Consider the following 56,769-nt stretch of genomic DNA (forward strand, 5'->3'; position numbering starts at 1 on the left):
GTCCACCTCGAACGAGAGCATGCCGCCGTAGTCGCGCATCTGCCGGGTGGCGACGGCATGTCCCGGGTGATCCGGAAGTCCCGGGTAATGGACGACGGATACGCGGGGGTGTGCCGCCAGGAACGCCGCTACCCGACTCGCGTTCGCGCAGTGCCGCTCCATGCGCACCGGGAGCGTGCGCAGGCCGCGCAGGGTGAGCCAGGCCGACAGCGGCGATGCGCTGCTGCCGTACAGGCGACGCGCGTCGTAACAATCGGCGGCCAGCGCGTCGTCGTCGGCGAACGTCAGCACGCCGCCCATCGCGTCGCCATGGCCGTTGAGGTACTTGGTGGTCGAGTGCAGCACGACGTCGGCGCCGAGCGCGAGTGGCTGCTGCAGCGTGGGCGGAGCGAAGGTCCCGTCGACGAGCAGTCGTGCACCGGCCGCGTGGGCCAGATCGGCGAGGGCGGCGATGTCGCAGACCTTGAGGCGCGGGTTCGAAGGCGTTTCCGCCCAGAGCAGGCGCGTATCGGACGTGAGCGCCGCACGGACCGCGTCGGGATCGGTCGCGTCGACGACGGTGTGGCGCAGGCCATGCGGCGCCAGGAACCGATCGATCAACGCGCGATAGCCGAAATAGGTGTCGTCGGCGATCACCAGGTGTGCGCCCGGCGGGAGCGATTGCAGCACGGCCGCGCCGGCGGCCATGCCGGTGGCGAAGAACAGGGCGCGCGCGGCACCGTCGAGGGCGGCGAGGGCCTGTTCGAGCTGCTGCTGGTTGGGGTTGTCGTAGCGCTGGTACAGGTAGCCCAGCGGCGTCTGCGCGTCGGGCGTGTGCTCGAACGTGGTCGACAGCTGCAGCCCAGCGTTCATCGCGCCGTTGACGGGGTCGGGTGCGACGCCGGCGTGTGCGGCCAGGGTGTCGGGATGGGGCGCGTGGGACGGGACGGAATCTGTGGACATGCGGGCCGGACGGAGAGGGCGGATAATGCGGCCGGGCCCGGATTGCGGGCCGCGTACCGGATGCCACTCTGCCATGAACGACACCACCGCTGTGCCCGCCGATTCCCTGACCGCGCTCGCCGGCCGCTACTGGCTGCCCGTCTACCGTCCGCGCGATCTCGTGCTCGAGCGAGGCGAAGGTGCCCGGCTGTGGGACAGCGCCGGTCGCGACTACGTGGATCTGGCCGCCGGTATCGCCGTGTGCAGTCTCGGTCATTGCGATCCGGACCTCACCCGGGCCCTTGTCGATCAGGCGGGACGGCTGTGGCATACCAGCAATGCCTTCTACAGCGAGCCGCCGCTGCGACTGGCCGAGGAGCTGGTGACCGCCTCGCGCTTCGCGAAGCGCGTGTTCCTGTGCAACTCCGGTGCGGAAGCCAACGAGGCGGCGATGAAGCTGGTGCGCAAGTGGGCGTCCGAGCAGGGGCGTGCGCCGCAGCAGCGGGTGATCGTGACCTTCCGCGGCAGCTTCCACGGACGGACGCTGGCGACGGTGACCGCCACCGCGCAACCCAAGTATCAAGCCGGCTACGAGCCGCTGCCGGGCGGTTTCCGTTACGTCGATTTCAACGATCTGACCGGGCTCGAAGTGGCGATGTCGGCCGGCGACGTGGCGGCGGTGATGCTCGAGCCGATCCAGGGCGAGGGCGGTGTCACCCCGGCGGCGCCCGGCTTCCTGCGTGGCGTGCGCGAGCTGTGCGACCGCCACGGTGCGTTGCTGGTGCTCGACGAGATCCAGTGCGGCATGGGGCGCACCGGCAGCCTGTTCGCGCACTGGCAGGACGATGTGGTGCCGGACATCGTCACCCTGGCGAAGGCGCTCGGTGGGGGATTCCCCGTCGGCGCGATGCTGGCCGGTCCCAAGGTGGCCGAGGTGATGCAGTTCGGCGCGCACGGCAGCACCTTCGGCGGTAATCCGCTGGCGAGCGCCGTCGCCCGGGTGGCCCTGCGCAAGCTGTCGTCTCCCGCCATCCAGACCAACGTGTCCAGACAATCGACGGCGCTGCGCAACGGCTTGCAACGGATCGACGACGCGCTCGAGGTGTTCGCGCAGATCCGCGGGCGCGGCCTGATGATCGGCGCGCAGCTGCGGCCGCAGTACGCCGGCCGCGCCGGCGAGATCCTCGATGCCTGCGCGCGCCAGGGCCTGCTCGCATTGCAGGCCGGGCCGGACGTGCTGCGTTTCGTGCCGTCGCTGACCATCACCGATGCGGAACTCGCCGACGGGCTCGAACGCCTGGAGGCGGCGCTGCGTGCCTTCGTGGAGTGATCGAGCCACGCTCGGCGTCCGGCCCCTGACCAACCCGATGTCACCGGATCGCAGCTACCCGGTTCTCGCTGCGGGGCTCTGCATCGCCTGGGGCGGTCTTCGGCCGGCTGTCGCCCGACGATGAAAAAAGCCCCGGCCGCATCCTGGCCGGGGGCTTTCTGGCGACATCGGTGCGGCCGGCGAATGCCGGCCGCAGGCTCAGAACCGGAAGTCGGCGCTGAGCAGGTAGTTCCGCGACGGGCCGAGGAACCCGCGCGTCATCGCCCAGGTCATGGAGGTGGCGTAGGTCTCGTCGGTCACGTTGTCGATGTTCAGGCGCAGGGTCAGCGCATCGTTGACCGCGTAGGACGCCATCAGATTGCCGACGGTGTAGCTGGGCAGCTTGCCGAAACGGCCGTTGGGGATGATGCGGTCGGCATCGTCCGGGCGGCCGGCCCAGCTGTCGCCCACATGCTGCAGTCCACCGCCGAGGGTGAGCCCGTTGGCGAACGTGTAGGTGGTCCACAGGTTGGCCGAGCGCTTCGGCGTGAACGCAAGTTCGTCACCATCGGTGCTCAGGAAACTGCCGTAGTCGCCCGGGTTCGCGCCGCGGCGCGCGGCATCCAGCCACGCGCTGTGCTGGCGCTCGCTGTCCAGGAACACCGCACCGGCGAACACGCTCCAGGCCTCGGTCAGGGTGCCGGTGACCGCCAGCTCGACGCCGCGGACCACCTGCTTGCCGTAACCGCGCAACAGGGTCGGGCTGCCGGGCACGTCCGGGTCCACGCCCGAGATCGCGACGCCGCGACGTTGGGTCTGGAACACGGCCGCGCTGGTCGCCAGGCGATCGTCGAAGAAGTTCCACTTCACCCCGATCTCGTGGTTGACCGCGCGCTGGGGCTTGGCCTCGTCATTGTTCTGCCCGACCAGACCGGGGAACGCGTTGTCGCCGGTCCGCGAGATGTCGGGATTGGACAGGTACGCGCCCGGCGGCAGGGTGGCGATGCCGACCGAAGCGTAGATGCTGCCGTTCTCGACCGGCTTGTAGACCACGCCGAGCTTGCCGCTGAGGCTGGTGTCGCGGGTCTCGTAGCCATCCGGGCCCTGCGGTCGGCCGCTGACGAGATCGGTGCTGCCGATGTCCACCTCGTAGCGCTCGGCGCGCAGGCCACCGGTGATCTGCCACTGTTCGTTGAGACGGACGGTGTCGTAGAGGTAGGCGGCCACGGTGTCGATCCGGACCCGGTTGCTCTGGACCTCATCGGACCGCGGAGCGACCGCGCGCAGGTAATCGGGATGAAGCACGTTGGTCGGCGGCTGGTCGCGGGTGTCGAAGCGCAGGCCGTCCGATTCCTCGCGGCTGAGTTCGATGCCGGCCGACACGGTGTGCTCGATCGCGCCGGTGCGGAAGGTGGCGCTCAGGTCGGTCTGGTTGGACAGGCTGCGGTTCTCGCGCTGGTAGGCCTGGGTCTGGCCGACCACCTGCTCGGTGGCCGCGTCGTAGCCGAACGGCACCGTGTAGACCGCGGTACGGTCGGTTTCCGCCCACCGGGTCTGGTTGCTCAGGGTGAGGCCGTTGCTGAAGTCGTGTTCGATCCGCGCCAGCGCCGATTGCGTGGTGGTGTCGTCGTAATCGGTGCGCAGGCCGTAGAAGGTGTCGCGGGACGCGCCGCCGGCGATCGGGTCGTAGTTCACCGTGTCCTCGATCGAGGCGCCCGGCACGCCCCAATCGGGACGGCCGCTCTGGCTCAGGTACTGCGCGGCGAGGGTGAACCGGGTCGACGTGCCCAGCCCGAACGCCAGCGACGGGGCGATGCCGACGGCGTCGCTCGACGCGAACTTGCGCCCGACGACGCCGCCGTCCTGGGCCAGCACGTTCAGGCGCAGCGCGCTGCTGACGCCCAGTTGCTGGTTGATGTCGACGGTACCGCGCGAGCGCGCGTGCGCGTCGGTCTCGTCGAAGCCGAAGCTCGCGGTGCCGCGCACGAAGTAGCCCAGTTGCGGCGTCTTGGTCACCAGGTTGACGTAGCCGCCGAGACCGCCGCGCCCGTTGTCGGCGGCCGGTCCCTTCACCACTTCCACCTGCTCGACGTTGAACACGTCGCGGGCGTAGTTGCCCGAATCGCGGACGCCGTCGACGAAGATGCTGCCGCTGGTGTCGAACCCGCGCAGGCTGAAGTTGTTGTCGTTGGTCGAAAAACCGTTCTCGCCGGCGTTGAAGCTGATGCCCGGCGTGTTGCGCAAGACATCGGTCAGGTCGCGGGCGCCCTGGGCGTTGAACACCTCGGCGGGCACCACCGACACCGTCTGGGGGGTGTCGCGCAGCGGCGCGGTGAACTTCGGGGACGACGCGCGCTGCACGGCCTCGCCACGGACCTCGACCGGGTCGAAGGTGCGATCCGTCTGCTGCAATGCGTTGTCCGCGTGGGCCTGGGTGACGACGGCGATGAACAGGGCGGCAGCGAGGGGGCTGCGGCGGAGGCGGCGGTGCGGGCTCGTGAACACGATGGAAGTCCTCTGGATCTTCAAGCGGAATGCACCGGTTCCACCGGCGCGTTGCTGTAAATGTTAGTAATTCGCATTCAGTTTAGCAAATCGTTCACATCCGCCTTCGCGTCCATATGCGTTCGGGTAGGCTGAGCGCCCGTTCCGCCGAGGTGACCGCCCCGGATGTTGCTCGATATCCCCGATGTGCTCAGCCAGGATCAGGTTCGACACTGTCGCGCTCTGCTCGAAGGCGCCGGCTGGCAGGACGGCCGCGCGACTGCCGGGCACCAGGCGCAGCGCGTCAAGAGCAACCAGCAGCTCGCGCCCGACGATCCGGTCGCGGCCCGGGTGGCGGAGGTCGTGATGCAGGCCCTGGGCACCCACCCGGTCTTCATGTCGGCGGCGCTGCCGTTGAAGGTCCTGCCGCCGCGCTTCAACCGCTACGCCGATGGCGGCGCCTACCGCAACCATGTCGACAGCGCCATCCTGAGCGTGCCGGGCAGTGGTCACCGCATCCGCAGCGATGTCTCCGCGACGCTGTTCTTCAGCGGGCCGGACGAGTACGACGGGGGCGAGCTCGTCGTCGAGGACACCTACGGCACGCAGCGGATCAAGCTGCGTGCAGGCCATCTGGCGTTGTATCCGGGGACCAGCCTGCATCGGGTGGAGCCGGTGACGCGAGGCGCGCGCATCGCCTCGTTCTTCTGGGTGCAGAGCCTCGTCCGCGAGGATGCCCAGCGGGCCATGCTGTACGAGCTCGACGGCGCCATCCAGTCGCTGCTCGCGCGCGACCCGGACAGCGCGGAGGTGCCGCGGCTGCTCGGCATCTACCACAATCTGTTGCGGCGATGGTCGGAGACCTGACGATGACCGGATCCGATGCGACCGAAGCCGCTCCGCTGCCGCCGCTGGCGCGGATCCCCCCCGCGATCGCCTGCGTCGCCGACTACGCGGCCTACGCGCGGGAACGGATGACGCCGGCGGCCTGGGCGTATCTGGAAGGCGGCGCCGCGGACGAGCTCACCGTCGCCGACAACCGTGCCGCCTTCGACCGCCTGAAGCTGCGCAACCGGGTGCTGGCCGACCTGTCGTCGGGGCACAGCCGGCTCGATCTGTTCGGCGTCGCCCACGAGTATCCGATCCTCCTGGCGCCGGTCGCCCGGCAGGCCCTCGCGCATCCGGACGGGGAGCGTGCCAGCCTGCTGGCCGCTGCGGCGATGCGCGCGGGCATGGTGGTCTCGGCGGAGGCCGATGTGGCCGTCGATGCCCTGGCGCGCGAAGCCGACACGCCATTGTGGTCGCAGTTGTATCTGTCGACGGACCGCGACAGGGCGCTGGCGCAACTCGGACGTGCCGAAGCCGCCGGGTGCCGCGCGCTGGTGGTGACCGTGGACGCGCCGGTGAACGGCCCCCGCAACCGCGAACAGCGTCTGGGCCAGCCGCTGCCGGCAGGCCCGGGCGCGAGGCCGGCCCCGCAGGTGGCGCCGGGCGAGAGCCTGTTTTCGAACCCCCTGATCACGGCCGCACCCACCTGGCAGGACATCGCCTGGCTGAGGACGCAGACCGGCATGCCGCTGCTGCTCAAGGGCGTGACCGATCCGGCGGATGCCACACGCGCGCTGGCGCACGGCGTCGATGGCCTGATCGTGTCCAATCACGGCGGTCGCGTGCTGGATACGCAGCTGGCGACGATCGACGCGCTGCCGGCGATCGTGGCGGCTGTCGACGGCCGCGTGCCGGTCCTGCTCGACGGTGGCATCCGCCGTGGCACGGACGTCTTCAAGGCGTTGGCGCTGGGTGCGCGCGCGGTGCTCGTGGGACGTCCCTACGTGCATGCGCTGGCCGCGGCCGGTGCGCCGGGCGTCGCTCACGTCCTGCACCTGCTCCGGGTGGAGCTGGAGATGACGATGGCCGTCTGCGGGTGCGCGACGCTGGCGGACATCGAGGCTTCGCACGTGGTCGGAGCCGCTCACGCGTAGGCTGCACCGCACCCTCTTCGGAGCAACCGCCTGGACTTGCCCGCTGAACCCGGGCAGCGAAAGGACGCCGACGACGTGCCGCGAGCGCGTGCCGCTTCCACCGAATGGCCCGGGCCGTCGCCGCAACGGCGCGACGGCCCGGGCGCCGGTATCGATCGGGCTGCTGTCGCATTCCGTTTTCGGGCCGGAGCGAGCAGCCCCTCGGCGACGTGCGCGGCGTCCGCCCTGCATGTTTCGCAAAGATGGGCGATGCGCGCCTCGTGCGCGCAATCCGCCGACAGGCCGCCGAAATCGAGCTGGACCAGGGCGACCGGTCGGCGCGCGAGATGCTGCGCCTGCCGGACCTACGCCGGCCTGGCGGCCGCGAACGCCTCGCGTGCCGCCGCCAGGGTGGCCTCCAGCGTCGCGTTGTCGTGGGCCGACGACACGAATCCTGCCTCGAAGGCGGAGGGCGCGAGAAACACGCCGCGATCGAGCATCGCGTGGAAGAAGCGGCCGAATGCGGCGGTATCGCAAGCGGTGGCCTGCGCATAGGTATCGACGCGCGGCGCGTCGGTGAAGAACAGGCCGAACATGGCGCCGACCCGGTTGGTGGTGAACGGCACGCCGGCGTCGCGCGCGAGCGCCTCGAGTCCGTCGCACAAGGCATTGGCGTGGGCTTCGAGCGCATCGTGGAAGCCTGGCGCCTGGATCACCTCGAGCAGGGCGAGACCCGCCGCCATGGCGACCGGATTGCCCGACAGCGTGCCGGCTTGGTAGACGGGACCGGCCGGCGAGATCTGCGACATCAGGTCCCGGCGTCCGCCGTAGGCGCCCACCGGCATGCCGGCGCCGATGATCTTGCCGAACGTGCTCAGGTCCGGGGTGACGCCATAACGCGTTTGCGCGCCGCCCAGCGCGACGCGGAAGCCGGTCATCACTTCATCGAAGATCAACACGGTGCCATGCCGCGAACACAGCTCGCGCAGATGCTGCAGGAAACCCTCGCGCGGTGGCAGGCAGTTGGCGTTGCCGGCGACGGGCTCGACGATCAGGCCCGCGATGTCGTCGCCCGAGGCCTCGAACAGCGCGGTGGCCGCATCGAAATCGTTGTAAGGCAGAGTGAGCGTGAGGTCGGCCAGGGCCTTCGGTACGCCGGGCGAGTTCGGCACGCCGAACGTGAGTGCGCCACTGCCTGCTTTCACCAGGAAGGAGTCGCCATGGCCGTGGTAGTTGCCTTCGAACTTCACGATCCGGCTGCGCCCGGTCGCGCCGCGCGCCAGACGGATCGCCGACAGCGTCGCCTCGGTGCCCGAGTTCACCATCCGCACCATCTCGCAGGAGGGCACCAGCCGGGTCAGGGTCTCGGCCATGGTCACTTCCGCAGCGCAGGGGGCGCCGAAGGACAGGCCGTTGCCGAGCGCCGCCGCCACGGCCTCGCGCACCGCGGGATGGTTGTGGCCGGCGATCATCGGTCCCCACGAACCGACGTAGTCGATGTAGCGATGACCGTCGACATCGTAGAGATAGGCGCCGTCGGCACGCTCGACGAAGAACGGCTCGCCCCCCACCGAGCCGAACGCGCGCACCGGCGAATTGACCCCGCCGGGCAGGAGGTCCCCGGCTCGGGTGAACAGGTTGTGGGAGCGGGTTCGGGGCAGGGTGTGGGACGGCGGGCGGGACATGCGGAACTCCTGGATCGTGAGATGGCGCGGCCTGAGGGACGCGGGGTGGCGCGTGGACGGTGTTTTCAGACCGGGCCTTCGAACGCGGCGCGATAGGCGCGCGCGGCGGCCGCTGGGTCGGACGCGTCGAAGACGCCACTGATGACGGCCACCAGGTCGGCGCCGGCGTCGACCAAGCTGCGCGCATTGTCGACAGTGATGCCGCCGATCGCCACCCGCGGCACGCCGAGCGCGGCGGCCTCCTGTAACAGGGCGGGGCTGGCGTGCCGTGCACCGGGTTTGGTCGAGCTGGGGAAGAACGCGCCGAAGGCGACGTAGTCCGCGCCGGCGAGGACGGCCGCGCGTGCGCGGTCGGCATCGTCGTAGCAGGACACGCCGATGATTGCTTCGGGCCCGAGCTCGGCCCGGGCCTGTTCGGGCCCGCCGTCGTCCTCGCCCAGATGGACGCCGTCGGCGCCGACACGCGCGGCCAGGCCGATCTCGTCGTTGACGATCAACGCCACCCCGTGGTCGCGGGTCAGCGCCCGCAGGGCGGCGGCCTGCGTTTCGCGCAGGGCGGCGGGCGCCGCTTTGTTGCGGTACTGCAGCCAATGCGCCTGCGGCAGCACCGCGGTCACGCGCTCGAGCAGGCGTGCGGTGTCGGTCTCATCCGGCGTGATGAGATAGAGCCCGCGTGGACGTGCCGTACGGGCGGGGTGGAGCGGAGCGGTCATCGGCGGTCCTTCATGCTGCGGGGCGCTGTGTGAGAATGTGTCGTCTCCACAGCCCGATTATCCAACGCGATGAACGAACCCGCAGCGCCCGCAGCCGCCTTTCGTACCTGGATGTGCGTGGTGTGCGGTTTCATCTACGACGAGGCCCAGGGGCTCCCGGACGAAGGGATCGCGCCGGGGACACGCTGGGAGGATGTGCCGGACGACTGGACGTGCCCCGACTGCGGCGTGACCAAGGACGACTTCGAGATGATGCCGCTGTAGGCGTCTCCGACGCCCTTTCTCTAGTGCAGGCGCGCGGTTTCGCCGCTGGCGCCGATCAGCGCCTCCCGGATCCCGCGTGCGTCCTGCGCGCCGGGCTGCAACGACAGATAACGTCCGAGATCGTGACGCGCGCCGCGCAGATGACCGACCTGGAGATAGCACAGCCCGCGGTCGCGCAGGGCCTCGGGTTGCTCGGGCACGAGCTGCAGGATGCGGTTGACGCAGCGCAGGGCGCGCTCCCAGTCGTCGGCTTCCACGTAGACGCCGTACAGGTTGCGGAGCATGCGGACCAGGATCGAACGGTGCGAAGCAGGATGCAGGATCTGCTGAAGGACCTCGTCGTCCATCGCGCTGCCGTCCAGGTGCGTCCGTGCGCGCTCGCGCAGTTCGTCCGCATCCAGCGGCCGGCCGCGGTTGAAGGGGTCCATGATCAGGACGCCGTCGTCGACCGGGAGCCGGACCAGGAAATGGCCGGGAAACGAGACGCCTTCGAGCGGCATGCCCAGACGGCGCGAGACCTCCATCTGCACGACCGCCAATGAGAGCGGAATGCCCAGCCGCCGCTCGCACACCTGATTGAGATAGCTGTTGCGCGGGTCGTAATAGGCCTCGTGGTTGCCCGCGTAGCCCTGCTCCTCGAACAGGTACTGGTTGATCGCCATCATCTTCAGCGGCCAGGGCGAGAGCGCATCGACGCGACCGCGTAGCGCGTCCACGTGAACGTCCAGCAGCTGGTGATAGACCTGCGGATCGAGGTCGGGGTACTCGTCGCGTGCGATCAGCAGCGTCGTGGCGAACAGCGGGATGTCGCCGTCCTCCAGCGCCATCAGGCTGTTCCACTGGGGCAGGGCGAAAGGCGCGCTCATGGGGTCAGACTGCGCCGCGACCCTCGACGATGCAAGGCGGCCACGCGTGAAACGTTCAGCGCGCCGGGGGCAGGTCGATGCCGGGATCCACGGTCAGCGTCGCGCCGTCCTGCAGCGACAGGCGCGCCGCTTCGCCGGCATTGAGTTCGAGCACATAACGGGCCGGTGCACGGCTGGGGTAGGGAGGGCACCGATCGCCGGAGGTGCAGGGCGGCACGTCCCGCTGCTGGGAAACCAACTGCAATTCAGAGTCGAAGTAGAGGATGTCCAGCGCGATGCGGGTGTTCTTCATCCAGTACGCCTGCGGCGCCTCCACGTCATGAATGAAGAGCATGCCGCGGTCGCGCGCCATCTCGTCGCGGAACATCAGCCCGCGCGCGCGGCTCGCGTCGTCGGCGGCGATTTCGACGGTGTAACGCTCGCCGGCGAGCTCGACCCACGGCTCGCTGGCAGCGGCGCAGGAAGACAGAAGGAGTGCCGTACAGAGCGCAATGGCGTAACGGACGGTGCGAGCAAGCATTGAAGAGGCCTCGGCTGCAGGAAGGGCACGGGCGCGACCCGTGACTGGCTCAGGACCATCGGGCAGCTCGCTGGACACGTCAAGTTGGCAGCTGTGACGTTTGTGTGCACAATGCGCGCCCGCTTCCAGACGGCCGCACGGCTCGAACGGAAGACGGGCCAGAAAAAGCTTCACCGGGCCTTGACGGCCGCTCGTGTCGCGGTAAGATACGCGGCTCCCCTCGACGAAACGCCTCCGGGCCAGAGACGAACGGGACGCTGAAGCAGCCTTCGAAAAAAGGTGTTGACGGAAGCGAAAAGCACGCTAGAATGGGCGGCTCACCTCGACGGAAACGTCGGAGTGCGAAAGAAGAAAGGGATGCGGCGCTGAGGCCGGTTCCGAAGATCTTTGACAGTGTACGCAGGAGACTTGTGCGGACGTCTGGCGGGTGGATGACCATCCACAAAACGCAGACGTTCGAAAGAGCACAAAGTCGATTCCAAGCATGCAAATGCGAGTGATTGATGACGAGTTCTGGACGACGACTGCACTCAAGCTATATAGGGCTTCGGCCTTAGTAAGACTTAAGTGAAGAGTTTGATCCTGGCTCAGAGTGAACGCTGGCGGCAGGCCTAACACATGCAAGTCGAACGGCAGCACGAGAGAGCTTGCTCTCTTGGTGGCGAGTGGCGGACGGGTGAGTAATACATCGGAATCTACCCTGTCGTGGGGGATAACGTAGGGAAACTTACGCTAATACCGCATACGACCTACGGGTGAAAGCAGGGGATCTTCGGACCTTGCGCGATTGGATGAGCCGATGTCGGATTAGCTAGTTGGCGGGGTAAAGGCCCACCAAGGCGACGATCCGTAGCTGGTCTGAGAGGATGATCAGCCACACTGGAACTGAGACACGGTCCAGACTCCTACGGGAGGCAGCAGTGGGGAATATTGGACAATGGGCGCAAGCCTGATCCAGCCATGCCGCGTGGGTGAAGAAGGCCTTCGGGTTGTAAAGCCCTTTTGTTGGGAAAGAAAAGCATTCGGTTAATACCCGAGTGTTCTGACGGTACCCAAAGAATAAGCACCGGCTAACTTCGTGCCAGCAGCCGCGGTAATACGAAGGGTGCAAGCGTTACTCGGAATTACTGGGCGTAAAGCGTGCGTAGGTGGTTTGTTAAGTCTGATGTGAAAGCCCTGGGCTCAACCTGGGAATTGCATTGGATACTGGCAGGCTAGAGTGCGGTAGAGGGTAGTGGAATTCCCGGTGTAGCAGTGAAATGCGTAGAGATCGGGAGGAACATCCGTGGCGAAGGCGACTACCTGGACCAGCACTGACACTGAGGCACGAAAGCGTGGGGAGCAAACAGGATTAGATACCCTGGTAGTCCACGCCCTAAACGATGCGAACTGGATGTTGGGTTCACTTTGGAACTCAGTATCGAAGCTAACGCGTTAAGTTCGCCGCCTGGGGAGTACGGTCGCAAGACTGAAACTCAAAGGAATTGACGGGGGCCCGCACAAGCGGTGGAGTATGTGGTTTAATTCGATGCAACGCGAAGAACCTTACCTGGCCTTGACATGCACGGAACTTTCCAGAGATGGATTGGTGCCTTCGGGAACCGTGACACAGGTGCTGCATGGCTGTCGTCAGCTCGTGTCGTGAGATGTTGGGTTAAGTCCCGCAACGAGCGCAACCCTTGTCCTTAGTTGCCAGCACGTAATGGTGGGAACTCTAAGGAGACCGCCGGTGACAAACCGGAGGAAGGTGGGGATGACGTCAAGTCATCATGGCCCTTACGGCCAGGGCTACACACGTACTACAATGGTGGGGACAGAGGGCTGCAAACCCGCGAGGGCAAGCCAATCCCAGAAACCCCATCTCAGTCCGGATCGGAGTCTGCAACTCGACTCCGTGAAGTCGGAATCGCTAGTAATCGCAGATCAGCATTGCTGCGGTGAATACGTTCCCGGGCCTTGTACACACCGCCCGTCACACCATGGGAGTTTGTTGCACCAGAAGCAGGTAGCCTAACCTTCGGGAGGGCGCTTGCCACGGTGTGGCCGATGACTGGGGTGAAGTCGTAACAAGGTAGCCGTATCGGAAGGTGCGGCTGGATCACCTCCTTTAGAGAACCGGATGGCTTTTGCCTTCCAGGCGTCCGCACAAGTAACCTGCATCCAGAAGTTCCGTTTCGACGGGACAGTCCCTTACACGGGGCCATAGCTCAGCTGGGAGAGCACCTGCTTTGCAAGCAGGGGGTCGTCGGTTCGATCCCGACTGGCTCCACCAGGGCAAGCGACATTGGGTCTGTAGCTCAGGTGGTTAGAGCGCACCCCTGATAAGGGTGAGGTCGGTGGTTCGAGTCCTCCCAGACCCACCATTTCTGGATGAAAGCGTACACATCAAGATTTTGAACGGCAGCAGCGCTGAAGCTGTGCCGGTTCTTTGAAAATTGGGATTGTAGCGAGCGTTGAAGATGAGTGTTGTCTACGACGTGTCGTGAGGCTAAGGCGGGAATCGCAAGATTCCTAATTTGAGTCGTTGCAATATTCGCGTCCGGGCTTTGTACCCCTGGACACAGCAACTCCGAGGCGACTTGGGGTTATATGGTCAAGCGAATAAGCGCACACGGTGGATGCCTTGGCGGTCAGAGGCGATGAAGGACGTGGTAGCCTGCGAAAAGTGTCGGGGAGCTGGCAACAAGCTTTGATCCGGCAATGTCCGAATGGGGGAACCCACCTCGCAAGAGGTATCGTATGGTGAATACATAGCCATACGAGGCGAACGCGGTGAACTGAAATATCTAAGTAACCGTAGGAAAAGAAATCAACCGAGATTCCCTGAGTAGTGACGAGCGAACGGGGAACAGCCCAAAAGTCTGCATGGTTCTAGCAAAACGGTCTGGAAAGGCCGGCCATAGACGGTGATAGCCCAGTATGTGAAAGGGCCACGCAGATGAAAAGTGAGTAGGGCGGGGCACGAGAAACCCTGTCTGAACATGGGGGGACCATCCTCCAAGGCTAAATACTCCTGACCGACCGATAGTGAACCAGTACCGTGAGGGAAAGGCGAAAAGAACCCCGGAGAGGGGAGTGAAATAGACCCTGAAACCGTGTGCGTACAAGCAGTAGGAGCCCTTCGGGGTGACTGCGTACCTTTTGTATAATGGGTCAGCGACTTATTGTTCGTGGCAAGCTTAACCGTATAGGGGAGGCGAAGGGAAACCGAGTCTGATAAGGGCGCATAGTCGCGGGCAATAGACCCGAAACCGGGTGATCTAGTCATGCCCAGGGTGAAGGTTGAGTAACATCAACTGGAGGCCCGAACCCACTCCCGTTGCAAAGGTAGGGGATGAGGTGTGATTAGGAGTGAAAAGCTAATCGAACCCGGAGATAGCTGGTTCTCCTCGAAAGCTATTTAGGTAGCGCCTCATGTGAATCCTCTCGGGGGTAGAGCACTGTTATGGCTAGGGGGTCATCGCGACTTACCAAACCATGGCAAACTCCGAATACCGAGACGGACTGCATGGGAGACACACGGCGGGTGCTAACGTCCGTCGTGAAAAGGGAAACAACCCAGACCCACAGCTAAGGTCCCCAATTCAGTGCTAAGTGGGAAACGATGTGGAAAGGCACAGACAGCCAGGAGGTTGGCTTAGAAGCAGCCACCCTTTAAAGAAAGCGTAATAGCTCACTGGTCGAGTCGGTCTGCGCGGAAGATTTAACGGGGCTAAAGCACTGAACCGAAGCTTGGGGTGCATAGCAATATGCGCGGTAGAGGAGCGTTCCGTAAGCCTGCGAAGGTGGATTGAGAAGTCTGCTGGAGGTATCGGAAGTGCGAATGCTGACATGAGTAACGACAATGCGGGTGAAAAGCCCGCACGCCGAAAGCCTAAGGTTTCCTTGCGCAACGTTAATCGGCGCAGGGTGAGTCGGCCCCTAAGGCGAGGCAGAAATGCGTAGTCGATGGGAAGCTGGTTAATATTCCAGCACCTCGCGTAAGTGCGATGGGGGGACGGAGAAGGGTAGGTGTACCGGGCGTTGGTTGTCCCGGGGAAAGGCGGTAGGTTTGGGACTTAGGCAAATCCGGGTCCCTTTAAGACCGAGCACCGAGACGAGCTCTTTGGAGCGAAGTCACTGATCCCACGCTTCCAGGAAAAGCCCCTAAGCTTCAGCTTACGCAGACCGTACCGTAAACCGACACAGGTGGGCAGGATGAGAATTCTAAGGCGCTTGAGAGAACTCGGGTGAAGGAACTAGGCAACATAGCACCGTAACTTCGGGAGAAGGTGCGCCCTTGATCGTGGCTGCATGCGCAGCTGAGCGATCGGGGGCCGCAGTGACCAGGCCGCTGCGACTGTTTATCAAAAACACAGGACTCTGCAAACACGAAAGTGGACGTATAGGGTCTGACGCCTGCCCGGTGCCGGAAGGTTAATTGATGGGGTCAGCCGCAAGGCGAAGCTCTTGATCGAAGCCCCGGTAAACGGCGGCCGTAACTATAACGGTCCTAAGGTAGCGAAATTCCTTGTCGGGTAAGTTCCGACCTGCACGAATGGCGTAACGATGGCGGCGCTGTCTCCACCCGAGACTCAGTGAAATTGAAATCGCTGTGAAGATGCAGCGTTCCCGTGGCAAGACGGAAAGACCCCGTGAACCTTTACTATAGCTTTACACTGAACGTTGAGTTCGTCTGTGTAGGATAGGTGGGAGGCTTTGAAACCATGGCGCTAGCTGTGGTGGAGCCATCCTTGAAATACCACCCTGTCGTGCTTGACGTTCTAACCTAGGCCCGTAATCCGGGTCGGGGACCGTGTATGGTGGGTAGTTTGACTGGGGCGGTCTCCTCCCAAAGAGTAACGGAGGAGCACGAAGGTACGCTCAGCGCGGTCGGACATCGCGCACTGTGTGCAAAGGCATAAGCGTGCTTGACTGCAAGATCGACGGATCAAGCAGGTACGAAAGTAGGTCTTAGTGATCCGGTGGTTCTGTATGGAAGGGCCATCGCTCAACGGATAAAAGGTACTCCGGGGATAACAGGCTGATACCGCCCAAGAGTTCATATCGACGGCGGTGTTTGGCACCTCGATGTCGGCTCATCACATCCTGGGGCTGTAGTCGGTCCCAAGGGTATGGCTGTTCGCCATTTAAAGTGGTACGCGAGCTGGGTTCAGAACGTCGTGAGACAGTTCGGTCCCTATCTGCCATGGGCGTTGGAGATTTGAGAGGGGCTGCTCCTAGTACGAGAGGACCGGAGTGGACGAACCTCTGGTGTTCCGGTTGTCACGCCAGTGGCACTGCCGGGTAGCTACGTTCGGAAACGATAACCGCTGAAAGCATCTAAGCGGGAAGCGTGCCTCAAGATGAGATCTCCCGGGAGCTTGACTCCCCTAAAGGAACCATCAAGACCAGGTGGTTGATAGGCTGGGTGTGTAAGCACAGCAATGTGTTGAGCTAACCAGTACTAATGATCCGTGCGGCTTGACCATATAACCTCAAGTGGCTTCGCCAATGCGAAGCGTCTAAGCCTCGCAACACGTCGAACAACTTCGATTCAAATGCTCGCTACAAACCCAACCCCATGAGAGCGTGAGCGCGATCCGTCTCCGGACTTCCGTCCAGACCGAACCGCGACCCTCCACCCTCTCCCTGGTGACAATAGCTGCGTGGAACCACCCGATCCCATTCCGAACTCGGAAGTGAAACGCGTACGCGCCGATGGTAGTGTGCATCTAGCATGCGAGAGTAGGTCATCGCCAGGGTCTTTACCCCAAAACCCCCGCCGGACTCCGGCGGGGGTTTTTCTTTGCGCGTCCGCTTTCGACGGATTGGCTCGATTCACGGGCTGCATTGCTGGTGCCACCTTGTTGCGCCGCTTCGGCGGGACGCCGCGCCCAGGTGGCCGGGCATCGCTCTTCCCTCGGTCAAGGCATCCTGCCCTGACTCGGGCGCGCGCCATCCATGGCGCGCTCGACGCGATACCCGGCCACCTGGACACGGCTCACCTCGGCGTCGGACTCGGCGCTTCGTTGAAGGAGGCCGGCCGATGCGCCGGTTGCGGCGACGTGCCTGTCGAAGCCCTCACGCCCAACCCCTCGAAGTACCGAAGAACCTCGTTGGTCTGGTAGGTCACCCGAGCGGCGTGGTCGGTCAGGGCCTTGTGATCCACGGCCGGCACGGAGCGCAGGTCCGTACCGAGTGGCGGCCACAAAAAGAACGCAGGCAGGATGCCCTTTCAGAACACTAGATCGGGTTTCTGGCAGATGAGCCTGCGCCCGATGGGCGCGCGCTCGAGGTCGTGCGATCAGAGCACCTGGATCGGGTCGCCGCCGACGATGACGACATCGGCCGGACGGCGTGCGAACAGGCCGACCGCGACCACGCCCGGGATCTGGTTGAGGCGGGCTTCCAGCGCGACCGGGTCGGTGATCTCGAGCCCATGGATGTCCAGGACCCAGTTGCCATTGTCGGTGGACACGCCCTCGCGCCAGACCGGCTGTCCTCCGGTCTGCTCGAGGACCGCCCGGGCGACCAGGCTGCGGGCCATGGGAATGACCTCGATCGGGAGCGGGAAGCGTCCCAGTACCGGCACCTGCTTCGCGGCATCGACGATGCAGACGAAGCGCTCACTGGCTTCGGCGATGATCTTCTCCCGGGTCAGGGCCGCGCCCCCGCCCTTGATCAGGTGCTTGCCGGGATCGCACTCGTCCGCGCCGTCGACGTAGAGCGCGAGCGGGCCGGTGGCGTTGAGGTCGAGAACCGGGATGCCATGTTGCTTGAGCCGGGCGGTGCTCTGTTCCGAGCTGGACACCGCGCCTTCGATCCGGTGGCGCAGCGGGGCCAGGGCGTCGATGAAGTAGGCCACGGTGGAGCCGGTGCCGACCCCGACGATCATGCCGTCCTCGACGAATTCGATGGCTTTTTCGCCGGCCAGGCGTTTGGCTTCTGACATGGGTACGGGTTCAGGATGTCTGTTCGAGGCCGAGCAGGATCTTCCATTGCGCGGCGGTGACGGGAAGGACGGAAAGGCGGCTGCCTTTCCGGATCAGCGCGAACTCCTCGCCGAGCGCATCGGCCTGCTGGCGAATCTCCTCCAGCGAGATGGGCGCGTGCAGCTTGCGTACGAACCGGACGTCGACCAGAAACCAGCGCGGTTCCTCGCGTGTCGCCTTTTCGTCGTGATACTTGGATTTCCGTTCGAACTGGGTCGGGTCCGGATACGCTTCGGTCGCGACTTCGGCGATGCCGTAGATCCCGGGAACCTGGGTGTTCGAGTGGTAGAACAGAATGCCGTCGCCGATCTGCATGCCGTTACGCATGAAGTTGCGGGCTTGATAATTGCGGACGCCGGTCCAGGGTTCGGTGCCGACTCGTTCGAGATCGTCGATGGAGAAGTCGGTGGGTTCCGACTTCATCAGCCAGTAGCGTTTGCGTGCGCTCATGCAGGGTCCGGAATCAGGGTTTCGCGTTCGGTGCAGATCGCGTCGAGGGGGACATCCCACGGTGCGACGTCGAGCCGTTCGACTTCCTGTGTCGCGTGGGCGGCGCCCACCAGCCAGGGGGGCGCAGGCGATGCGGAGCGGAACGCGAAGGTGCGATCGTACCAGCCGGCGCCCATGCCGAGCCGATGGCCACGCCGATCGAAGCCCACCAGCGGCACGATTGCCAATGACAATGCCTGCGCATCGAGCAGGCCACCGGGCGCGACATCGGGTTCGGGAATGCCGTGGCGGTTGGTCACCAGCGCATCGCCCGGCCGCCAGGGTGCGAAGCGCAGGCGGCCGTCCTCATGGAGAACGGGCAGGCAGTACACCAGGCCGGGCGGCAGCCGCATCTGCCAGACATGCAGTGCGAGCTCGCCATCGAAGGCCCAGTAGCCGGCGGCATAGCCGCGGTCGGGCAGAAAGGGCAGCGCCAACAGGCGTTCGGCCACCGTCTCCGCGGCGCGCAGGCGTGTGGCGGCGGGAAGGTCGCGCCTGCCTGCGCGCAGCGTGCCGCGCAGGCGGCGGCGATCAGCGGTCATGTCCATGACAGGCGATACGGCGTCATCGGGTCATTGTCGCCGAAGCCGTGTCCGAACGGGAGTTGCGTCCACGAATTCCCGCCGACCAAAACACCGCGGGCGCGACGGAAACCCCGGCGTTGCCGAAGCTTCCGTCGCGCCCGCGGCCCGAAAGAAATACGTCCTCCGCCATGAAGATGCGTGCAAACGACCTTGAACCCGAGGTTCAAGTGGGGAAGCTCAGGATCCATCGGGCTTTCCGCACGGAGCGGACATGCACACCCGGATGCCCTCGCGTCCCCGAGGTCGTCATTAAGGGACAAGGCGAATGTTGGCTCGCTGTCGACACAGCAGAGGACGAGCACGAAGTATAGCGCGCGACCATCCGCATGCATCGCCTTCCGTCGGCACATCGCGCGATGCATTCAGCCCGCATCCGACGATGTCGCGACGCCGTGGTGTCGGCTCAGTCGATCGCGTCGAGACGTCGTTCCAGCGCATCGAGCGCCTGCCGGAGCGCGCGTTCGCGGCTGTGCTGCTCGGCCTGCAGTTGCTTGAGTTCGTGCGCGAGATTGAGCGCTGCAAGCACCGCCACCCGGTCGACGGCGGCCATCCTGTTGCTGCCGCGGATCTCGCGCATGCGCATGTCGAGCTGGCGTGCGGCCTCGACCAGCGCATCACGCTCTTCGGGGACGACACCGATGGTGTACTCGCGATCCAGCACGCGGATGCTGACGGGCTCGCCGGCGCTCATGTGTGCTGCTCCAGCGCCTTGAGGCGCGCGATCATGGCTTCGACCCGGGAGCGGGCCTGCTCGTTCTTGGCGAGCAACTGCGAGCGTTCGCCGCTCAGGTGTTCCTGCTGCTGGCGCAGCTGACGGTTTTCCTCGCTCAGCCGCTGGATGCGCTCGACCAGGCCGTCGATGCGGCTGGAAACGGTACGTAGCTGCTCGACGACGTCGGTCTGATCCATGCGCGAACGATAGGCAGGCGCCGGGGGGCGGTCAAGGCGGGAGCGGGGGCGCCGGCCGGGCGGCCGGCCCGGTGGCGGCCCAGTGGCGGATCAGGGCGAGGGTGGCCTGGGCGTCCAGCGGCGGAGACAGCCAGAAGCCCTGGACCTCGTCGCACTGCTGCTCGGCCAGGAACGTCGCCTGGGCTTCGTTCTCGACGCCCTCTGCGACCACCTTGAGACCCAGCGAATGCCCCATCGAGATCACCGTGCCGGCGATCGCCGCATCTTCGGCATTCTCGGGCACCCCGTCGACGAAGGATTTGTCGATCTTGATCGTCTGGATCGGCAGCCGCCTGAGATAGGCCAGCGAGGAGTAGCCGGTGCCGAAATCGTCGATCGCCAGCGAGACGCCCAGGGCCCGGAGCGCGCGCAGATGCCGGGCGTTCTGTTCGGCGTCGGCCATCAACACGCTTTCGGTCAACTCCAGTTCGAGGGCGCTGGCCGGCATGCCGGTGTCTTCGAGCACATGCCGAACGACGTCGGGGAAGTCGCCGCGATTGAGCTGCAGCATCGAGACATTGACCGAAACCCGCAGGTCCGAAATGCCCTGCTGACGCCAGCGCTGCATCACCCGGCAGGCCTCGCGCAGGACCCAGTCGCCGATCTCGAGGATCAGGCCACTCTCCTCGGCCAGCGGAATGAAGTCGTCCGGCGCGATCTCGCCGTGCTCGTCGCTGTGCCAGCGCAACAGCGCCTCCACGCCGCCGATCCGCGAGCGGGCCAGATCCAGTCGCGGCTGGAAGGCCAGCCGCAGCTCGCCGCGATCGAGCACCTTGCGCAAGGCGTTCGACAGCAGGGCCCGCTCGCGCGTGCTGGCATCCATGACCTCGTCGTAGCGCATGAACGTCCGCCGGCCCGCATTCTTGGCCTGGTACATCGCGGTGTCGGCCCGTTTGAGCAGTTCAGTGGGCGTCTGCCCGTGCTCGGGGTAGAGGCTGATCCCGATCGACGGCGACATCTTGATCTCGTGGCCGCGATCGGGCAGCAGCGGCGCCTCGAAGGCCGCGATGATGTCGCGTGCGACCTGTTCGGCATCCTGAGCGGTCTCGATGTTCTCGAGCACGATGGTGAATTCGTCGCCCGACAGGCGGGCGACCGTCTGGTGCGGGCCGACGGTCTCCTGCAGCCGTCTCGCGACTGCGCGCAGGAGGCGGTCGCCGGTGGCATGGCCGAAGGAGTCGTTGATGTCCTTGAACCGGTCGAGATCGAGAAACAGCACCGCGATGCGGCCCCGTTCGCGCCGGGCGCGGACGATCGCCCGCGACAACCGCTCGGACAGCAACGCGCGGTTGGGCAGATCGGTGAGCGTGTCGAAGCTCGCCAGGTAGCGGAGCTCCTGTTCGGCGCGCTTTTGCTGGGTGATGTCGTTGAGCACGGTGACGTACAGAGGCGCACCGTCGTCCGATGCCACCGCCGCCGCTTCGATCGCGCACAGGAATTCCTCGCCGTCGTTGCGGCGCTGCCACATCTCGCCACTCCAACGACGGTTGCGCACCAGCTCGCGGCGGATGTGATCGTAGAACGCCGCATCGTGCTGGCGGCTGTCGAGCATGCGGGCGTTGCGGCCGATCACGTCCTCGGCCGCGAATCCGGTGATCCTGGAGAAGGCGGGGTTGACGGTGACGAAGTCGAAGCCCGCATCGACGACCGAGACCGCCTCGTTCATGCTGCGCAGCACCTCCGCGGCGATTCTGCGGTCCCGATCCTCACGGCGAAGCCGGGTGACGTCGACCACGGTGCCGGCGACCTTGCGCACCTGCTGTGCCGCGTCCACCTCGATCGCGCGTCCGCGCAACCGGATCCAGCGCGGATCGTCTCCGGTCGTGCGCATGTCGCATTCGAACGTGCGTACGCGGCCGGCGAGATAGTCCGCCAGCCGCTGGAGCGCGATGTCGACATCGTCGGGATGGAGCGAGGTGTCCAGCGCGATCTGCCGTTCCTGCAGCAGGATGGCGGCGGGAGCGGTCTCGGTCTCCAGGACTCTGGCGGTATGGGTGGCCGGGTCGTACTCCCAGTACCGCTCGCCACTGGCCCACAGCGCCATCTTCAGGCGCTCGGTGCGCTCGCGCAGGATGTCCATGTCCGCGCGCATGCGGCGCAGGCGCAGGCGCGTGTGGACGAACAAGGCGCAGGCCGCCAGGGCGATGCCCAGCGCGAGCATCAGGCGGGGGTCAGAAAGGTCACCCACGGATATACGGTCCCCTGGCCGCGCAGGGCGGTATTTCCGAGTGTATGCACAGCTCCCGTGGGCCAACAAGGCACCCGGGCAACGCGATGCGCATTCCGGGACGTGCGCCTGTCGAACGACTAGACTGGTGGCCTCTTTCACCCGGGTCATTGCCGTGTCCGAAGACGCCCTGCCTGCCGCCGAAGACGTCGGCCGTTCCATTCGCCGCCTCGGAGCGGCCATGTCCGCCGCGGAGCTGCATGGTGCGGTCGCGGGTTGGCTCGCCGGCGGTGGCGACGGCGACGACGGCTGGCTGGGACGCGCCCTGGCGGACGCGGCGTTCGAGACCGACGAGACCCTCGAACGGCTCCGGACGGTGACCGTGGCGCAGCTGGAGGATCGCAGCTTCGCGTTCGAACTGCTGTTGCCTTCCGAAGACACCTCTCTCTACGAGCGCAGCGGTGCGTTGTTCGAATGGTGCCGCGGTTTCCTCGGTGCCTTCGGCCTGGCCGCGGGCGATGCGCGTGCGCTGTCGGAAGAGGGACGGGAGGCGATGGCCGATATCGCCAAGCTTGCCGCGGCGGCGCCGCAGGAGGGCGAGGACGACGAGGAAGAGGCCGCGTTGGCCGAGATCGAGGAATTCGTAAGGGTCGCGGTGTTGCTGCTGCATGGCGACTGCACGCTCGGCCCGCGCCACCGTGAACGTCTGAACTGAACGCCGCTGTCGCCGGATCCTGAGACCGCATGTCGCTCAACGCCAAGTTCTCCGCCGCCACCTACGCCCGCCGCCGTCGCCAGCTGATGCGCATGGCGGGCGACGACGCAATCCTCGTGCTGCCGGCCGCGCCCGAGCGCGTGCGCAGCCGAGACACCCATTTCCCGTACCGGCAGGACTCCGACCTCTGGTACCTCGCCGGGTTCGAGGAACCCGATGCGGTGCTGGTGCTGGTGCCCGGCCGTGCGCACGGCGAGACGCTGTTGTTCTGCCGCGAACGCGACCCCGACCGCGAAGCCTGGGACGGTCCCCGCGTGGGGCCTGAGGGCGCGGTCGACGCGTTGGGGCTGGACGACGCCTATCCGATCGACGACCTCGACGAGATCCTGCCCGGTCTGCTGGAGGGCCGCAGCCGGGTGTACTACCACTTCGGCCGCGATACCGATTTCGATCTGAAGCTGATCGGTTGGCTCAACCGGGTGCGAGCGCAGGTGCGGCTGGGCGCGCAACCGCCGCATGAGTTCCTGGAGCTCGGCCACCTGCTCGACGAAATGCGCCTGTTCAAGTCGCGCGAGGAGCTGCGGCTGATGAAACGTGCCGGCCGGATCAGCGTGGAGGCGCATGCCGCGGTCATGCGCGCCGCGCGCCCCGGGGTGCACGAGTACGAGCTGCAGGCGGAGCTGGAGTACGTGTTCCGACGCCACGATGCCGCACCGGCCTACGAAAGTATCGTCGGCGCCGGCGACAACGCGTGCGTATTGCACTACCGCGCCAACCGGGCGAAGGCAGACGCCGGTGATCTGGTGCTGGTGGATGCCGGCGCGGAGTTCGGCGGATACGCCGCCGACATCACCCGGACGTTTCCGGTCGATGGCGTCTTCAGCGCCGAACAGCGCGCCCTGCACGACGTGGTGGCGCAGGCGCATGCCGAGGCGGCGGCACAGGCGCGGCCGGGTGTCGCCTACGGGGTCATCCACGACACCGCCGTGGCGGTGCTCGTCGAGGGGCTGTTGCGGCTCGGGCTGCTCAAGGGCAAGGCCGCGAAGCTGATCGCAGAAGGCGCCTACAAGCGTTTCTACCCGCACAAGACCGGGCACTGGATCGGACTCGACGTGCACGATGTCGGTGACTACCGCATCGACGGCGAGTCGCGCCTGCTCGAGCCCGGCATGGTGTTCACCGTCGAGCCCGGTCTCTATGTGCCGGCGGACGCGCGCGGGGTAGCCGACAAGTGGCGTGGCATCGGCATCCGGATCGAGGACGATTTCGCGATCACCCGAGATGGCCACGAGTTGCTCACGCCGGGCCTGCCGCGCAGCGCCGACGAGATCGAGGACTTCATGGCCTCGCGCTGAGCGGTCCGGCGCGGCGTGCTGCTTCGCGTCGACGCCGGCCCGGTGCGTACCGGGCCGGCGAACGGTTGACGGTCCCGCCTGTGGCGATTGCCAGGTGGGAGCCCGCGCGGCGCATGGCGTCGCTCAGCTCGCGGTGCGCGCGAATTCCTCGCGGGTCAGGTTGCGCGGAACGCCGGATTCGGCGACGACCAGTTCGTCCTCGATGCGGATGCCGCCGTAGGGGCGGAACGCATCCACGCGATCCCAGTCGACGTCCGCCGCGTGCGGGCCGTCGCGCAGTTCCTGCATCAGCAGATCGGCGAAGTAGACGCCCGGTTCGTTGGTCACCACCATGCCCGGTTCCAGCGTGCGGGTCAGGCGCAGGTAGGGATGGCCGTCCGGCTTGTCCAGCGTGCCGCCGGTATCGGAGGCGGCGAAGCCGCCGACATCGTGGACCTGCAGGCCGATGCCGTGGCCCAGGCCGTGCGGGAAGAACTTCGCGCTGACACCGGACTCGAGTGCGGATTCGGCGCTCATGCGCAACACGCCGAACTCGCGCAGCACGCCGGCCAGCAGCAGGTGGGCGTCCAGGTGCAGACGGCGGTAGTCGGCGCCGGCGACGAAGCGATCGCACAGGTCCAGTTGGACACGCTCCACCGCGTCGATCAGCGCCTGGAACTCGCTGTCGCGGTCGTGCGCCCAGGTGCGGGTGATGTCGCAGGCGTAGCCGGCGTGGCTGGCGCCCGCATCGATCAGGAAGCTGCGCAGCGGTTTCGGCGGCAGACGGTCGAGCTGGGTGTAGTGCAGCACCGCACAATGGGTGTTGAGCGCCACGATGTTGCCGTAAGGCAGTTCGGTGGCGTCCTGCCCCGCGGCCTGGCAGTAGGCCAGGTGGATGCCGAACTCCGAAGCGCCGGCGCGGAACGTGCGCTCGGCCGCGCGATGTCCACGCACGCCGCGCACCGTGGCCTGGGCGATCATCTCGATCTCGTAGGCGCTCTTGTAGGCGCGGTGGTAATCGAGGTACTGCAGCACCGGCTCCGGGTTGTTGGGCGTGAAGTCGCCCAGCGCGCTTTGCGGCTCGCCCAGGATCGCGCAGCGCGACGGATTCGCGGGCAGGTGCGACAGGGCTTCCTCGGGGGTGCGGATCACCACGATGTCGAAGTGTTCGACCCAGACGCCCGACGGCGCCTCGGGTACCACATGCCAGTAGTCGTACGGCTGCAGATACAGCAGCTTGGGGCGCTCGCCCGGTGTGTGGACCAGCCAACTGCCCGGATTGCGGGTCAGCGGCACCCAGGCCTTGAACTGCGGGTTGACCGCGTACGGGTAGTCGCGATCGTCGAACACCTGAAAGTGCTGCGTGCCGCTGGGCACGACCAGGTGATCGAACCCGCCGCGCTCGAGGGCGGCGGCCGCGCGGCGTTGGAGGATGGCGAGGTGGTCGGCGTAGCGTTGGGCGAGGTCTGCGGTCATTGCGGGCGATGGGGCTCTCGACACGGATGTCCGGCCATTGTCCCGCATTCGCCGCCGGCCTGCCGATGCCGGCTGGCGGCGTCGCTTTCAGTCGGCGTCGTCGCCGGGCCCGTTGTCGGAAGACTCCAGGAACAGCGAGATCACGTCGTTGCCGAAGCGCATGCCCAGCGCGGTGGGGCGGATGTAACCGTCCACGGCCTCCAGCCAGCCGCGCTGGAACGCCGTCTGCAAAGGCTGTGCGATCGCCGCATCCGTCAGGCCGGTGCGGGCCTGGAAATCGGCGGTGCGGAAGCCTTCCAGCAGGCGCAACGCATTGAGCATGTATTCGAACGGACGCCGCTCGGGCGGGATGTGCTCGTCGCCGCCGATCGCCGCGGGCTGGCCGGCGGCAGACAGCCAGAGGGTGGGATGACGCTGCTTCCAGCGACGCAGGATGCTCTGGTCGTGGCCGAGGGTGATCTTGCCGTGGGCGCCGGCGCCGATGCCGAGGTAGTCGCCGAAGCGCCAGTAGTTGAGGTTGTGCGCGCACTGACGGCCCGGACGGGCGTAAGCGGACACTTCGTACTGACCGTAGCCGGCGCCGGCGAGCAGGTCCTGGCAGCGCTCCTGCATGTCCCAGGCGAGATCGTCGTCCGGCAGCCGTTCCGGCGGGCGGGCCGCGAACACGGTATTGGGTTCCAGGGTGAGCTGGTAATGCGAGATGTGCGCCGGCGCGAGTGTGACCGCACGCGCGACGTCGGTCTCGGCCATCGCCAGGTCCTGGCCGGGCAGCGCGTACATCAGATCGAGGTTGAGATTGTCGAAGCCGGCGTCCTGCGCGAGTTTCACCGCGCGTTCGGCCTCGCCGCTGTCGTGAATGCGCCCGAGACGCTGCAGGCAGCCATCGTCGAAGCTCTGGATCCCGAAGCTGATCCGGTTCACTCCGGCGGCGCGGTAGTCCTCGAAGCGGCCGTGCTCGGTGGTGCCGGGGTTGGCTTCGAGCGTGATCTCGAGCGCGGGCGCGAAGCGCAGGCGTGCGGCGGCGCCCTGCAGGAACCGGTCGATCTCGGCCGCCGGAAACAGGCTGGGCGTGCCCCCGCCGAAGAACACCGAATGCACCGGCCGGCCCCACACCAGCGGCAGGTCCTGGTCGAGATCGGCCAGCAACGCATCCACGTAGGCGGCGAACGGCGGTGTGCCGCCACGGGCTTCGTGCGAATTGAAGTCGCAGTACGGACATTTGCGCACGCACCACGGCAGATGCACGTAGAGCGCGAGGGGCGGCGGGGTGAGCATGTGGGACGGGAGGAGGCGGGAGGGCGGCTGCGGTATCCGAGATGGGGGCGCGGCACCGACAGGCAAGCGCGTGCTCACCCGGCCGCAGGCAATGCCTGAAGGATGCGGGCGCGCAACGCGGCCAGCGCCTGGCCCCGGTGGCTGACGCGGTTTTTCACGACGGGGTCGAGTTCGGCCGCGCTCCGTCCCGATGCGGGGTCGAGAAACAAGGGGTCGTAGCCGAAGCCGTGCGCGCCGCGCGGGGCGTGCAGTACGCGGCCCTCCCAGATGCCTTCGGCGATCAACGGCTGTGGGTCGTCGCCGTGGCGGACCAGCACCAGCACGCAGTAGAAGCGCGCGCCGCGCGCCGCGTCGGGGACGTCGCGCAGCGCGTCGAGCAGCTTGGCGTTGTTGGCTGCTGCATCGCCATGGCGACCGGCGTAGCGCGCCGAGTACAGTCCGGGGGCCCCGTCGAGCGCGTCGACGCAGATGCCGGAGTCGTCGCCCAGGGCCGGCCGGCCGGTCTCGCGCGCAGCGTGGCGAGCCTTGAGCAAGGCGTTCTCGACGAAGCTCAGCCCGGTTTCCTCGATGTCCTCGACGCCGTGATCGCCCTGCACCGACAGTGCGAAGCCCGCATCGCCGAGCAAGGCTTCCAGTTCACGCAGCTTGCCGCGATTGCCGCTGGCCAGGACGAGCGGTCTCACCGCACCGGCTCCAGCAGATCCCAGCGGTTGCCGTACAGATCCTCGAACACGGCCACGGTGCCGTAGGCCTCGGTGCGCGGTTCTTCGAGGAAACGCACGCCGCGCGAGGTCATGACGGAGTGGTCGCGCAGGAAATTGTCGGTTTCCAGGAAGAAGGCCACGCGGCCGCCGGTCTGGTCGCCGATCCGGGCCTGCTGCGCCTCGCCATTGGCCTGTGCCAGAAGCAGGCCGCACCCGCCGCCGGGCGAGCCGATCCGGACCCAGCGCTTGCCGTCGGGCAGGCGCGTGTCTTCCAGCAGCACCAGGCCCAGGCAGTCGGTGAACCAGGCGATGGCACGGTCGTAATCGTCGACCACGACGGTGGTCAGCGCCAGCCGGCGCCTCATCGCGCCAGCGCCTCGCGCTGGTGGTTCAGCAGTTCGCCGATGCCGCGTTCGGCCAGGCCGAGCAGGGCGTCGAGCTCATCACGGCGGAAGGCATGCCCCTCGGCGGTGCCCTGCAGTTCGATGAAGCCGCCGCCATCGTTCATCACCACGTTCATGTCGGTGTCGCAGCCGCTGTCCTCGGCGTAGTCCAGGTCGAGGACGGGTGCGCCGCGATAGACGCCGACCGAGACCGCCGCGATGGCGCCGAACACCGGGTCGCGGGTGATCTCGCGTTTGGCCTGGAGGCCGCGGATCGCGTCGACCAGGGCGACGTAGGCGCCGGTGATCGCGGCCGTGCGGGTGCCGCCGTCGGCCTGCAATACGTCGCAGTCGAGGGTGATGGTGCGCTCGCCGAGTGCCGAGCGATCGACGCAGGCACGCAGCGAACGGCCGATCAGGCGCTGGATCTCCAGGGTCCGGCCGCCCTGCTTGCCGCGTGCGGCCTCGCGGTCGCTGCGGGTATGGGTGGCGCGGGGCAGCATGCCGTACTCCGCGGTGACCCAGCCCTCGCCCTTGCCGCGCAGGAACGGCGGCACGCGGTTCTCGACGCTGGCCGTGCACAGCACCTGGGTGTGGCCGAAGGCGACCAGCACCGAGCCTTCGGCATGGCGGGTGAAGCCGCGTTCGATGCGGATCTCGCGCAGTTGATCGGGCTGGCGGCCACTGGGGCGTGCAACGGACTCTGTCATGCGGGGCTCGATGGGGCGCGCGCAGGCGCGGCGTCGGGCGCGGCAGTCTAGCAGGCGCGCCCGACGCCGGCCCCGGGCCTATACTGCACGGCCGCCGGCCACCGCCCGACCCGCATGATCCGTAGCATGACCGCCTTCGCCTCCGGCGAACGCAGCACGCCCTGGGGCACCCTCGCCTGCGAGGTGAGAGCGGTGAACCACCGTTACCTCGAGGTCGGGACCCGTTTGCCCGACGAACTGCGCGCGCTGGAGCCGCTGCTGCGCGAGCGTGTCTCGGCCCGCCTGTCGCGTGGCAAGGTCGATCTGACCGTGCGGCTGCGCAACGGCGAGGCGACCGGTTCGCTCGAACTCAACGAACGGCTGCTCGATCAACTGTCGACGCTGGCGACGTCGCTGGAGGCGCGGTTTCCGCGCCTGAATACGGGCCTGGCGGAATTGCTGCAGGTCCCGGGCGTATTGCAGGCGCGGGCGGTCGATCCCGAGGCGATGCAGGCGGCCGCACTGGCGCTGCTCGATGCGGTGCTGGACGACTTCGTGGCCGCCCGCGAACGCGAAGGCGACAAGCTCTCGGCGGCGATTTCCGAGCGCGTGGACGGCATCGTGCGCATCGCCGACGAGGTGCGCACGCTGGTGCCGGTCATCCGAGAGGGGCAGCGCACCCGGCTGGAGACGCGCCTGGCGGACCTGCCGCAGCCGCTCGATCCGGGGCGTCTGGAGCAGGAGCTGGTGCTGGCGCTGCAGAAGCTCGACATCGACGAGGAACTCGACCGCCTCGCCAGTCATATCGACGAGATCCGCCGCGTGCTCGACCAGCGCGAGCCGGTCGGACGGCGCCTGGATTTCCTGCTGCAGGAATTCAACCGCGAAGCCAACACGTTGGGCTCGAAGTCGGTCGACCGGCGCACGTCGCAAGCCGCGGTCGAGCTGAAGGTGCTCATCGACCAGATCCGCGAACAGGTACAGAACATTGAGTGACACCTCTCAGGCCACCTCGGCTCCGGCACCGGACGCACCGATGCGCGGCACGCTGTTCATCGTCGCCGCGCCGTCGGGCGCCGGCAAATCCAGCCTGGTGAACGCCTGTCTGGCGCGCGATCCTTCGATCCGGTTGTCGATTTCGTTCACTTCGCGCGCGCCGCGTCCCGGCGAGCGGCATGCCGAGCACTACCACTTCATCACCGCCGACGCATTCAAGGCGATGATCCGGGCCGGCGAGTTCTTCGAGTACGCCGAAGTGCACGGCGACTGGAAGGGCACCGCGCGGCAATCGGTGGAGCCGCAGCTCGCGGCGGGCCACGATGTACTGCTGGAGATCGACTGGCAGGGCGCGCGCCAGGTGCGCGAGCAGGTGCCCGAGGCGGTGAGCGTGTTCATCCTGCCGCCGTCGCGCGCTGCGCTCGACCAGCGCATGCGCAAGCGCGGCCAGGACAGCGAGGCGGTCATGGCGCAGCGGCTCGCGGCCGCGCGCGAGGAGATGTCGCACGTCCACGAGTTCGACTACGTGATCGTCAACGAGGATTTCGACACCGCGGTCGGGGAGATGTGCTCGGTGTTCACCGCCAGTCGCCTGCGCCAGCGGCAGCAGGCCGAGCGTCATCATCGGCTGATCGAGGCGTTGCTCTCCGAGCCATGACCTGGTGGTGCTGCGCGCATGCGCTGGCGGACGATGTGCCCTCGCGCACGGCTGTACGCGCGGTCGGCGTTGGAGAGAGGCGTGTGGCGCCGGCGTCGCGAGGACGTTGCGTTCGATCGCGCTGACGGTGCGGGTCAGGCGGCGTCCAGCACAGCATCGAGTTCGGCACGGGTCGGCGGATCGGCACCGGGACGGCTGCAGGTGATCGCGGCGGCGGTGCCGGCGTAGCGCAGCAGCGCTTCGATCTCCGCTGCGCTGGCGGCGATGGTGCGCAGCGTGTCCCGATCCGGCAACCGGTTGAGCAGCGCCGCCTGGAAGCTGTCGCCTGCACCCACCGTATCGGCATTGCGGACCGGGCGCGCCGGGACCTGTGCGCTGATGCCCCCCGGCCCGAAGCCGACCGCGCCGTCCGAGCCGAGAGTCACCACGACCAGTCCGGCACCCTGGGCCAGCCAGTGTGCGGCGATCGCCTCGTGGGTGCGGTCGGGATGGAGCAGGGAGAGGTCCTCGTCGCTGACCTTGATCACGTCGGCGAGGCCCGCCATCGCGTCCACGCGTTCGCGCCACCGGTCCATGTCGGGTTCGACGGTCGGTCGCACGTTGGGATCCAGCGAAATCAGCCGTGCGCCGCGCTCGCGTCGGGCGAGTGCGAGCAAGGTGGAGGCGGTCGGTTCCGCGACCAGGGTGTAGGAGCCGAAGTGCAGCCCGGTCACCCAGGGTTGCAGGGGTGGCAGGTCCGCCTCGACCAGAGAACGGTCGGCGCACCCATCGCCGTAGAAGGCGTACCGGGCCACGCCCTCGGGATCCAACGCGACCAGGGCCAGCGTCGTGCGTTCGTCGCGCGCGACGAGGTAATCCGGTGCCACGCCTTCGCGTTGCAGGATCGCGCGCAGGTGTTCGCCCATCGGATCGCGCGACAGCCCGGCGAGCAGGCCTGCGCGGGTGCCGAGACGGGCCAGACCGATCGCGACGTTGAACGGCGAACCGCCCGGACGGGCGAGCAGCGGCAGCGCGTCGCCTTCGGCGGGCCGGGTGTAGACGTCGTAGAGCGCTTCGCCGCAGATGACGTACATGGAGAACTCAGGTCGATGCGACCGCGGACATGCGGTCGCGAAGTTGACGGTCGAGCGCCTGCATCGCGGTGTAGGCCTCGCGCTTGGCCGCGTGGAAGCGGGTGATCTCGATCGGGGTCGGCTGGGTGCTGGCGCCGAGGCCGCTCATCGCGGCCATCGCGGCGGGCAGGTCCGGGAAGCCGCCGGCCGCGACCGCGCCGAGCATGGCGCTGCCGAGCAGGACCGGCTCGGGCGTGGCCGCGAGCTGGACCTGCACGCCGGTGGCGTCGGCGATCAGCTGGCGCACCAGGCGGCTCTGGCTTGCGCCACCGCTCATGATCACGCTGTCGAAGCGGACGCCTTGCGCGCGCAGAGCGTCGATGATCCCGGCCAGTCCGTAGCCGAGGCCGCAGATGCCGGCGACGTACAGCGCCTCGAGGCCTTCGGGACCATGGTCGATGGTCAGGCCGGCGATCATCGCGCGCGCGCCGGGGTCGGCTTCCGGCGAGCGGTTGCCCAGATAGTCGGGGAGCACGTGCAGGTCGCGCGCCAACAGGGCGGCATGGGACGGCGAGGACACGCGATCGAGGACGCGGCGTTCCAGCCAGGTCAGCACATCGACGCCCGCCGCCGCGGCCCGCTCGCTCGCCTCGGCGAAGCCGGGATGCGAACGCACCAGCGTGTCGATCGCGACGCCGGCGGCGGATTGGCCGCCTTCGTTGAGCCAGAGGCCGGGGATCATGGCCGAGTCGTACGGTCCCCAGACGCCGGGGGTGAAGCAGGGCGTGTCGGTGGTGGCCATGACGCAGGCCGATGTGCCCATGATGTAGGCCATGCGCGCGGTCGGCGCGACGGCGCCACCGTCGGCGTCCGGGCTGGCGATCGTGCCGATGGCGCCAGCGTGCGCGTCGATCAGCGAGGCTCCTACGGCGATGCCGGCGACGAGGCCCAGTTCAGCGGCCGCGTCGGCGCTCAGTCCGTCGCCCAGCGTGCTACCGGGTGCGACCACATCGCGGCCGATGCGGGCGGCGTCGTCGTCGAGCAGTTCGGCCAGGCCGATGCGCTCGAAATAGTCGCGATTCCAGCCGCCCTCGTGCTGGGCGTAGGTCCACTTGCAGGTCACCGTGCACAACGAACGCGCCTGGCTGCCGGTGGCGCGGAAGCTCAGCCAGTCGGCGAGGTCGAACAGGTGCCGCGCGCGCGCGAAGCTCTCGGGCAGGTGGCGCTTGAGCCACAGCAGTTTCGGCGTCTCCATTTCCGGCGAAATCCGGCCGCCGACATAGCGCAACGCAGGATGGCCCGTGGCATTGATCTCGGCGGCTTCGGGAATGGCACGGTGGTCCATCCACACGATGACATTGCGCGCATCGTCGCCGCTCGGGCTGACCGTGACCGGTGCGCCGTCGGCATCCACGGCGACCAGCGAACAGGTCGCGTCGAAGCCGATGCCGGCCACGCGCGCGGGGGCGACGCCGCCTTCGCGCATGGCCGCGCCGATCGCCTGTGCGCAGGCCTGCCAGATATCCTGGGTCGATTGTTCGACGATGCCGTCGGGCAGGTGCCAGGTCCGGATCGGATGCCGCGCGGCGGCGATCATCCGGCCGCTGGCGTCGAACAGGCCGGCACGGGCGCTGCCCGTGCCGACATCGACGCCGATGTAGATCTTGTCGTGCTCCGACTGCATAGGGTTACCAGCAGGTATAGCCGCCATCGGCCAGCACGATGCTACCTGTCATCAGGCTCGCTGCGGGCGATGCGAGGAACAGCGCGACCGAAGCGATCTCGTCCACTTCGCCCAGGCGGGCCATCGGCGTGCCGTCGATCCAGGCCTTGTACATTTCCGGATCCTCCTTGACGAAGGCATTCAGCGGCGTGGCGATGTAGGTCGGTGCCACCGCGTTCACGCGAACGCCGCGGGCGCCCCATTCGGCGGCCAGCGATTTGGTGAGGTGGTGAACCGCGGCCTTGGAGGCGTTGTAGTACGCCTGTGCCTGCGGCTTGTTGACGATGAAGCCGGACATCGAACCGACGTTGACGATGGCGCCGCTGCCATTGGCCAGCATGTGGCGCCCGAAGGCGCGGCAGCACCAGAACGTGCCGTTGAGATTGACGTCGATGACGTTGAGCCAATGCTCGTCGGCGACGGTCTCGGCCGGCGTCTGACTGCGGGCGATGCCGGCGTTGTTGACGAGGATGTCGATCTTGCCGTGCCGGGCGGCCAGTTCCTCGACGACGGCGTCCACGCGCGCGCTGTCGGTCACATCCATCAACACGCTTTCGGCATCCAGTCCCTTGGCGCGCAACGCGGCGATGCCTTCGGCGGCCACCGCTTCGTCGTGATCGGCGATCACGACCTTGGCGCCGGCTTCCGCCAGGGCTTCCACGATGGCCAGGCCGATGGCGCGGCCGCCGCCGGTGACGACGGCGACATGGCCGTCGAGCTTGAACTTGTCTAGGTACATGGGGCTACTCGATTTGCAGGGCCCGGGAAGGCCCGACGTGGGGAGAGGGGGAGGGGGGGCGTTTCAGCGCATCGCCTGCTGTTGCTCGTCGAAGCGATGGAGATGGGACGGGTCCGGGATCAGGGTCGCGGTGTCGTCGACCTCGATGCGGAGGTGGCCGGTGCAACGGGCATTGATGGTGCCGATGTCGGGGACGTCGACGTAGACGAAGGTGTCGCTGCCCAGGTGCTCGGCCTGGATCACGCGACCCTGCCAGGCCAGCGTGTCGGCGGCGGTCTCGTGCGCACCGGGGCGCACGTCGATGTGCTCGGGACGGATGCCGATCGTGGTCGCGCCCTGGCTGCGTGCCGATGCGCCTTCGACCAGGTTCATCCGCGGCGAACCGATGAAGCCGGCGACGAACAGGTTGGCCGGACGTTCGTAGAGGTCGAGCGGCGAACCGACCTGTTCGATCCGGCCGCCCTGCAGCACGACGATCTTGTCGGCCATGGTCATCGCCTCGACCTGATCGTGGGTGACGTAGATCGCGGTGGTCTTGAGCTGCTTCTGCAGCGTGGTGATCTGCAGGCGCATCTGCACGCGCAATGCCGCGTCGAGGTTGGACAGGGGTTCGTCGAACAGGAATCCCTTGGGCTCGCGCACGATCGCGCGGCCGATCGCCACCCGCTGGCGTTGACCGCCCGACAGCGCGGCCGGGCGCCGCTCGAGATACTGGGTGAGGTTGAGGATCTTCGCGGCGTGCTGTACGCGTCGCTCGATCTCGTCCTTGGGCATGCGCGACATCTTCAGTCCGAAGGCGATGTTGCCGCGCACGGTCATGTGCGGATACAGCGCATAGGACTGGAACACCATCGACAGCCCGCGCCGCGAGGGCGGCAGGCGGGTGATGTCCTCGCCGTCGATCAGGATGCGGCCGTCGGTGACGTCCTCGAGGCCGGCGATCAGACGGAGCAGGGTGGTCTTGCCGCAACCCGACGGGCCGACGAAGACCACGAAGCTGCCGTCCTCGATGTCGAGGTCGGCACCGTGGATGATCGTGGTGTCGTCGAACTGCTTGCGGACGGATTCCAGGGTGATGCGTCCCATGGGGGTCTCTTCTCGGAAATTATTTGACGGCGCCGAAGGTCAGGCCGCGGACGAGCTGTTTCTGGCAGAACCAGCCCAGGATCACGATGGGCGCGATGGCCATCATCGAGGCGGCGGACAACTTGGCCCAGAACAGGCCTTCGGGGCTCGAATAGGAAGCGATGAACGCGGTCAGCGGCGCGGCCTTGGACGAGGTGAGGTTCAGCGACCAGAACGCCTCGTTCCAGGCCAGGATCACGTTGAGCAGGACCGCCGAGGCGATACCCGGCACGGCCATCGGCGCGAGCACGTACAGGATCTCCTTGCCGATCGTGGCTCCATCCATGCGCGCGGCTTCGAGGATGTCCTTGGGGATGTCCTTGAAGTAATTGAACAGCAGCCAGATCAGGATCGGCAGGTTGCTCATGCAGAGCACGCCGATCAGGCCGATGCGCGTATCGAGCAGCCCGCTATCGCGGAAGATCAGATAGATCGGCACCAGCACCGCGACCGGCGGCAGCATCTTCGTCGACAGCATCCACAGCAGGATGCCGCGGGTGCGTTTGGTGGGCGAGAACGCCATCGCCCACGCGGCCGGGACCGCGATCACCAGCGCGATGGCGGTCGAGCCCAGGGCCACGATCACCGAGTTCATGGCGAAGGCCACGTAGTTGCTGCGCGCCTGCACCGCCGCGTAGTTCTCCAGTGTCCAGTCGAAGAACAGAAAGGCCGGCGGCGTGGAGAACGCGTCGATCTCGGTCTTGAAGCTGGTCAGGAACATCCACAGGATCGGGAAGAACAGCAGCAGCGCGACCAGCCAGGCGAACACGGTGGTCACGGCGATACGGAGCGGGGAAGCGCGCAACGCCATGTCGTCAGGTCTCCAGGTTCTTGCCGACGATGCGCACCAGGAACAGCGCGGCGATATTGGCCAGGATCACGGCGATGATGCCGCCGGCCGAGGCCGCACCCACGTCGTACTGCAGCAGGGCCTGCGAATAGATCAGGTAGGCGAGGTTGGTGGTGCGCAACCCGGGACCGCCGCTGGTGGTGACGTAGATCTCGACGAAGACGGTCAGCAGGAAGATCGTCTCGATCAGGATCACGATCGCCAGCGGCCGGGCGAGGTGGGGCAGGGTGAGGTGGAAGAAGCGGTCGAACGCCCCCGCGCCGTCCATCAGCGCGGCCTCCTGCTGCTCGCCGTCGAGCGACTGCAGCGCGGTGAGCAGGATCAGTACCGCGAACGGCAGCCACTGCCAGGTCACGATGATGATGATCGACAGCATCGGATACTGGGTGAACCAGTCGATCGGCGTCGCCCCGAACAGCCCCCAGAACCAGGCCAGCAAGCCGGAGACCGGATGCATCAGCAGGTTCATCCAGATCAGCGCGCTGACGGTGGGCATCACGAAGAACGGCGCGATGACCATCAGGCGCGCGACCCGTCGCCCGACGAACACCTGATCGAAGAGCAACGCGATCAGCACGCCGAAGACCATGGTCAGGCCCAGCACCGAGCCCACCAGGATCAGCGTGTTGCGCAACGCGGTCAGGAATGCGGGGCTGCCGAGGAAGTAGCGGAAGTTGTCCAGCCCGGCGAAGCTGGTCTCGGGGTTGAGCAGGTTGTAGTGCTGGGTCGAGAACCAGATCGTCATGCCGAGCGGCACGATCATCCACAGCAGCAACAGGATCACCGATGGGGCGATCAGGAAGCGTGCCAGGCGTTGCGTCTGTTGAGTGGCCATGAGAGGCGGGGGAACTCCTCGGTGGGATCAGAGGCTCATCGCCAGGCGCATGCCGAACACCACGGCGCGCTGTCCGTCCACGCCGTTGGCGCGGCGGATGTATTGCACGCCGGGCATGATCGACAGGCCGGGCGCCAGGGCGACGTGATAGTTGAGTTCCATCGGATACTCGACGCGCTGCACATCGACCGCATCGGTCGAACCCGCCGGCAGGCTGGCGTTGAAACGGCGCTGCGCATCGGTCAGCCGGTCGCTGACGTGGGTGCGGCCCACGGCGAAGCCGATCCGGTCGTCGGGACGCCCGGCGAACGGCGCTTCCAGCCACGCGCCGAGGGTGATCATCTGATCCACGCGGTTGGTGTCCTCGCTGGCCTGCACCAGGTTGGCGAACAGCTCCAGCGTGCTGCCGGATGCATTCCGCCAGACCTGCTGGCTGCCACGCACGTACCAGCCGCGTTCGCTGCCTTCCACGGGCGCGGCATTGTCGGTCAGGCTGGTGGGCAGGCCGTCCACATCGACCAGGTTCTCGTAGTCGGCGCTGTTGCGCCAGCCACCGAGTCGGTAATCGCCGCGTAGACCGTCGCCGAACAACGGCGAGTGTTCGATCTCGGCCAGCATCAGCGTGCCCTCGCTGTCGCCACGGGTGCTCAGGCGCAGCCCCTGGTCGTAGGCGAGATTCTGGGTGTTGACCTCGTAACCACCGACCTTGAACGCCCAGGCGTCGTTCGGACGCGCCGTCACCACCAGTCCGTACTGGCTGATCGGATCGGTGAACCAGCCGTTGGTGATGTAGCCGGGCAGGCCGCCGCAGAAGCTGAGATTCTGGAAGCGGCAAGAGAATCCGAAGAAATCGCCGTTGGCGTACAGCCGACCGCCGGTGATGCTCAGCCGTTCGTCGAACAGGTGCTGGGTGAGCGAGAACTGGGTCAGGCGGGTGACCGAGCCGCGGCCGTGGATTTCCTGCACCTGCAGCAGGGTCGGCATATTGGCTTCGTTGTTGAGCAGATCACCGTTGCGGTTGACGATTTCGAGATTGAACTCGGCACCGCGCCAGCCCCACAGGCGCTCCAGGTCGAGCGTGCTGCCGAAGTAGATCTGGTCGGCGTAGGCGGTTTCGGTGCTGTCGCCGCCGGAGGTGTTGTGGGCGACCTCGCCGGTGTAGTTCAGGCGCAGATCGATGCCGCGATCGAACAGGCGGGCGCGGGTGCCGTTCCAGTCGCCGGTGATGTACTGGCTGCCGTCGAACTGCGGCGCGGGCTGTGCCTGGACGGCGGCGCAGGCGAGGGCTGAGGCCAGGCCGGCCACGGTGAGGGTGAGGGTCTTCATGACGGTGTTCCGGGAATAGGTGCGGCCGATCCGGTTTGGCCGGATACGCACGGAGGGAGGGGAGGGCCGGGCAAACGTGTCACCCGGGTGCTCGGCCGCGTTACTTGGGATAGCCGGCGCGCGACATCTCGCGCTCGGCAGCGGACTGGGCGTTCCTGAGCGCCGCGTCCACGCTGGTCGAACCGGCCACGGCCGCCGAGAACTGCTGGCCCACCGTGGTCCCGATCGACTGGAACTCGGGGATCGAGGCGTACTGCACGCCCACGTACGGCACCGGGTCGACGGCCGGGTTCCGGGTATCGGCGTTCTCGATCGCAGCCAGCGTGGGCGCGGCGAACGGAGCGGCCTCGAGATACTCGGGGGTTTCGTACAGCGAGATACGGGTGCCCGGAGGCGCGTTGGACCAGCCTTCCGCGTTGGCGACGAGCTCGGTGTAGCCCTTGCTGGTGGCCCATGCGATGAAGCGCTGCGCCTGCTCGGTCTTGGTGGAACTGGCCGGAATGGCCAGGTTCCATGCCCACAGCCAGCCGGTGGTGCGACCGAGCCCGTTGTCGGGGGCGGCGGCGAAACCGACGGAATCGGCGACCGTCGATTCGCGGGGATCGGTGATGAACGAGGCGGCGACGGTCGCGTCGATCCACATTGCGCAGCGGCCGGCGTTGAACAGGGCCAGGTTCTCGTTGAAGCCGTTGGCGGCGGCGCCGGGCGGGCCGGCCTCGCGCATCAGGTCGACATAGGTCTGGATCGCCTCGCGCCACTGCGGGGAGTCGAACTGCGGCTGCCAGTTCTCGTCGAACAGGCGGCCACCGAAGGAATTGGCCATCGCGGTGAGCAACGCCATGTTCTCGCCCCAGCCGGCCTTGCCGCGCAGGCAGATGCCGTAGGTGCCGTTGCCGTCGGTGAGGGTGCGGGCGGCGTCGGCCACGAAGTTCCAGGACGGTTGCTCGGGCATCTCCAGGCCGGCCGCCTCGAACAGGTCGGTGCGATACATCAGCATCGAGCCCTCGCCGTAGAAGGGGGCCGCGTACAGGGTGCCGTCGTGGCTGGCGGCCTGGCGGATCTGCGGCAACAGATCGTCGACGTCGTAGTCGGCATCGAATTCCAGCGGCGTCAGCCAGCCGCGTTCGGCCCAGATGGGCACCTCGTAGGTACCGATGGTCAGGATGTCGAACTGGCCGCCGCGCGTGGCGATGTCGGTCGTCACCCGCTGGCGCAGTACGTTCTCTTCCAGGGTGACCCACTCCACGCGCAGGTCGGGATTCTTCTCGGTGAAGTCCGACGTCAGCCGCTGCATGCGGATCATGTCGTTGTTGTTGACCGTGGCGATCACCAGCGTGTTGTCGCCGGCGCCCGATCCTCCCGAGCCGCCGCACGCGGCGAGCGATCCCATCAGGACCGTGGCGAGGATCGTGCTGCTGCGTGTGCTCATGGGTGCTCCGACGCTGTGTGAGCAAATGCTCATTGAGTGCGCATATGCTTACATCGAGCGGCGTGTGTAAATGTGCACTGCAACATGCGCATCCGTCACATGCGGATGCTCGCGGACGATTCGAAGTGGTCCGGGCACGGATGTCGTGCGGGCGGCGCCCGACACAGGGCCCGCAACGGGAGATGCGCGGCGGCGCCGGTGGACGGCGCGGTTCGGCGCGCTACGGATCAGCGATCGAGAAGCGCGCGTGCGGTCGCTTCGTCGGTGATCAGTCCGTTGATGATGCGACCGCGCAGGGCGGCGCGGATCGGGCCGACCTTGGACGCGCCGACCGCGGTGCCGATGGTCAGGCTGGCCGCGGGCACCGCATGCGGGATGCTGGTGAGGCGACGATTGGTGCCGCCGTCGATGATCCGGCCCTCGGCATCCAGCGCCCAGCCGATCACTTCCCCGGCCGCGCCGAGGCGGAGCAGTTCGAGCAGTTCGGACCGGCTGATGAAACCGTCCACGAACAGCGGGGCGCTCTGGTCCAGTTGGCCGACACCGACCAGCCGCAGATCCGCCTTGGCCGCCAGCGTGCGCACGCGCGAGACAGCATCGATTTCGAGCAGCGACCGGCATTCTTCCGGGGACGACAGATAGACCGGCAGCGGCATGGGATAGTGCTGTGCGCCGGTGATGTGGGCGAGGCGCGCGACCGCATCGAACGGGCTGGCCGACCCGTCGGGCGAGATGTTGCCGACCAGCGAGACGAGTTGATGATTGTCGGCCTGCATGGCCGGGATGCGCTCCACCATCGCGCGCATGGTGCGGCCGGTGCCGATGCCGACGATGCTCGGCGATTCGCCGCGCAGGGTGGATTCGAGCAGGGTGGCCGCGCGTTCGGCCACGCCCGCGACGAGCGTGGGATCGGCGGGGTCGGTGGGGACGACATCGCAATAGCGGAGCTCGAAGCGTTCCTGCAGCTGGGCCGCGAGGTCCATGCAGGCCGCGATGGGGTGCTCCAGGCGGAACGTGATCAGGCGCTGGCTCAGGCACAGCGACACCAGGCGCTGCGCGGTCGCGCGCGACACGCTGAGCTTGCTCGCGATCTGGTCCTGGGTGTTGCCGGCGATGTAGTACAGCCATCCGGCGCGGGCGGCGGTATCCAGGCGTGAGGCGTCGTTGTTGTCGGGCGTGGCCATGGCGCGCGGTTCGAAAATCCCGCCCTATCCTAGCCCGAGGCGCGCGAGGATGCGGGCGATGCAGGTCCGGCCAGGGCGGCCACGATCGCATCCATGCGGTCGAACACGCGTGCCGCGCCGGCGTCGCGCAACGACGAGGCGACCGCATCGTCGCCGCCGTGATGGTCGCCGCCGACGAACCCCCAGACGCGCATGCCGGCCGCGACACCGGCCCGCACGCCGCTGACGCTGTCTTCGATCACGAGGCTGCGGTCAGGGGCCGTGTCCATCTGCGCGGCCGCGTAGAGGAAGATGTCGGGCGCGGGTTTGCCGCGTGCGACCATTTCCGTGGTGTAGACGTGGGGGCCGAAGAAATGGGCGAGGTCGGTGACGTCCAGGCTCAGCTTGACCCTCGCCAGGTGGCTGGAGGAGGCGGCGCAGACCGGGATGCCGGCCCGGCGCAGGTGTGCGAGCAGCCCGTCGACGCCCGGAACCGGGCGCAGCTCGGTCCCGAAGCGCGCCAGCAGTGCCTGGTTGAGCGTGGCCTCGAAGTCCGCCGGCAGTGGCATGCCGAGCGCGTCGGCGTGCTCGCGGACCGAACGCAGGCTGCGGCCGAGGAAATGGCGTTTGACGTAGCCGGCGTCGACTGCGAGACCGTGTGCGCGGAGGCGGTTCGACAGCAGTGCGCAGGAGATGGACTCGCTGTCCACGAGCACGCCGTCGCAATCGAAGATGAGCAGGGCGGGCGGCGGTTGAAACTCGCTGGAGTCGGCCATGCGCCCAGTATAGCGATGCGGGCAAATGATCATAGCGATGGCAATTACCCGCGCGCCCGCTCGATCCCTTCGCGCCGGCTGGCCTGCGCGCGGGTGCGCCGGTGTTGGACGGCAGCAACGCATGCGGGAATCTGTAACTGTTTGATAAACAAGGGATGCACTTGCGTCCCCGCCGTGGATGGCGCTAAAGTTCGCGCCCGATCCCTTACAGACATCGCGCGGCCTTCCAAGGTCGCCGGGAGCCCCTATGGCCCGTATCACCGTGGAAGACTGCCTGCAGGTCGTCGACAACCGTTTCGAGCTCGTCATGATGGCCGCCAAGCGTGCCCGTCAGCTCGCCAACGGTGTGGATGCCCAGCTCGACAACAGCGAGCACGACGACAAGCCGACCGTGCTGGCGCTGCGCGAGATCGCCGCGCGCCGCATCGACACCGATTACATCGAGGCCGTGGACAAGGCCGAGCGCGAGCGCAAGGAGCGCGAGGCGCTGGAATGGGCCGCGGCCGAAGTCGTTGCGGAAGAGGACCTCGCCAAGGGCGACGACCTGTAAGCGGGTATCGCGGGCGCCGCGCGCCCGTTGCCGGACGGCCCCTTGCGACGGGGCCGTTTTCCGTTGTGGCGCTTGCGTTCCCCTCGAGGCAGGGCCGATACGGGGATCTCCCCAAGCATCGGCTTTTCGCCTAGGCTGCGTCGATGATGTCCCCCGCTTCCCCCAACGTTGCACTCGCGACGGTGCCGTCCGATGACGCCGTGCCCGAGTACATGCGCGCGCTGGAGCGGGCGACCGGCTATCTGGACGCGTCCCAGCGACAGGTGCTGCGGCGCGCATGGGCCGCAGGCGCGCAGGCCCATGAAGGCCAGTTCCGCAAGTCCGGCGAGCCTTACATCACCCATCCGGTGGCGGTGGCCGGCGTACTCGCCGGGCAGAAAGTCGACCTGGAAACCCTGGTCGCGGCCATCCTCCACGACACGATCGAAGACACGGCGCTGACCCGTGCGGACATCGCCGAGCAGTTCGGCGAACAGGTCGCCGAGCTGGTGGAGGGCGTCACCAAGCTGGACAAGCTGCAATTCAGCAGCCGGCAGGAAGCGGCGGCCGAGAGCTTCCGCAAGATGATGCTGGCGATGGCGCGCGACTTGCGCGTCATCCTGATCAAGCTCGCCGACCGCCTGCACAACATGCGCACCCTGGGCGCGCAGTCGACCGCGGCGCGCGAGCGGATCGCGCGCGAGACCCTGGAGGTCTACGCGCCGATCGCACAGCGCCTGGGCATGAACCTGATCAAGGCCGAGCTGCAGGATCTGGGTTTCAGCGCGTTGCATCCGATGCGTCATTCGGTGTTGCAGAAGCGGATCAGTTCGCAGCCGCTGGTGCGTCGCGAGGCGATGTCGACGATCGAGGCGCAACTCGCCCAGCGACTGACCAACGACGGCCTGCAGTACCGGCTGGTGAGCCGGGTGAAGTCGCCCTGGAGCATCTACAACAAGATGCAGAACGAGGGGAAGACGTTCGACCAGTTGATGGATGTGTTCGGCTTCCGGGTCATCGTGCGCTCGGTGGCCGACTGTTATCACGCGCTGGGCGTGGCGCACTCGGTCTACAAGCCGCTCGACGGCCGCTTCCGCGATTTCATCGCGATCCCCAAGGCCAACGGCTACCAGTCGTTGCACACCGTGCTGTTCGGTCCGTACGGTTCGCCGATCGAGGTGCAGATCCGCACCGAGGAAATGGACCTGATCGCCGAGCGCGGCATCGCCGCGCACTGGGCCTACAAGCACGGCGGCTCGCCGACCAGCGCGCAGACCCGGGCGCATTCCTGGATCGCCAGCCTGCTCGAGTCGCAGCGTTCGACCGGCTCGTCGCTGGAGTTCCTGGAGAACGTGAAGGTCGATCTGTTCCCGGACGAGGTCTATCTGTTCACGCCCAAGGGCGACATCCTGTCGTTGCCGCGCAATGCGACCGCGCTGGACTTCGCCTACGCGGTGCATACCGATGTCGGCAACCACGCGGTCGCGGCGCGCGTCGACCGGAAACTGGTGCCGTTGCGCACGAAGCTGGTCAGCGGACAGCAGGCCGAAATCATCACCGCGCGCTCCGCGCTGCCCAAGCCGCAGTGGCTGGAATTCGTGGCCACCGGCAAGGCGCGGACCGCGATCCGCCAGCAGCTCAAGCAGCTCGAGCACGAGGACGCGGTGCAGCTGGGGCATCGCATGCTGGATCGCGCCCTGGAGGATGTGGGCAGTTCGCTCGAGCGGGTGCCGGCGCCGCGTCTGGAGGGGTATCTGGGCGAGTTGCGCTACCCGCGTCTGGAAGCCTTGCTGGCCGACATCGCCTTGGGCAACCGCATGCCGGTCCAGGTCGCGCACGCGCTGGCGCAGGCGCCCACGCAGGCCGAAGGCGGCCGCGACGTCGTCCGCCACGGCGAGAAGATCCTGATCACCGGCAGCGAGCGTGGCGTGGTCACCTTCGCCAACTGCTGCATGCCGATCCCCGGTGACGAGATCATGGGGTATCACACCACCGGCCGCGGCATCGTCGTGCACCGGCTGGACTGTCCCAATGTCGCCGAGTACCGGAAGTCTCCCGAGCGCTGGGTCGAGATCGGCTGGGATCGCGAGGTGTCCGGCGACTACGGCGTCGCGCTCCGCATCGAGGTGGAGAACCGGCCCGGCGTGCTGGCGCAGGTGGCGGCGGCGATCGCGCAGGTCGATTCCAACATCGACGGAGTCGAGTATCTGGAGCGCGACAGCAACGTCGCCGCGATCCGGTTCTCGATCGAGGTGCGCGACCGCAAGCATCTGGCCGATGTGATCCGCCGCACGCGGCGGCTCAACGTCGTGCACGGCGTCCAGCGGCAGTAGCGCCGCAAGGCCGGCGCGATCGGCGACGCCGGGCGCGGGCCGAGGCGTGCGGACGGTAGAATCGGGCGTTTCCACGCCCTGGAGCCGCGCATGCCCCGTTCGCCGATCAGCACCGACCAGGCGCCTGCCGCCATCGGCCCCTATTCGCAGGCCACGCGGGCCGGCAACACCGTGTTCCTGTCCGGCCAGATCCCGCTCGATCCGGCGACCGGCGAACTGGTCGCCGGCGGGATCGAGGCGCAGGCCCGTCAGGCGTTCCGCAATCTCGAGGCGGTGTGCCGCGCGGCGGGTGGCTCGCTGGACGATGTGGCGCGGGTGGGCCTGTACCTGACCGATCTGGGCGAATTCGGCGCAGTGAACGCGGTCATGGCCGAATTCTTCGCCGAGCCCTTCCCGGCGCGCTCGACGATCGAGGTGTCGGCGTTGCCCAAGGCGGCCGCGTTCGAGGTCGACGCGATCCTCGTCCTGCCCTGAGCACGCGCCGCGCGTGATGAATGCCGTCTCCTCCGCCAGGGCGATGCTGGATCCGGCGCAGGTGCCGCTCACCGTGCTGTCCGGCGTCGGCGCACGGACGGCCGAGAAACTGGCCGCGCGCGGCATCGGCTCGCTGCAGGATCTCTGGCTGCTGCTGCCCCGCCAGTACGAGGACCGGACGCGGCTGACCCCGATGCGCGATCTGCGGCCGGGAATGCCGGCGCAGGTGGAGGCCACGGTGGAGGCGGTCGAGCGCGGCTTCCGCTATCGCCCGATGCTCAAGGTCGCCATCGGCGACGGATCGGGCGGCACGCTGGTGCTGCGCTTCTTCCACTTCCGCGCGGCACAGGTCGCGCAGTTCGCGGTCGGGGTGCGGCTGCGTGCGTTCGGGACGCCGCGTCCCGGTCAGCACGGACTCGAGATCGTGCATCCGAGCTACCGCGTGCTGGGCGACGCCGAGGTTGCGTTGGACGACCAGCTCGAGCCGGTCTATCCGCAGGTCGAAGGCGTGGGGCCGGCGGTCGTTCGGCGGCTGGTCCGGCAGGCGCTGGAGCGGCTGCCGGGCGACGATGCGTTGGAGTTGTTGCCCGCCGCCCTCCGCGACGGCATGCCGTCGCTGCGTGCGGCGTTGCTCGAGGTCCATCGGCCGGCGCCGGATGCCGACCTCGGCGCGCTGTCGGCCGGACAGCATCCGGCCCAGCAGCGCCTGGCGATCGAGGAATTGCTGGCCCATCACCTGAGCCTCCGGCGTCAGCGCATCGCCCTGCAGCAGCACCGGGCGCCGGCCTGCGCCGGGCCGGGGGCGCTGGTCGAGCGTTTGCTGGACACGCTTCCGTTCGCGTTGACCGGAGCGCAGCAGCGCGTCTTCGCGCAGATCCGCGACGACCTGCGCCACCCCCGCCCGATGCTGCGGCTGGTGCAGGGCGATGTCGGCTCGGGCAAGACCGTGGTCGCGGCGCTGGCCGCATTGCTGGCGGTTGAGGCCGGCCATCAGGTCGCTCTGATGGCCCCGACCGAACTGCTGGCCGAGCAGCATCTCGTGAACCTGTCGGGTTGGCTGCAGCCGCTCGGGATCGAGGTGGCGTGGCTGGCGGGCAAGGTCGCGGGCAAGGCGCGCGTGCGCGCGCTGGAGGCCATCGCCGACGGACGGGCCCGGGTCGTGGTCGGCACCCATGCGTTGATGCAGGAGGGCGTGCGCTTCCATCGTCTGGGGCTGGCGATCGTCGACGAGCAGCACCGGTTCGGCGTCCATCAGCGCCTGGCGCTGCGCGACAAGGGCGCCGAGGGCGGCCTGGTGCCGCACCAACTGGTGATGACGGCCACGCCGATCCCGCGGACGCTGGCGATGTCGGCCTACGCGGATCTGGATGTCTCCGCCATCGACGAATTGCCGCCAGGGCGGACGCCGGTGCAGACGGTGGTGTTGAGTGCCGAGCGGCGATCGGCACTGATCGAGCGGATCCGGGCCGCCTGTGCGGAAGGGCGGCAGGCCTACTGGGTATGCACCCTGATCGACGACAGCGACGAGATCGTCGCGCAGGCCGCGCAGACGACGTTCGAATTGCTGCAGGCCGCGCTGCCCGGGGTGCGTGTGGGCCTGGTCCATGGGCGCATGAAAGCCGCGGAGAAGCAGGCGGTCATGCGTGCGTTCAAGGACGGTTCGCTGGATCTGCTGGTCGCGACCACCGTGATCGAAGTCGGCGTGGACGTGCCCAATGCGTCGCTGATGATCGTCGAGAACGCCGAGCGCCTCGGCCTGGCGCAGCTCCATCAGCTGCGCGGCCGGGTGGGGCGCGGGGCCAACGCGTCGAGTTGCGTGCTGCTGTACCAGTCGCCACTGTCGGCGCTGGCGAAGCAGCGGCTGGCGACGATGCGCGAGACCAGCGACGGATTTCTGATCGCCGAGCGCGATCTCGCCTTGCGCGGCCCCGGCGAGTTGCTCGGCACCCGGCAGACCGGCATCGCCAGCTTCCGCGTGGCCGACCTCCTCCGCGATGCGGGTCTGTTGCCGCGGGTGCACGTCATGGCCGAGCGGCTGCAGGCCGATGCGCCGGACGCGGCCGATCGCCTGGTCGAGCGCTGGGTCGGCGGCGCGTCGCGTTTCGCCTCGGCATGAGGGGGCATCACGTCGGGCGCCGTGACAGGCGATAATCCGCGCATGGACGACCGCATCCCCCTTCTGATCGATACCGATCCAGGCGTCGACGACGCCCTGGCCCTGCTGATGGCCTTCGACGACCCCCGTCACCGGGTGGTGGGGCTCACGATCGCCGCCGGCAATGTCGGCCTGAAGCACACCGTCGCCAACGCGCTCAAGCTGGTCGAGGTCTGCGATGTCGACGTGCCGGTGTTCGTCGGCGCCGACGCGCCGCTGCTGCATCCCGCGCGCGATGCCGGCGAGGTGCACGGCAGCGATGGTTTCGGCGACATCGGCTACGCGCGCGCGGCACGCGAGGCCGAAGCCGAGCACGCCGCGCTGGCGATCCTGCGGCTGTCGCATGTCCACGCGGGGCGCCTGTTGCTGGTCGCGCTCGGGCCGCTGACCAACATCGCGCTGGCGCTGAAGCTCGATCCGACCTTGCCGGAGCGGGTCGGGCGGTTCGTGGTGATGGGCGGGGCGGTGACCGCGCACGGCAACATCACCCCGGCCGCGGAGTTCAATGTGGCGTTCGACCCGGAAGCCGCGCACCTGGTGTTCCAGGCATTCCCCCGGTTCGACCTGGTCGACTGGGAGGCCACGATGGCGCACGGATTCCCGCATGCCGACGCCGAGCAGTGGCTGCGGGCCGAATCGCCGCGCGCCCGGTTCTACGAGGGAATCTCGCGGCGGACGCGCCTCTGGTCGGAGGATCGGCGCGGCGACCACTGGCACGCGGCCGACGCCCTGGCGATGGCCTGCGCGCTCGCGCCCGATGGCGCGCTGGAGTGGGCGGAGCGGCCGGTCGGGGTGGAGCTGGATGGGCGCCTGACCCGTGGCACGACGGTCGTGGACTGGCGGCGTCAGGACGGCGCGGCGGACAATGCCCGCATCCTGATGGCCTATGATCAGGCCCGCTTCCAGGCCTCGATGCGGCAGGCGCTGGCGGCAGGCGGCTGAGTGCATCGGGACGATTGCATCCGGGTCGGGAACCCCGCATAATGCGCGGCTTCCCGCAATTCCGGTGTGCCGCCATGAAGGCCGACATCCATCCCGATTACCGCGCGGTCGTGTTCCAGGACGTGACCTCCGATTTCCGCTTCCTGACCCGTTCCACCATGGCCGCGACCTCCAAGGAGACGGTGAAGTGGGAAGACGGTAACGAGTATCCGCTGGTCAAGATCGAAGTCTCGTCGGCTTCGCACCCGTTCTACACGGGCCAGAACAAGATCATGGATACCAGCGGTCGCGTCGACAAGTTCCGTCGCCGCTACGCCAAGTAAACCCGCGTTCCGCACCGGCGGCGGTCGCCGCCGGGGTTCGTCCGCCTTGGTCTGGACGGGTCTGCCCGAGTGTCGCCCGTCGAGAGATGGCGCGCTCCGCGATGCTGTATCCAGCGGCTGCCCTCGTGGCGGCCGCTGGCGTTTGCGTGTCCGTCTCCGGTCGCGGCTACGACCAATGGCGGGCAGTCCCTACGATGGGGTATGCGATAATGCGCGTTCCCCGCGGCGATCGCCGCGGATCTCTCCCTAGTTCTCCCGTGCCGTGCTGCAGCGCCCCGTGCCGCGGGCGGCCACGACCCTGAAAGGAGTGTGCTGTGTCGGAATTTGACCAGGTCACGCTGAGCGCCGGCGACAAGTCGGTGACCCTGCCGGTGCTCACCGGCACCCTCGGCAATCCCTGCATCGATATCTCCAAGCTGCCGAAAGAAACCGGCTGCTTCACCTACGATTCGGGCTTCACCGCGACCGCGTCGTGCAAGTCTGCGATCACCTACATCGACGGCGACGAAGGCGTGCTGCTGTACCGCGGCTACCCGATCGACCAGCTGGCCGAGAAGTCGAACTTCCTCGAAGTCTCGTATCTGCTGATGAACGGCGAACTGCCGAGCAAGGACGAGTACGCGCGCTTCGAGCACGAAGTCACGCATCACACGATGATGCACGAGTCGCTGAAGAACTTCCTCCACGGCTTCCGCCACGACGCGCACCCGATGGCGATGCTGTCGAGTTCGGTGGCGGCGATGTCGGCGTTCTACCACGACACGCTGGATCTCAACGATCCGGAGCAGCGTCGCCTGGCGGCGATCCGCCTGCTGGCGAAGATGCCGACCCTGGCTGCGGCCGCGTACCGGTACTCGATCGGCTGGCCGATCCGCTACCCGCGCAACAACCTCAATTACGTCGACCGCTTCCTGCACATGATGTTCGAAGTGCCGAGCGAGCCGCTGGAGGTCAATCCGGTGATCGCCAAGGCGCTGGACCTGCTGTTCATCCTGCATGCCGACCACGAGCAGAACGCCTCGACCTCGACGGTGCGCCTGGTGGGTTCCACCGGTGCGAATCCGTACGCGTCGGTCGCCGCCGGCATCACCGCGCTGTGGGGTCCCGCACACGGCGGCGCCAACGAGGCGGTGCTGAAGATGCTCGCCGAGATCGGCAGTGCCGACAACGTCGAGACCGCGATCAAGCGGGCCAAGGACAAGAACGACCCGTTCCGCCTGATGGGCTTCGGCCATCGCGTGTACAAGAACTTCGACCCGCGCGCCAAGATCATCCGCGAGATGACCCACAAGGTGCTGGGCGAGCTCAACATCGACGATCCGCTGCTCGACGTGGCGATGAAGCTTGAGGAAGCGGCGTTGAAGGACGACTACTTCGTCGAGCGCAAGCTGTACCCGAACGTCGATTTCTACAGCGGCATCATCTACAAGGCGCTGAAGATCCCGACCGAGATGTTCACCGTCATGTTCGCCATCGGCCGCACCGCCGGCTGGGTCGCGCACTGGCTGGAGCAGCAGGTCGATCCGGAAGCCAAGATCGGCCGTCCGCGGCAGATCTACACCGGCTCGGACGTCCGCGACTACGTGGGTGTCGACAAGCGCTGATGCACCGGGACGCCGATGGCGACCTCACGAAGCCGCGGTCCGTCCGCGGCTTCGTGCTTTTCAAGTGGGCCGTGTACGGCTTGCTGGCGGCCAACGTGGCGCTGTATGCGCTGGAAGGATCGCCGACCGAGAGCATCGACACCGGGGCCTGGGTGCTGTTGCTCCTGTTGTTCGAATGGGAAACCGGCGGCTGGCGGCTGCCGCCGTGGTCGCAGCCCCTGGTGCGCGGCCTGCGCGCGATGGCCGGGCTGGTGGTGGTGTGGGCCTGCATCGATTACGCGCTGGCCGGCGAACGTCTGGATTTCGCCAACGCCCTGACCTGGCTGGGCGTGATCCTCGCGCTGGAGCTGGAACTGCGGGTCTCCGCCGAGCACCTGCATTTCCACCGTGCGCGGCAGTGGGCGGCCAGGGGCCTCTATCTGGCGTTGGCGGGGTTCGCACTGGCCTGGTGGGGGCTGGCTGCGGCGGGCGAGGCGGAGGCGTGGCTCGACGCGTGGGACGCCAGCCTGTGGCTGGCCGCGTTTGCCGCGATCGAGCTCAATGTGTTCGGACTCGCGGGACCGGCGTCGACCGGCGAGCGGCGGATCTCCTCGTCCGAGTCCTGATCCAGGGACAATCCCGCGGGTGGCCGTGCGCACGGGGCCGTCGCGCAGCGCGGGCGAGGCGGGGGCGCATGTGGGGCGATGGCCCGACGGACTCAGGCGGTCGCGGGTCGCGACCGTTCGTAGTCCGCGATTTCGTCCTCGGCGATCAACTGGCGTAGCCGACCGAGCGACGCGCGCGCCATCGGGCGCTCGTCGAGGCCCGACAGCGGCGCCTGCCGCAACGTCTGCACCGGCAGCACGACGAGATCGAAGGTCAGGCCTTCGGCCGCGAACACCCACACCGGGAAATCCCCGTGACGCGTCCGGTCCAGGCGCAGGCGCCGGCCGCGCGCCTCGGCGGGGATACCGTGCTCGTCGAGGAAGCGCGGGACCGCGTCGGCGTCGTCGGCATGCAGGTGCAGGGCGACCGGGGAGTGGCTATCGGCCGTGCCGTCCAGCACCGGGCCGACCAGACGGGGCTGGAACGGCGCGAAGAACTCCATCGCGCGGGCCGCTGCGAGGCGCCGCTCGTGCAGCGCTTCGCCCTGGTCCTGGCCCTGGAACAGGCGCTGGTACTCGCGCAATGCGGCTTCGATCTCGCGATTGCGCGGCAACGAGGCATCGTCGTGGATGCCGAGGCGGTCGGCGGCCTTGAGCTTGGCCTGGTGGTAATCGCGGATGCCGCCCTCGGCCATCAACCGCGCGGCTTCGTGGGCGAGGCGATGCCGGCGTTCACGGGTGCGCGTTTCGGCGTGCTGTCGGGCGCGATGCATGAGACCCCTTCCCGCGTTGACCTGAGGCGACTCTAGCCGATCCGGATGACGCGTCAATGCAGGCCGTGTGGCCGATTCAGGTCGCGTCGACAGGGCGGTGCGGTCAGAAGATGTCGAACGCTTCCTCGCCCGGCGCATCGTTGAAACCGTCGTCCATGTCGGCCGCCATGCGGTCCAGATCCTCGGCCTTGACGTACTCCAGCAGACCGCCTTCGCCTCCCGGCAGCAGGCGTCCGCTGGCGCTGACCGCGACCTGGACCATGCCGGCGGGCGGGGTGTTCGGTGCGATCGGTTCACCGTCCAGGGCCACGCGCATGAAGTCGATCCAGATCGGCAGCGCGGCACGACCGCCGTACTCGCGGAAGCCCAGCGAACGGTTGTCGTCGCGCCCGACCCAGACCGTGGTGACCAGATCGCCACCGAAACCGGAGAACCAGGCGTCGCGGTGATCGTTGGTCGAGCCCGTCTTGCCGCCGATGTCCTCGCGTTCGAGGACGCGGGCGGCCGCGCCGGTCCCGCGGGTCACCACATCGCGCATCATCGAGATCAGCTGGTAGGCCACGCGCTCGTCGATGGCCCGGGGTGCGATCGGCCTTTCCTCGTCATCCTCGGTGATCTGGATCGCATCCGCCGCCGGGGCGTCGGCGTCCGCGGCCGGTTCGGGCGCCGGTTGCGGACGCGGCGCCTGGGTCGGCCCGAGATTGAAGCCGTCGACGACGTAGGTACCGGACGAGGTCGTCGGGCGCCCGTCGGCACCGCAACCACGGCAGGCCACGGCCGGGCGTTCCTTGAAGATGGAGATACCGTCGCGGTCCTTGACCTCGTCGATGAACCACGGCGTGATCCGCGAGCCGCCGTTGGCGAACACCGCGTAGCCGCGTGCGATCTCCAGAGGGGTCAGCGACGGGGTGCCCAGGGAGATGGACAGGTTCGGCGGCAGCTCGGATTCGTCGAAGCCGAAATGACTGATGTAGCGGCGCGCATAGTCGACCCCGATGGTGTCGAGCAGGCGCACCGAAACCAGATTGCGCGAGCGCACCAGCGCCTCGCGCAGGCGCATCGGACCCGCGAACTTGCCGTCGTCGTTCTGCGGCCGCCATTCCTGGCCGCGACGCATTCGGAACACGACGGGCGCGTCGGGCACCACCGAGGCGGGATTGAACCCGCGCTCGAATGCGGCGGCATAGATGAAGGGCTTGAAGCTGGAGCCCGGCTGGCGCCGGGCCTGGGTGACGCGATTGAACTTCTGTCCGGCGAAGCTGAACCCGCCGACCAGGGCGCGCAGCGCGCCGGTGTCGTACTCCAGCGAGACCAGGGCGGACTGCGCGCGTGGAATCTGCGCCAACTGGTAGCGGTAGGTGGGCTCGGCATCGGGCTCGGCGTCATCGGCGGCGGCGACTTCGATGCGGCGGACCCGGATCAGATCGCCACGATTGACGAGCGCGGACGGCGTGCGGTTGGTCCAGCGGCTGGACGCCGCATCGAGAGTGAGCGTGCTGCCGTCGCTCAACACCGCCTCGGCCGTGCCGCCGCCGCTTGCGAGCACCACTGCCGGGAGCAGGCCACCCTGGGCGGGGATGCCGCGCAGGCGCGCGGCGGCGGTGGCGGCATCCTCGTCTTCGGCGAGTTCGAACTGCTGCTCGGGCGTGGCGAAGCCGTGGCGGCGGTCGTAGGCGATCAGGCCGTCGCGCAGGGCGCGGTCGCCGGCGATCTGGGCATCGGGATCGATCGTGGTGGTGACATGGTAGCCACGGGTCAGCACGTCGCCACCGTAGCGGGCGATCATCTCCTGGCGGACCATTTCGGCCACGTACGGGGCGTAGACCTCGACCGGGCGCTCGTGCGGGCGAGCATGCATCTCGGCGGCCTGGGCCAGGCGCTGGTCGGGTTCGGAGATGAAGCCCAGTTCGCGCATGCGCAGCAGCACGTAGTCGCGACGGATCCGCGCGCGTTCGGGGTTGGTGATCGGGTTGCCGCTGGAGGGGAACTTGGGGATCGACGCGAGGGTGGCGATTTCGTCCAGGGTCAGCGCATCGAGCGTCTTGCCGTAATAGAACTCCGCGGCCGCGCCGATGCCGTAGGCGCGGTTGCCGAAGAAGCTCTTGTTGAGATAAAGCTGGAAGATCTCGTCCTTGGTCAGTTCGCGCTCCATCTTCATCGCCAGCAGGATCTCGGCGAACTTGCGCGTGTAGCTGTACTCGGAGCTGAGGAAGAACTGGCGTGCGACCTGCTGGGTGATGGTCGAGCCGCCCGGCACGCGGCGGTCGTCGGTGGTGGCCAGCAGCCAGACCGCACGGCCGATGCCGCGGTAATCGATGCCGTGGTGCTGGTAGAAGCGGTTGTCCTCGATCGCGATGAAGGCCTGCTTGATCCGCTCCGGCACCTCCTCGATCCGCACCGGGTAGCGCCTCGTCTCACCGAACAGTGCGATCAGGCGGCCGTCGCTGGCGTAGACGTACAGGGGCTCCTGCATCTCCACATCGCGCAGGGTGTGCACGTCCGGCAGTCGGGCCGAGACCACGAAATACAAGGTGGCGGCCGCCAGGACGCCCAGCACGGCCACGCCCAGGGCGGCGACCAGGGACCAGCGGAACACACGGCGGATTCGGGACATCGAGGGTTTCCTGCGGGCGTGGAGCCATGCATCATGGACGCCGCGGAGTATAGAGGCTGGTCGGGCCGGCCTGTCGGAGTGTCGTTCAGGCCCGGACATGGGGGGCGGTGGGGGAAGGCATTGGAGGCCGAAGCGCGCACTGCGGCACGATCCCGTGGTTCGCGTGTTGCCAAGGGGTAAAAAGTCCGTTATCTAGTGCGCCGGGGCACGAAGCGCGTTCAAGCGCCCGTGGCATAAGGGGAATTTCCAGTGGGGTTCATCACCAAGCATCAGACGCCGCTCGTGGGCGTCGATATCAGCTCGACTGCGGTCAAGCTGCTGCAGTTGTCGCGGTCGGGAGACCGCTATCGCGTCGAGCACTATGCCGTCGAGCCCCTGCCGCCCAATGCGGTGGTGGAGAAGAACATCGTCGAGGTCGAGGCGGTGGGCGAGGCGATCCGTCGCGCGATGTCCCGCTCCGGCTCGAAAGCCAAGCACGCCGCCGCGGCGGTGGCCGGCTCGTCGGTGATCACCAAGACCATCCCGATGCCGGGCGAGCTCGACGAGGACGAGCTGGAATCCGCGGTCGAGCTGGAGGCGGTCAACTACATCCCGTACCCGATCGAGGAAGTGAACCTCGATTTCGAGGTGCTGGGCCCGGTGCCCGGCAATCCGGAAATGGTGAACGTACTGCTGGCGGCCTCGCGCTCGGAGAACGTCGAGATGCGCGCCTCCGCGCTGGAACTCGGCGGCCTCGCGGCGAAGGTCATGGACGTCGAGGCCTTCGCGATCGAGAACGCCTACGCCCTGCTGGCCGGCTCGTTGAACACGCCGCACGACGGCATCGTCGCCCTGGTCGACATCGGCGCCACCATGACCACGCTCAACATCCTGCGTGGCGGCCGCAGCATCTACTCGCGCGAGCAGGTGTTCGGCGGCAAGCAGCTGACCGACGAGGTCATGCGCCGCTACGGCCTGAGCTACGAGGAGGCGGGACTGGCGAAGCGCCAGGGCGGGCTGCCCGAGAGCTACGAGATCGAGGTGCTCGAACCGTTCAAGGAGGCGCTGGTCCAGCAGATCAGCCGCCTGCTGCAGTTCTTCTACGCCGGCAGCGAATTCAACCGGGTCGACCAGGTGGTGCTGGCGGGCGGTTGCGCCTCGATCGCCGGGATCCCGGACATGGTCGAGGAGCAGTTGGGCGTGCAGACGGTGATCGCCAACCCGCTGGCGCAGATGACCCTCGGCTCGCGGGTCCAGGCGCACGCGCTGGCCCAGGACGCCCCGGCGCTGATGATCGCCTGCGGCCTCGCCCTGAGGAGTTTCGACTGATGGCGCGCATCAATCTGCTGCCGTGGCGCGCCGAACGCCGCAAACAGCGCCAGAAGGAGTTCGGCATCATGCTCGGCCTGGCCGCCCTGGCCGGTGTCGTGCTGTGGTTCCTGGTCAACGGCTACTACAACGCCCAGATCGAGGGACAGCAGGCACGCAACGCCTATCTGGACCGCCAGATCGCCCAGGTCGAGGAGAAGATCAGCGAGATCGACGAGCTGGACCGCCAGCGCGCGCGTCTGCTGTCGCGCAAGGCCGTCATCGAGCAACTCCAGGCGAGCCGCTCGCAGATGGTGCACCTGTTCGATTCGCTGGTGCGCACGATTCCCGACGGTCTGATGCTGACCTCGCTCAAGCAGGAAGGCGAGCGCCTGACGCTGGAAGGCCGCGCGCAGTCCAACGCCCGGGTCAGTACCTACATGCGCAACCTGGAAGGCTCGGGCTGGATGACCCGGCCGCAGCTGTCGATCATCGAGTCGCGGCCGGGTGACGGCCCCGGCGCGAGCGCCAACCTGCCGTACATGTTCAACCTGACCGTGACGCTGGCCAATCCCAGCGACACCGACAGCGCCGACGACGAAGCGGCGGTCGCCGAAGAAGGAGCCGCGCCGTGAGCAAGCCCCGCAAGATGTCGCTGCGCGAGCTCGACTTCAACAACACCGGCGCCTGGCCGCGCGAGTACAAGATCGGCTTCTGCATCCTGGTCGGCCTGCTGATCTTCGGCCTGCTGTGGTGGGTGGTGATCCGCGACAAGCGCACCCAGCTCGAGGGGCTGGAGCGGCAGGAGGCCGACAAGCGTGCCCAGTACGAGGAAAAGCAGGGCCGCGCCTCGAACCTCGAGCCGCTCAAGCAGCAGCTCGCGCAGATGGAGCAGCAACTCCAGCAGATGCTGCGCCAGTTGCCAAGCCGCACCGAGATGCCGGACCTGATCATCGACATCTCGCAGACCGCGTTGGCGACGGGCATCCAGAACGACCTGTTCCAGCCGGGCGCCGAGTCGCCGCAGGAGTTCTACGCCGAGCAACCGATCGCGTTGCGCATGCAGGGCAGCTACCACCAGTTCGGCGCGTTCGTCAGCGGCGTGGCCTCGTTGCCGCGCGTGGTGATCATGACCATGCACGACATCTCCCTGCGGCCCCGTGACGGAGGCGCCATTCGCCCCGGCGCGACGCTGGAGCTCGCCGGGACGGTGAAGACCTACCGCTACCTGGACGAGGACGAGACCCAGGAACAGCAGGCCACGGCCGGGGGAGCGCGCTGACATGACGACGCAGAAGATGGCTCGCGGCACCCTGCGGGCGGTCGCGCTGGCGGGTGCGCTGATCGCGCTGGCCGGATGCGGGCGCGACGTGACCAGCTCGCCGGGTGGTGCGCCGAACCTGGAGGAGTGGGTCGCCGACGTGCAGGCGCGGCCTGCACCGCCGCTGGATCCATTGCCGGTGATGCAGCAGTTCGAAACGTTCGAGTACGCCGCGCAGGGGCTGCGCGATCCGTTCAGCGATGCCTTCGCCGATGCCGGCGGCAGCGGTCCGCGGCCGGATTCCAACCGCCGGCGACAGCCGCTGGAGGAGTTTCCGCTCGACAGCATCAACATGGTCGGCACGATCGGGCAGGGCAGCGGCGTGGTGGCCCTGCTGATGGCGCCCGACCGGGTCACCCATCGCGTCCGCCCGGGGGATTACGTGGGGCAGAGCGACGGGCGCGTGACCTCGGTGGACGAGGGTCGCGTGGAGTTGGTTGAACTCGTGCCGGACGGCGCCGGTGGCTGGCTGGAGCGGCCGGCCTCGATCGCGCTCAATGACAATTGAAAGGGGATTCCAGGATGATCGTTAACAAAGCGCAAGGCCCGATGCCGGCGCGCCGTTCGCAGGCCCGGGGTCACGCCAGGGGCGTGCTGCTCGGACTCGCCACCGGCCTGCTCGCGGCGACCGCGGGAGTGCACGCGGCCCAGCCCGCCGTCCAGGCGGTACCGCTGCTCGCCCAGACGGCCCTGCCGG

The 56,769-nt window shown here is 67.5% G+C and carries 49 protein-coding genes, 2 tRNA genes, 3 rRNA genes, 1 other RNA gene and 1 pseudogene (1 of these 56 running past the window's edge); 26 read left to right on the forward strand and 30 right to left on the reverse strand.

The annotated features are described in order from the left end of the window. On the reverse strand, positions 1–942 hold a 942-nt coding region (locus RG19_RS02820; RefSeq protein WP_238376577.1), incomplete at its 3' end, for a trans-sulfuration enzyme family protein. 73 nt (positions 943–1,015) lie between these two features. On the opposite strand from RG19_RS02820, the gene RG19_RS02825 reads away from it, so the two are divergent. After that, complete coding sequence (locus tag RG19_RS02825; RefSeq protein WP_058833944.1) at positions 1,016–2,251, forward strand: acetylornithine transaminase; 1,236 nt, start codon at positions 1,016–1,018, stop codon at positions 2,249–2,251. A 198-nt stretch (positions 2,252–2,449) separates the two neighbouring features. Here the strand turns inward: RG19_RS02825 and RG19_RS02830 are convergent, their stop codons facing one another. Next, on the reverse strand, positions 2,450–4,735 hold the full coding sequence (locus tag RG19_RS02830) for a TonB-dependent receptor (RefSeq protein ID WP_202905312.1): 2,286 nt from the start codon (positions 4,733–4,735) through the stop codon (positions 2,450–2,452). A gap of 165 nt (positions 4,736–4,900) precedes the next feature. On the opposite strand from RG19_RS02830, the gene RG19_RS02835 reads away from it, so the two are divergent. Both RG19_RS02835 and RG19_RS02840 read left to right on the forward strand, forming a co-directional pair. Then, the gene (locus tag RG19_RS02835) at positions 4,901–5,581 is read left to right on the forward strand and encodes a Fe2+-dependent dioxygenase (RefSeq protein ID WP_058833945.1); all 681 of its coding nucleotides are present in this window, start codon (positions 4,901–4,903) and stop codon (positions 5,579–5,581) included. A gap of 2 nt (positions 5,582–5,583) precedes the next feature. Beyond that, positions 5,584–6,696 carry an alpha-hydroxy acid oxidase gene (locus RG19_RS02840; protein WP_058836374.1) on the forward strand — a complete coding sequence of 371 codons (1,113 nt, stop codon included), beginning with the start codon at positions 5,584–5,586 and terminating at the stop codon, positions 6,694–6,696. Between the two features lie 344 nt (positions 6,697–7,040). Here RG19_RS02840 and hemL read toward each other — a convergent pair whose 3' ends face one another. Both hemL and thiE read right to left on the reverse strand, forming a co-directional pair. After that, positions 7,041–8,360, reverse strand: coding sequence for a glutamate-1-semialdehyde 2,1-aminomutase (gene hemL, locus RG19_RS02845; RefSeq protein ID WP_058833946.1), 1,320 nt, complete (start codon positions 8,358–8,360; stop codon positions 7,041–7,043). A 65-nt stretch (positions 8,361–8,425) separates the two neighbouring features. Then, positions 8,426–9,073, reverse strand: a complete 648-nt coding sequence (gene thiE, locus RG19_RS02850; protein WP_058833947.1) for a thiamine phosphate synthase — start codon at positions 9,071–9,073, stop codon at positions 8,426–8,428. A 69-nt stretch (positions 9,074–9,142) separates the two neighbouring features. On the opposite strand from thiE, the gene RG19_RS02855 reads away from it, so the two are divergent. Then, positions 9,143–9,337 (forward strand): rubredoxin, encoded by a 195-nt coding sequence (locus tag RG19_RS02855; RefSeq protein WP_058833948.1) that lies wholly within the window; start codon positions 9,143–9,145, stop codon positions 9,335–9,337. A 20-nt stretch (positions 9,338–9,357) separates the two neighbouring features. Here the strand turns inward: RG19_RS02855 and RG19_RS02860 are convergent, their stop codons facing one another. Continuing rightward, the gene (locus RG19_RS02860; protein WP_058833949.1) at positions 9,358–10,203 is read right to left on the reverse strand and encodes a SirB1 family protein; all 846 of its coding nucleotides are present in this window, start codon (positions 10,201–10,203) and stop codon (positions 9,358–9,360) included. A gap of 55 nt (positions 10,204–10,258) precedes the next feature. After that, positions 10,259–10,723 (reverse strand): DUF192 domain-containing protein, encoded by a 465-nt coding sequence (locus RG19_RS02865; protein ID WP_058833950.1) that lies wholly within the window; start codon positions 10,721–10,723, stop codon positions 10,259–10,261. 564 nt (positions 10,724–11,287) lie between these two features. On the opposite strand from RG19_RS02865, the gene RG19_RS02870 reads away from it, so the two are divergent. The 5 genes from RG19_RS02870 (at position 11,288) to rrf (ending at position 16,467) form a co-directional block, all read left to right on the forward strand. After that, a 16S ribosomal RNA gene (locus tag RG19_RS02870) occupies positions 11,288–12,832 on the forward strand. Between the two features lie 87 nt (positions 12,833–12,919). Beyond that, positions 12,920–12,995, forward strand: a tRNA-Ala gene (locus tag RG19_RS02875). A 14-nt stretch (positions 12,996–13,009) separates the two neighbouring features. Continuing rightward, positions 13,010–13,086: transfer RNA gene (locus RG19_RS02880), tRNA-Ile, on the forward strand. 228 nt (positions 13,087–13,314) lie between these two features. Further along, positions 13,315–16,194 (forward strand): 23S ribosomal RNA (locus tag RG19_RS02885). Positions 16,195–16,353: 159 nt separating this feature from the next. Continuing rightward, a 5S ribosomal RNA gene (gene rrf, locus RG19_RS02890) occupies positions 16,354–16,467 on the forward strand. Together the 16S, 23S and 5S rRNA genes with 2 tRNA genes alongside form the textbook arrangement of a ribosomal RNA operon. Positions 16,468–17,009: 542 nt before the next feature. Here the strand turns inward: rrf and rpiA are convergent. The 7 genes from rpiA to RG19_RS02920 form a co-directional block, all read right to left on the reverse strand. Beyond that, on the reverse strand, positions 17,010–17,657 hold the full coding sequence (gene rpiA, locus RG19_RS02895; RefSeq protein ID WP_058833951.1) for a ribose-5-phosphate isomerase RpiA: 648 nt from the start codon (positions 17,655–17,657) through the stop codon (positions 17,010–17,012). Between the two features lie 10 nt (positions 17,658–17,667). Continuing rightward, positions 17,668–18,147 carry an EVE domain-containing protein gene (locus tag RG19_RS02900; protein WP_058833952.1) on the reverse strand — a complete coding sequence of 160 codons (480 nt, stop codon included), beginning with the start codon at positions 18,145–18,147 and terminating at the stop codon, positions 17,668–17,670. After that, positions 18,144–18,728 carry a 5-formyltetrahydrofolate cyclo-ligase gene (locus RG19_RS02905; RefSeq protein WP_058836375.1) on the reverse strand — a complete coding sequence of 195 codons (585 nt, stop codon included), beginning with the start codon at positions 18,726–18,728 and terminating at the stop codon, positions 18,144–18,146. The genes RG19_RS02900 and RG19_RS02905 overlap by 4 nt, the downstream gene beginning before the upstream one ends. 158 nt (positions 18,729–18,886) lie before the next feature. After that, positions 18,887–19,067: non-coding RNA, 6S RNA (ssrS, locus tag RG19_RS17100), on the reverse strand. A gap of 106 nt (positions 19,068–19,173) precedes the next feature. Then, a complete protein-coding gene (locus RG19_RS02910; protein WP_058833953.1) occupies positions 19,174–19,461 on the reverse strand; it encodes a cell division protein ZapA in 288 nt (95 codons plus the stop codon). Then, positions 19,458–19,679 (reverse strand): TIGR02449 family protein, encoded by a 222-nt coding sequence (locus tag RG19_RS02915; RefSeq protein WP_058833954.1) that lies wholly within the window; start codon positions 19,677–19,679, stop codon positions 19,458–19,460. Before RG19_RS02915 ends, RG19_RS02910 begins: the two co-directional genes overlap by 4 nt. 31 nt (positions 19,680–19,710) lie before the next feature. Further along, complete coding sequence (locus RG19_RS02920) at positions 19,711–21,906, reverse strand: putative bifunctional diguanylate cyclase/phosphodiesterase (RefSeq protein ID WP_162267045.1); 2,196 nt, start codon at positions 21,904–21,906, stop codon at positions 19,711–19,713. 169 nt (positions 21,907–22,075) lie between these two features. On the opposite strand from RG19_RS02920, the gene RG19_RS18125 reads away from it, so the two are divergent. Then, on the forward strand, positions 22,076–22,600 hold the full coding sequence (locus RG19_RS18125; RefSeq protein WP_274377956.1) for a UPF0149 family protein: 525 nt from the start codon (positions 22,076–22,078) through the stop codon (positions 22,598–22,600). 29 nt (positions 22,601–22,629) lie between these two features. Next, the gene (locus tag RG19_RS02930; RefSeq protein ID WP_058833956.1) at positions 22,630–23,955 is read left to right on the forward strand and encodes an aminopeptidase P N-terminal domain-containing protein; all 1,326 of its coding nucleotides are present in this window, start codon (positions 22,630–22,632) and stop codon (positions 23,953–23,955) included. A 123-nt stretch (positions 23,956–24,078) separates the two neighbouring features. Here RG19_RS02930 and pepQ read toward each other — a convergent pair whose 3' ends face one another. The 5 genes from pepQ to rph form a co-directional block, all read right to left on the reverse strand. Beyond that, entirely contained in the window at positions 24,079–25,410 is a 1,332-nt protein-coding gene (pepQ, locus tag RG19_RS02935; protein ID WP_058833957.1) for a Xaa-Pro dipeptidase, read from the reverse strand. Positions 25,411–25,497: 87 nt separating this feature from the next. Continuing rightward, positions 25,498–26,685 carry a radical SAM family heme chaperone HemW gene (gene hemW / locus RG19_RS02940; RefSeq protein ID WP_058833958.1) on the reverse strand — a complete coding sequence of 396 codons (1,188 nt, stop codon included), beginning with the start codon at positions 26,683–26,685 and terminating at the stop codon, positions 25,498–25,500. Between the two features lie 74 nt (positions 26,686–26,759). Then, the gene (rdgB, locus tag RG19_RS02945; RefSeq protein WP_058833959.1) at positions 26,760–27,368 is read right to left on the reverse strand and encodes an RdgB/HAM1 family non-canonical purine NTP pyrophosphatase; all 609 of its coding nucleotides are present in this window, start codon (positions 27,366–27,368) and stop codon (positions 26,760–26,762) included. Further along, positions 27,365–27,754: a VOC family protein gene (locus tag RG19_RS02950; RefSeq protein ID WP_058833960.1), complete on the reverse strand. Its 390-nt coding sequence runs from the start codon at positions 27,752–27,754 to the stop codon at positions 27,365–27,367. The genes rdgB and RG19_RS02950 overlap by 4 nt, the downstream gene beginning before the upstream one ends. Further along, positions 27,751–28,482: a ribonuclease PH gene (rph, locus tag RG19_RS02955; RefSeq protein ID WP_058833961.1), complete on the reverse strand. Its 732-nt coding sequence runs from the start codon at positions 28,480–28,482 to the stop codon at positions 27,751–27,753. The genes RG19_RS02950 and rph overlap by 4 nt, the downstream gene beginning before the upstream one ends. Before the next feature lie 114 nt (positions 28,483–28,596). Here rph and RG19_RS02960 point away from each other — a divergent pair, with 114 nt between their 5' ends. Continuing rightward, positions 28,597–29,457, forward strand: coding sequence for a YicC/YloC family endoribonuclease (locus RG19_RS02960; RefSeq protein ID WP_058833962.1), 861 nt, complete (start codon positions 28,597–28,599; stop codon positions 29,455–29,457). 40 nt (positions 29,458–29,497) lie between these two features. Then, on the forward strand, positions 29,498–30,115 hold the full coding sequence (gene gmk, locus RG19_RS02965; protein ID WP_058833963.1) for a guanylate kinase: 618 nt from the start codon (positions 29,498–29,500) through the stop codon (positions 30,113–30,115). A 134-nt stretch (positions 30,116–30,249) separates the two neighbouring features. On the opposite strand, the gene RG19_RS02970 is transcribed toward gmk, so the two are convergent. From RG19_RS02970 to RG19_RS03015, 10 genes are all read right to left on the reverse strand, one after another. Continuing rightward, a complete protein-coding gene (locus RG19_RS02970) occupies positions 30,250–31,188 on the reverse strand; it encodes a carbohydrate kinase family protein (RefSeq protein WP_058833964.1) in 939 nt (312 codons plus the stop codon). A 7-nt stretch (positions 31,189–31,195) separates the two neighbouring features. Then, positions 31,196–32,851: an FGGY-family carbohydrate kinase gene (locus RG19_RS02975; protein WP_058833965.1), complete on the reverse strand. Its 1,656-nt coding sequence runs from the start codon at positions 32,849–32,851 to the stop codon at positions 31,196–31,198. Between the two features lie 4 nt (positions 32,852–32,855). Then, complete coding sequence (locus tag RG19_RS02980; protein WP_058833966.1) at positions 32,856–33,629, reverse strand: SDR family NAD(P)-dependent oxidoreductase; 774 nt, start codon at positions 33,627–33,629, stop codon at positions 32,856–32,858. 63 nt (positions 33,630–33,692) lie between these two features. Continuing rightward, positions 33,693–34,715, reverse strand: a complete 1,023-nt coding sequence (locus tag RG19_RS02985; RefSeq protein WP_058833967.1) for an ABC transporter ATP-binding protein — start codon at positions 34,713–34,715, stop codon at positions 33,693–33,695. A gap of 19 nt (positions 34,716–34,734) precedes the next feature. Further along, positions 34,735–35,565, reverse strand: coding sequence for a carbohydrate ABC transporter permease (locus RG19_RS02990; protein ID WP_058833968.1), 831 nt, complete (start codon positions 35,563–35,565; stop codon positions 34,735–34,737). A 4-nt stretch (positions 35,566–35,569) separates the two neighbouring features. Then, positions 35,570–36,439: a carbohydrate ABC transporter permease gene (locus tag RG19_RS02995; protein ID WP_058833969.1), complete on the reverse strand. Its 870-nt coding sequence runs from the start codon at positions 36,437–36,439 to the stop codon at positions 35,570–35,572. A 27-nt stretch (positions 36,440–36,466) separates the two neighbouring features. Continuing rightward, entirely contained in the window at positions 36,467–37,765 is a 1,299-nt protein-coding gene (locus RG19_RS03000; protein WP_058833970.1) for a carbohydrate porin, read from the reverse strand. Between the two features lie 100 nt (positions 37,766–37,865). Next, the gene (locus RG19_RS03005) at positions 37,866–39,194 is read right to left on the reverse strand and encodes an ABC transporter substrate-binding protein (protein ID WP_082672437.1); all 1,329 of its coding nucleotides are present in this window, start codon (positions 39,192–39,194) and stop codon (positions 37,866–37,868) included. A gap of 227 nt (positions 39,195–39,421) precedes the next feature. Next, entirely contained in the window at positions 39,422–40,378 is a 957-nt protein-coding gene (locus RG19_RS03010) for a sugar-binding transcriptional regulator (protein ID WP_058833971.1), read from the reverse strand. A gap of 29 nt (positions 40,379–40,407) precedes the next feature. Further along, positions 40,408–41,133: an HAD family hydrolase gene (locus RG19_RS03015; protein WP_058833972.1), complete on the reverse strand. Its 726-nt coding sequence runs from the start codon at positions 41,131–41,133 to the stop codon at positions 40,408–40,410. Positions 41,134–41,380: 247 nt separating this feature from the next. On the opposite strand from RG19_RS03015, the gene rpoZ reads away from it, so the two are divergent. The 8 genes from rpoZ (at position 41,381) to RG19_RS03055 (ending at position 50,098) form a co-directional block, all read left to right on the forward strand. After that, entirely contained in the window at positions 41,381–41,683 is a 303-nt protein-coding gene (gene rpoZ / locus RG19_RS03020) for a DNA-directed RNA polymerase subunit omega (RefSeq protein ID WP_058833973.1), read from the forward strand. Positions 41,684–41,829: 146 nt separating this feature from the next. Beyond that, positions 41,830–43,995, forward strand: a complete 2,166-nt coding sequence (locus RG19_RS03025; RefSeq protein WP_058836378.1) for a RelA/SpoT family protein — start codon at positions 41,830–41,832, stop codon at positions 43,993–43,995. Between the two features lie 90 nt (positions 43,996–44,085). Next, entirely contained in the window at positions 44,086–44,469 is a 384-nt protein-coding gene (locus RG19_RS03030; RefSeq protein ID WP_058833974.1) for a RidA family protein, read from the forward strand. 16 nt (positions 44,470–44,485) lie between these two features. Then, positions 44,486–46,585 carry an ATP-dependent DNA helicase RecG gene (gene recG / locus RG19_RS03035; RefSeq protein WP_058833975.1) on the forward strand — a complete coding sequence of 700 codons (2,100 nt, stop codon included), beginning with the start codon at positions 44,486–44,488 and terminating at the stop codon, positions 46,583–46,585. A gap of 42 nt (positions 46,586–46,627) precedes the next feature. Then, positions 46,628–47,566, forward strand: a complete 939-nt coding sequence (locus RG19_RS03040) for a nucleoside hydrolase (RefSeq protein ID WP_058833976.1) — start codon at positions 46,628–46,630, stop codon at positions 47,564–47,566. Positions 47,567–47,640: 74 nt separating this feature from the next. Next, the gene (locus tag RG19_RS03045) at positions 47,641–47,889 is read left to right on the forward strand and encodes a type B 50S ribosomal protein L31 (RefSeq protein WP_058833977.1); all 249 of its coding nucleotides are present in this window, start codon (positions 47,641–47,643) and stop codon (positions 47,887–47,889) included. Between the two features lie 314 nt (positions 47,890–48,203). Then, positions 48,204–49,493, forward strand: coding sequence for a citrate synthase (locus tag RG19_RS03050; RefSeq protein WP_058833978.1), 1,290 nt, complete (start codon positions 48,204–48,206; stop codon positions 49,491–49,493). 71 nt (positions 49,494–49,564) lie between these two features. Next, complete coding sequence (locus RG19_RS03055; RefSeq protein ID WP_157515142.1) at positions 49,565–50,098, forward strand: hypothetical protein; 534 nt, start codon at positions 49,565–49,567, stop codon at positions 50,096–50,098. Between the two features lie 92 nt (positions 50,099–50,190). On the opposite strand, the gene RG19_RS03060 is transcribed toward RG19_RS03055, so the two are convergent. Together RG19_RS03060 and RG19_RS03065 are read right to left on the reverse strand one after the other, a co-directional pair. Beyond that, a complete protein-coding gene (locus RG19_RS03060; RefSeq protein ID WP_058833980.1) occupies positions 50,191–50,850 on the reverse strand; it encodes a hypothetical protein in 660 nt (219 codons plus the stop codon). Positions 50,851–50,953: 103 nt separating this feature from the next. After that, the gene (locus RG19_RS03065; RefSeq protein WP_058833981.1) at positions 50,954–53,464 is read right to left on the reverse strand and encodes a penicillin-binding protein 1A; all 2,511 of its coding nucleotides are present in this window, start codon (positions 53,462–53,464) and stop codon (positions 50,954–50,956) included. A gap of 249 nt (positions 53,465–53,713) precedes the next feature. Between RG19_RS03065 and RG19_RS03070 the strand changes: the two genes are divergently transcribed. The 5 genes and pseudogenes from RG19_RS03070 to RG19_RS03090 all read left to right on the forward strand — a co-directional run. Then, positions 53,714–54,772: a pilus assembly protein PilM gene (locus tag RG19_RS03070; RefSeq protein WP_058833982.1), complete on the forward strand. Its 1,059-nt coding sequence runs from the start codon at positions 53,714–53,716 to the stop codon at positions 54,770–54,772. Continuing rightward, positions 54,772–55,488 (forward strand): annotated as a pseudogene (locus RG19_RS03075) (PilN domain-containing protein). Before RG19_RS03070 ends, RG19_RS03075 begins: the two are co-directional and overlap by 1 nt. Beyond that, on the forward strand, positions 55,401–56,033 hold the full coding sequence (locus RG19_RS03080) for a type IV pilus inner membrane component PilO (RefSeq protein ID WP_157515336.1): 633 nt from the start codon (positions 55,401–55,403) through the stop codon (positions 56,031–56,033). The pseudogene RG19_RS03075 and the gene RG19_RS03080 overlap by 88 nt, the downstream one beginning before the upstream one ends. A gap of 16 nt (positions 56,034–56,049) precedes the next feature. Beyond that, entirely contained in the window at positions 56,050–56,580 is a 531-nt protein-coding gene (locus RG19_RS03085) for a pilus assembly protein PilP (RefSeq protein WP_058833985.1), read from the forward strand. Positions 56,581–56,594: 14 nt separating this feature from the next. Then, a protein-coding gene (locus RG19_RS03090; RefSeq protein ID WP_058833986.1) for a type IV pilus secretin PilQ crosses the window boundary here: on the forward strand, positions 56,595–56,769 show its 5' end (the start). Its footprint extends 1,769 nt past the window's final position; only the first 175 of its 1,944 coding nucleotides appear in the window; its start codon is at positions 56,595–56,597; its stop codon lies beyond the right edge, outside the window.

It is taken from the genome of Luteimonas abyssi (assembly GCF_001482195.1).
Taxonomy (GTDB): domain Bacteria; phylum Pseudomonadota; class Gammaproteobacteria; order Xanthomonadales; family Xanthomonadaceae; genus Luteimonas; species Luteimonas abyssi.

Excerpts from the sequence above, each read along its gene's own strand:
- RG19_RS02990 (WP_058833968.1), bottom strand. The coding sequence starts at position 35,565 with ATGGCGTTGCGCGCTTCCCCGCTCCGTATCGCCGTGACCACCGTGTTC.
- RG19_RS02835 (WP_058833945.1), top strand. The coding sequence starts at position 4,901 with ATGTTGCTCGATATCCCCGATGTGCTCAGCCAGGATCAGGTTCGACAC.
- RG19_RS03080 (WP_157515336.1), top strand. The coding sequence starts at position 55,401 with ATGTCGCTGCGCGAGCTCGACTTCAACAACACCGGCGCCTGGCCGCGC.
- hemL (WP_058833946.1), bottom strand. The coding sequence starts at position 8,360 with ATGTCCCGCCCGCCGTCCCACACCCTGCCCCGAACCCGCTCCCACAAC.
- RG19_RS02915 (WP_058833954.1), bottom strand. The coding sequence starts at position 19,679 with ATGGATCAGACCGACGTCGTCGAGCAGCTACGTACCGTTTCCAGCCGC.
- RG19_RS03045 (WP_058833977.1), top strand. The coding sequence starts at position 47,641 with ATGAAGGCCGACATCCATCCCGATTACCGCGCGGTCGTGTTCCAGGAC.
- RG19_RS02930 (WP_058833956.1), top strand. The coding sequence starts at position 22,630 with ATGTCGCTCAACGCCAAGTTCTCCGCCGCCACCTACGCCCGCCGCCGT.
- RG19_RS03085 (WP_058833985.1), top strand. The coding sequence starts at position 56,050 with ATGGCTCGCGGCACCCTGCGGGCGGTCGCGCTGGCGGGTGCGCTGATC.
- gmk (WP_058833963.1), top strand. The coding sequence starts at position 29,498 with ATGCGCGGCACGCTGTTCATCGTCGCCGCGCCGTCGGGCGCCGGCAAA.
- RG19_RS02960 (WP_058833962.1), top strand. The coding sequence starts at position 28,597 with ATGATCCGTAGCATGACCGCCTTCGCCTCCGGCGAACGCAGCACGCCC.
- RG19_RS02865 (WP_058833950.1), bottom strand. The coding sequence starts at position 10,723 with ATGCTTGCTCGCACCGTCCGTTACGCCATTGCGCTCTGTACGGCACTC.
- RG19_RS03060 (WP_058833980.1), bottom strand. The coding sequence starts at position 50,850 with ATGCATCGCGCCCGACAGCACGCCGAAACGCGCACCCGTGAACGCCGG.
- RG19_RS02980 (WP_058833966.1), bottom strand. The coding sequence starts at position 33,629 with ATGTACCTAGACAAGTTCAAGCTCGACGGCCATGTCGCCGTCGTCACC.
- pepQ (WP_058833957.1), bottom strand. The coding sequence starts at position 25,410 with ATGACCGCAGACCTCGCCCAACGCTACGCCGACCACCTCGCCATCCTC.
- rph (WP_058833961.1), bottom strand. The coding sequence starts at position 28,482 with ATGACAGAGTCCGTTGCACGCCCCAGTGGCCGCCAGCCCGATCAACTG.
- RG19_RS02905 (WP_058836375.1), bottom strand. The coding sequence starts at position 18,728 with ATGACCGCTGATCGCCGCCGCCTGCGCGGCACGCTGCGCGCAGGCAGG.
- RG19_RS03000 (WP_058833970.1), bottom strand. The coding sequence starts at position 37,765 with ATGAAGACCCTCACCCTCACCGTGGCCGGCCTGGCCTCAGCCCTCGCC.
- hemW (WP_058833958.1), bottom strand. The coding sequence starts at position 26,685 with ATGCTCACCCCGCCGCCCCTCGCGCTCTACGTGCATCTGCCGTGGTGC.
- rpoZ (WP_058833973.1), top strand. The coding sequence starts at position 41,381 with ATGGCCCGTATCACCGTGGAAGACTGCCTGCAGGTCGTCGACAACCGT.
- RG19_RS03010 (WP_058833971.1), bottom strand. The coding sequence starts at position 40,378 with ATGGCCACGCCCGACAACAACGACGCCTCACGCCTGGATACCGCCGCC.
- RG19_RS03040 (WP_058833976.1), top strand. The coding sequence starts at position 46,628 with ATGGACGACCGCATCCCCCTTCTGATCGATACCGATCCAGGCGTCGAC.
- RG19_RS02950 (WP_058833960.1), bottom strand. The coding sequence starts at position 27,754 with ATGAGGCGCCGGCTGGCGCTGACCACCGTCGTGGTCGACGATTACGAC.
- RG19_RS03005 (WP_082672437.1), bottom strand. The coding sequence starts at position 39,194 with ATGAGCACACGCAGCAGCACGATCCTCGCCACGGTCCTGATGGGATCG.
- rpiA (WP_058833951.1), bottom strand. The coding sequence starts at position 17,657 with ATGTCAGAAGCCAAACGCCTGGCCGGCGAAAAAGCCATCGAATTCGTC.
- RG19_RS03015 (WP_058833972.1), bottom strand. The coding sequence starts at position 41,133 with ATGGCCGACTCCAGCGAGTTTCAACCGCCGCCCGCCCTGCTCATCTTC.
- RG19_RS02995 (WP_058833969.1), bottom strand. The coding sequence starts at position 36,439 with ATGGCCACTCAACAGACGCAACGCCTGGCACGCTTCCTGATCGCCCCA.
- RG19_RS02970 (WP_058833964.1), bottom strand. The coding sequence starts at position 31,188 with ATGTACGTCATCTGCGGCGAAGCGCTCTACGACGTCTACACCCGGCCC.
- RG19_RS02840 (WP_058836374.1), top strand. The coding sequence starts at position 5,584 with ATGACCGGATCCGATGCGACCGAAGCCGCTCCGCTGCCGCCGCTGGCG.
- RG19_RS02985 (WP_058833967.1), bottom strand. The coding sequence starts at position 34,715 with ATGGGACGCATCACCCTGGAATCCGTCCGCAAGCAGTTCGACGACACC.
- RG19_RS03030 (WP_058833974.1), top strand. The coding sequence starts at position 44,086 with ATGCCCCGTTCGCCGATCAGCACCGACCAGGCGCCTGCCGCCATCGGC.
- recG (WP_058833975.1), top strand. The coding sequence starts at position 44,486 with ATGAATGCCGTCTCCTCCGCCAGGGCGATGCTGGATCCGGCGCAGGTG.
- RG19_RS03025 (WP_058836378.1), top strand. The coding sequence starts at position 41,830 with ATGTCCCCCGCTTCCCCCAACGTTGCACTCGCGACGGTGCCGTCCGAT.
- RG19_RS02855 (WP_058833948.1), top strand. The coding sequence starts at position 9,143 with ATGAACGAACCCGCAGCGCCCGCAGCCGCCTTTCGTACCTGGATGTGC.
- thiE (WP_058833947.1), bottom strand. The coding sequence starts at position 9,073 with ATGACCGCTCCGCTCCACCCCGCCCGTACGGCACGTCCACGCGGGCTC.
- RG19_RS02900 (WP_058833952.1), bottom strand. The coding sequence starts at position 18,147 with ATGAGCGCACGCAAACGCTACTGGCTGATGAAGTCGGAACCCACCGAC.
- RG19_RS02910 (WP_058833953.1), bottom strand. The coding sequence starts at position 19,461 with ATGAGCGCCGGCGAGCCCGTCAGCATCCGCGTGCTGGATCGCGAGTAC.
- RG19_RS02860 (WP_058833949.1), bottom strand. The coding sequence starts at position 10,203 with ATGAGCGCGCCTTTCGCCCTGCCCCAGTGGAACAGCCTGATGGCGCTG.
- RG19_RS02975 (WP_058833965.1), bottom strand. The coding sequence starts at position 32,851 with ATGCAGTCGGAGCACGACAAGATCTACATCGGCGTCGATGTCGGCACG.
- RG19_RS03065 (WP_058833981.1), bottom strand. The coding sequence starts at position 53,464 with ATGTCCCGAATCCGCCGTGTGTTCCGCTGGTCCCTGGTCGCCGCCCTG.
- RG19_RS02825 (WP_058833944.1), top strand. The coding sequence starts at position 1,016 with ATGAACGACACCACCGCTGTGCCCGCCGATTCCCTGACCGCGCTCGCC.